The organism is Neisseria gonorrhoeae, assembly GCF_013030075.1.
Lineage (GTDB): Bacteria > Pseudomonadota > Gammaproteobacteria > Burkholderiales > Neisseriaceae > Neisseria > Neisseria gonorrhoeae.
Genome location: NZ_AP023069.1, coordinates 1,198,207 through 1,255,877 on the forward strand (window position 1 = coordinate 1,198,207; position 57,671 = coordinate 1,255,877).

The 57,671-nt window shown below is 53.8% G+C and carries 42 protein-coding genes, 4 tRNA genes, 3 rRNA genes and 10 pseudogenes (2 of these 59 only partly in view); 25 read left to right on the forward strand and 34 right to left on the reverse strand.

The window, feature by feature from the left end:
* The 3 genes and pseudogenes from HT085_RS06300 to HT085_RS06310 all read left to right on the forward strand — a co-directional run.
* Positions 1-355, forward strand: the 3' portion of a protein-coding gene (locus HT085_RS06300; protein WP_225577457.1) for an LPD3 domain-containing protein. Its footprint begins 131 nt before the window's first position; only the last 355 of its 486 coding nucleotides appear in the window; the start codon falls outside the window, past its left edge; its stop codon occupies positions 353-355.
* A 139-nt stretch (positions 356-494) separates the two neighbouring features.
* Positions 495-1,148, forward strand: a complete 654-nt coding sequence (locus HT085_RS06305) for an IS1595 family transposase (RefSeq protein WP_172765676.1) — start codon at positions 495-497, stop codon at positions 1,146-1,148.
* Positions 1,149-1,421: 273 nt separating this feature from the next.
* Positions 1,422-1,748, forward strand: a pseudogene (locus tag HT085_RS06310) (hypothetical protein); the annotation flags it as partial.
* A 350-nt stretch (positions 1,749-2,098) separates the two neighbouring features.
* On the opposite strand, the gene HT085_RS06320 reads toward HT085_RS06310, so the two are convergent.
* The 8 genes and pseudogenes from HT085_RS06320 to HT085_RS12060 all read right to left on the reverse strand — a co-directional run bounded on the left by HT085_RS06320 (position 2,099) and on the right by HT085_RS12060 (position 8,439).
* Positions 2,099-2,494 carry a helix-hairpin-helix domain-containing protein gene (locus HT085_RS06320; protein ID WP_003703428.1) on the reverse strand — a complete coding sequence of 132 codons (396 nt, stop codon included), beginning with the start codon at positions 2,492-2,494 and terminating at the stop codon, positions 2,099-2,101.
* Between the two features lie 104 nt (positions 2,495-2,598).
* Positions 2,599-2,715, reverse strand: a pseudogene (locus HT085_RS11815) (competence protein ComE); the annotation flags it as partial.
* 35 nt (positions 2,716-2,750) lie between these two features.
* Positions 2,751-2,864: ribosomal RNA gene (rrf, locus tag HT085_RS06325) — 5S ribosomal RNA — on the reverse strand.
* A gap of 96 nt (positions 2,865-2,960) precedes the next feature.
* Positions 2,961-5,852, reverse strand: a 23S ribosomal RNA gene (locus tag HT085_RS06330).
* A 347-nt stretch (positions 5,853-6,199) separates the two neighbouring features.
* A tRNA-Ala gene (locus tag HT085_RS06335) sits at positions 6,200-6,275 on the reverse strand.
* Between the two features lie 5 nt (positions 6,276-6,280).
* Positions 6,281-6,357: transfer RNA gene (locus HT085_RS06340), tRNA-Ile, on the reverse strand.
* 100 nt (positions 6,358-6,457) lie between these two features.
* Positions 6,458-7,998: ribosomal RNA gene (locus HT085_RS06345) — 16S ribosomal RNA — on the reverse strand.
* The 16S, 23S and 5S rRNA genes sit together here with 2 tRNA genes alongside, the layout of an rRNA operon.
* A 312-nt stretch (positions 7,999-8,310) precedes the next feature.
* Positions 8,311-8,439, reverse strand: coding sequence for a hypothetical protein (locus HT085_RS12060; RefSeq protein WP_256204576.1), 129 nt, complete (start codon positions 8,437-8,439; stop codon positions 8,311-8,313).
* An 83-nt stretch (positions 8,440-8,522) separates the two neighbouring features.
* Between HT085_RS12060 and coaBC the strand changes: the two genes are divergently transcribed.
* Entirely contained in the window at positions 8,523-9,707 is a 1,185-nt protein-coding gene (coaBC, locus tag HT085_RS06350; protein ID WP_003691630.1) for a bifunctional phosphopantothenoylcysteine decarboxylase/phosphopantothenate--cysteine ligase CoaBC, read from the forward strand.
* A gap of 66 nt (positions 9,708-9,773) precedes the next feature.
* On the opposite strand, the gene HT085_RS06355 is transcribed toward coaBC, so the two are convergent.
* The 3 genes from HT085_RS06355 to gmk all read right to left on the reverse strand — a co-directional run bounded on the left by HT085_RS06355 (position 9,774) and on the right by gmk (position 12,904).
* Positions 9,774-11,930 carry a RelA/SpoT family protein gene (locus HT085_RS06355; RefSeq protein ID WP_003691632.1) on the reverse strand — a complete coding sequence of 719 codons (2,157 nt, stop codon included), beginning with the start codon at positions 11,928-11,930 and terminating at the stop codon, positions 9,774-9,776.
* Positions 11,931-12,022: 92 nt separating this feature from the next.
* Positions 12,023-12,229, reverse strand: coding sequence for a DNA-directed RNA polymerase subunit omega (gene rpoZ, locus HT085_RS06360; RefSeq protein ID WP_002212665.1), 207 nt, complete (start codon positions 12,227-12,229; stop codon positions 12,023-12,025).
* A gap of 57 nt (positions 12,230-12,286) precedes the next feature.
* The gene (gene gmk, locus HT085_RS06365) at positions 12,287-12,904 is read right to left on the reverse strand and encodes a guanylate kinase (protein WP_003691634.1); all 618 of its coding nucleotides are present in this window, start codon (positions 12,902-12,904) and stop codon (positions 12,287-12,289) included.
* A gap of 127 nt (positions 12,905-13,031) precedes the next feature.
* On the opposite strand from gmk, the gene HT085_RS06370 reads away from it, so the two are divergent.
* Positions 13,032-13,631, forward strand: a complete 600-nt coding sequence (locus tag HT085_RS06370) for an adenine phosphoribosyltransferase (RefSeq protein ID WP_002212663.1) — start codon at positions 13,032-13,034, stop codon at positions 13,629-13,631.
* A 45-nt stretch (positions 13,632-13,676) separates the two neighbouring features.
* On the opposite strand, the gene HT085_RS06375 is transcribed toward HT085_RS06370, so the two are convergent.
* The gene (locus HT085_RS06375) at positions 13,677-14,465 is read right to left on the reverse strand and encodes a Cof-type HAD-IIB family hydrolase (RefSeq protein ID WP_010360614.1); all 789 of its coding nucleotides are present in this window, start codon (positions 14,463-14,465) and stop codon (positions 13,677-13,679) included.
* Positions 14,466-14,790: 325 nt separating this feature from the next.
* Between HT085_RS06375 and trhP the strand changes: the two genes are divergently transcribed.
* Both trhP and HT085_RS06385 read left to right on the forward strand, forming a co-directional pair.
* The gene (gene trhP, locus HT085_RS06380; RefSeq protein WP_003691638.1) at positions 14,791-16,146 is read left to right on the forward strand and encodes a prephenate-dependent tRNA uridine(34) hydroxylase TrhP; all 1,356 of its coding nucleotides are present in this window, start codon (positions 14,791-14,793) and stop codon (positions 16,144-16,146) included.
* 130 nt (positions 16,147-16,276) lie between these two features.
* Positions 16,277-16,750 (forward strand): hypothetical protein, encoded by a 474-nt coding sequence (locus HT085_RS06385; protein WP_003700207.1) that lies wholly within the window; start codon positions 16,277-16,279, stop codon positions 16,748-16,750.
* Positions 16,751-16,958: 208 nt separating this feature from the next.
* Here HT085_RS06385 and HT085_RS06390 read toward each other — a convergent pair.
* Positions 16,959-19,332 (reverse strand): annotated as a pseudogene (locus tag HT085_RS06390) (TonB-dependent hemoglobin/transferrin/lactoferrin family receptor).
* Positions 19,333-19,544: 212 nt separating this feature from the next.
* Here HT085_RS06390 and HT085_RS06395 point away from each other — a divergent pair.
* Positions 19,545-20,198: an IS1595 family transposase gene (locus tag HT085_RS06395; protein WP_172763938.1), complete on the forward strand. Its 654-nt coding sequence runs from the start codon at positions 19,545-19,547 to the stop codon at positions 20,196-20,198.
* A 24-nt stretch (positions 20,199-20,222) separates the two neighbouring features.
* Here HT085_RS06395 and HT085_RS06400 read toward each other — a convergent pair whose 3' ends face one another.
* On the reverse strand, positions 20,223-20,852 hold the full coding sequence (locus HT085_RS06400; RefSeq protein ID WP_010360624.1) for a biliverdin-producing heme oxygenase: 630 nt from the start codon (positions 20,850-20,852) through the stop codon (positions 20,223-20,225).
* A gap of 310 nt (positions 20,853-21,162) precedes the next feature.
* On the opposite strand from HT085_RS06400, the gene HT085_RS06405 reads away from it, so the two are divergent.
* Genes HT085_RS06405 through HT085_RS06425 form a run of 5 tightly spaced genes read left to right on the forward strand, consistent with a single transcriptional unit; the run spans position 21,163 to position 25,855 of the window.
* Entirely contained in the window at positions 21,163-22,497 is a 1,335-nt protein-coding gene (locus tag HT085_RS06405) for a paraquat-inducible protein A (RefSeq protein WP_012503779.1), read from the forward strand.
* On the forward strand, positions 22,490-24,151 hold the full coding sequence (pqiB, locus tag HT085_RS06410; RefSeq protein ID WP_003691646.1) for an intermembrane transport protein PqiB: 1,662 nt from the start codon (positions 22,490-22,492) through the stop codon (positions 24,149-24,151). Before HT085_RS06405 ends, pqiB begins: the two co-directional genes overlap by 8 nt.
* The gene (locus HT085_RS06415; RefSeq protein WP_003691649.1) at positions 24,151-24,669 is read left to right on the forward strand and encodes a PqiC family protein; all 519 of its coding nucleotides are present in this window, start codon (positions 24,151-24,153) and stop codon (positions 24,667-24,669) included. Before pqiB ends, HT085_RS06415 begins: the two co-directional genes overlap by 1 nt.
* A gap of 3 nt (positions 24,670-24,672) precedes the next feature.
* Positions 24,673-25,224 (forward strand): DNA-3-methyladenine glycosylase I, encoded by a 552-nt coding sequence (locus HT085_RS06420; protein ID WP_003691651.1) that lies wholly within the window; start codon positions 24,673-24,675, stop codon positions 25,222-25,224.
* Positions 25,214-25,855, forward strand: coding sequence for an arylesterase (locus HT085_RS06425; protein ID WP_003691652.1), 642 nt, complete (start codon positions 25,214-25,216; stop codon positions 25,853-25,855). The genes HT085_RS06420 and HT085_RS06425 overlap by 11 nt, the downstream gene beginning before the upstream one ends.
* Here the strand turns inward: HT085_RS06425 and HT085_RS06430 are convergent.
* Complete coding sequence (locus tag HT085_RS06430; protein ID WP_225577366.1) at positions 25,848-26,027, reverse strand: citrate (Si)-synthase; 180 nt, start codon at positions 26,025-26,027, stop codon at positions 25,848-25,850. The genes HT085_RS06425 and HT085_RS06430 overlap by 8 nt on opposite strands.
* Between HT085_RS06430 and HT085_RS06435 the strand changes: the two genes are divergently transcribed.
* Both HT085_RS06435 and gcvP read left to right on the forward strand, forming a co-directional pair.
* Positions 26,026-26,385 (forward strand): hypothetical protein, encoded by a 360-nt coding sequence (locus tag HT085_RS06435; protein ID WP_003703774.1) that lies wholly within the window; start codon positions 26,026-26,028, stop codon positions 26,383-26,385. The genes HT085_RS06430 and HT085_RS06435 overlap by 2 nt on opposite strands.
* A 30-nt stretch (positions 26,386-26,415) precedes the next feature.
* Positions 26,416-29,268 (forward strand): aminomethyl-transferring glycine dehydrogenase, encoded by a 2,853-nt coding sequence (gene gcvP, locus HT085_RS06440; protein ID WP_003691655.1) that lies wholly within the window; start codon positions 26,416-26,418, stop codon positions 29,266-29,268.
* Between the two features lie 107 nt (positions 29,269-29,375).
* On the opposite strand, the pseudogene HT085_RS11575 reads toward gcvP, so the two are convergent.
* Positions 29,376-30,184 (reverse strand): annotated as a pseudogene (locus HT085_RS11575) (transposase); the annotation flags it as partial.
* A 445-nt stretch (positions 30,185-30,629) separates the two neighbouring features.
* Positions 30,630-31,469 carry a c-type cytochrome gene (locus tag HT085_RS06455; protein ID WP_002216672.1) on the reverse strand — a complete coding sequence of 280 codons (840 nt, stop codon included), beginning with the start codon at positions 31,467-31,469 and terminating at the stop codon, positions 30,630-30,632.
* 284 nt (positions 31,470-31,753) lie between these two features.
* Here HT085_RS06455 and HT085_RS06460 point away from each other — a divergent pair.
* A tRNA-Arg gene (locus tag HT085_RS06460) sits at positions 31,754-31,829 on the forward strand.
* A gap of 64 nt (positions 31,830-31,893) precedes the next feature.
* On the opposite strand, the gene HT085_RS06465 is transcribed toward HT085_RS06460, so the two are convergent.
* Positions 31,894-33,087 (reverse strand): amino acid aminotransferase, encoded by a 1,194-nt coding sequence (locus tag HT085_RS06465; RefSeq protein WP_003691659.1) that lies wholly within the window; start codon positions 33,085-33,087, stop codon positions 31,894-31,896.
* A 19-nt stretch (positions 33,088-33,106) separates the two neighbouring features.
* Positions 33,107-34,195, reverse strand: a complete 1,089-nt coding sequence (trmA, locus tag HT085_RS06470; RefSeq protein ID WP_003691661.1) for a tRNA (uridine(54)-C5)-methyltransferase TrmA — start codon at positions 34,193-34,195, stop codon at positions 33,107-33,109.
* Positions 34,196-34,341: 146 nt separating this feature from the next.
* Here trmA and aroC point away from each other — a divergent pair, with 146 nt between their 5' ends.
* Positions 34,342-35,442, forward strand: coding sequence for a chorismate synthase (gene aroC / locus HT085_RS06475; protein ID WP_003691663.1), 1,101 nt, complete (start codon positions 34,342-34,344; stop codon positions 35,440-35,442).
* A gap of 90 nt (positions 35,443-35,532) precedes the next feature.
* Positions 35,533-35,958 (forward strand): ProQ/FINO family protein, encoded by a 426-nt coding sequence (locus HT085_RS06480; protein ID WP_002238237.1) that lies wholly within the window; start codon positions 35,533-35,535, stop codon positions 35,956-35,958.
* Between the two features lie 73 nt (positions 35,959-36,031).
* Here the strand turns inward: HT085_RS06480 and parE are convergent, their stop codons facing one another.
* Positions 36,032-38,017 (reverse strand): DNA topoisomerase IV subunit B, encoded by a 1,986-nt coding sequence (parE, locus tag HT085_RS06485; RefSeq protein WP_003691666.1) that lies wholly within the window; start codon positions 38,015-38,017, stop codon positions 36,032-36,034.
* A 66-nt stretch (positions 38,018-38,083) separates the two neighbouring features.
* Complete coding sequence (locus tag HT085_RS06490; protein ID WP_002234182.1) at positions 38,084-38,608, reverse strand: RNA pyrophosphohydrolase; 525 nt, start codon at positions 38,606-38,608, stop codon at positions 38,084-38,086.
* A gap of 165 nt (positions 38,609-38,773) precedes the next feature.
* On the opposite strand from HT085_RS06490, the gene serS reads away from it, so the two are divergent.
* Positions 38,774-40,069, forward strand: a complete 1,296-nt coding sequence (gene serS / locus HT085_RS06495) for a serine--tRNA ligase (protein WP_003691671.1) — start codon at positions 38,774-38,776, stop codon at positions 40,067-40,069.
* Between the two features lie 72 nt (positions 40,070-40,141).
* Here the strand turns inward: serS and HT085_RS06500 are convergent, their stop codons facing one another.
* From HT085_RS06500 to HT085_RS06535, 8 genes are all read right to left on the reverse strand, one after another.
* A complete protein-coding gene (locus HT085_RS06500) occupies positions 40,142-41,140 on the reverse strand; it encodes a 2-hydroxyacid dehydrogenase (protein ID WP_003691673.1) in 999 nt (332 codons plus the stop codon).
* A 124-nt stretch (positions 41,141-41,264) separates the two neighbouring features.
* On the reverse strand, positions 41,265-42,341 hold the full coding sequence (gene prfA / locus HT085_RS06505; protein ID WP_003691675.1) for a peptide chain release factor 1: 1,077 nt from the start codon (positions 42,339-42,341) through the stop codon (positions 41,265-41,267).
* 89 nt (positions 42,342-42,430) lie between these two features.
* Positions 42,431-43,201, reverse strand: coding sequence for a TatD family hydrolase (locus tag HT085_RS06510; protein WP_010358842.1), 771 nt, complete (start codon positions 43,199-43,201; stop codon positions 42,431-42,433).
* Between the two features lie 2 nt (positions 43,202-43,203).
* Complete coding sequence (locus tag HT085_RS06515; protein ID WP_003691678.1) at positions 43,204-44,196, reverse strand: asparaginase; 993 nt, start codon at positions 44,194-44,196, stop codon at positions 43,204-43,206.
* Between the two features lie 66 nt (positions 44,197-44,262).
* Positions 44,263-44,946, reverse strand: coding sequence for a DedA family protein (locus HT085_RS06520; protein WP_002216652.1), 684 nt, complete (start codon positions 44,944-44,946; stop codon positions 44,263-44,265).
* Positions 44,947-45,135: 189 nt separating this feature from the next.
* Positions 45,136-46,470 carry a phosphoglucosamine mutase gene (gene glmM / locus HT085_RS06525; protein ID WP_003691680.1) on the reverse strand — a complete coding sequence of 445 codons (1,335 nt, stop codon included), beginning with the start codon at positions 46,468-46,470 and terminating at the stop codon, positions 45,136-45,138.
* A gap of 129 nt (positions 46,471-46,599) precedes the next feature.
* A complete protein-coding gene (gene folP, locus HT085_RS06530) occupies positions 46,600-47,451 on the reverse strand; it encodes a dihydropteroate synthase (protein WP_003691682.1) in 852 nt (283 codons plus the stop codon).
* 139 nt (positions 47,452-47,590) lie between these two features.
* A complete protein-coding gene (locus tag HT085_RS06535) occupies positions 47,591-48,484 on the reverse strand; it encodes a chorismate mutase (RefSeq protein ID WP_003691684.1) in 894 nt (297 codons plus the stop codon).
* A gap of 90 nt (positions 48,485-48,574) precedes the next feature.
* Here HT085_RS06535 and HT085_RS06540 point away from each other — a divergent pair, with 90 nt between their 5' ends.
* Positions 48,575-50,677, forward strand: a complete 2,103-nt coding sequence (locus HT085_RS06540; RefSeq protein ID WP_003693786.1) for an AsmA family protein — start codon at positions 48,575-48,577, stop codon at positions 50,675-50,677.
* A 63-nt stretch (positions 50,678-50,740) separates the two neighbouring features.
* On the opposite strand, the gene ubiD is transcribed toward HT085_RS06540, so the two are convergent.
* From ubiD to HT085_RS06565, 5 genes and pseudogenes are all read right to left on the reverse strand, one after another.
* A complete protein-coding gene (gene ubiD / locus HT085_RS06545) occupies positions 50,741-52,219 on the reverse strand; it encodes a 4-hydroxy-3-polyprenylbenzoate decarboxylase (RefSeq protein WP_003695709.1) in 1,479 nt (492 codons plus the stop codon).
* Positions 52,220-52,238: 19 nt separating this feature from the next.
* A complete protein-coding gene (locus tag HT085_RS06550) occupies positions 52,239-52,754 on the reverse strand; it encodes a DUF2199 domain-containing protein (protein ID WP_014580282.1) in 516 nt (171 codons plus the stop codon).
* Positions 52,755-52,760: 6 nt separating this feature from the next.
* Positions 52,761-53,297: pseudogene (locus HT085_RS12275) on the reverse strand (COG4648 family protein).
* Positions 53,298-53,372: 75 nt separating this feature from the next.
* Positions 53,373-53,456 (reverse strand): annotated as a pseudogene (locus HT085_RS11820) (acyl carrier protein); the annotation flags it as partial.
* A gap of 2 nt (positions 53,457-53,458) precedes the next feature.
* A pseudogene (locus HT085_RS06565) lies at positions 53,459-54,201 on the reverse strand (beta-ketoacyl synthase chain length factor); the annotation flags it as partial.
* Between the two features lie 199 nt (positions 54,202-54,400).
* Between HT085_RS06565 and HT085_RS06570 the strand changes: the two are divergent.
* The 5 genes and pseudogenes from HT085_RS06570 to HT085_RS06595 form a co-directional block, all read left to right on the forward strand.
* A pseudogene (locus HT085_RS06570) lies at positions 54,401-54,830 on the forward strand (hotdog family protein).
* Between the two features lie 22 nt (positions 54,831-54,852).
* A pseudogene (gene fabG, locus HT085_RS06575) lies at positions 54,853-55,582 on the forward strand (3-oxoacyl-ACP reductase FabG).
* Positions 55,576-56,932: pseudogene (locus HT085_RS12280) on the forward strand (beta-ketoacyl-[acyl-carrier-protein] synthase). The pseudogenes fabG and HT085_RS12280 overlap by 7 nt, the downstream one beginning before the upstream one ends.
* A 53-nt stretch (positions 56,933-56,985) precedes the next feature.
* A tRNA-Ile gene (locus HT085_RS06590) sits at positions 56,986-57,061 on the forward strand.
* 68 nt (positions 57,062-57,129) lie between these two features.
* A protein-coding gene (locus HT085_RS06595) for a glycosyltransferase family 2 protein (protein ID WP_003691703.1) crosses the window boundary here: on the forward strand, positions 57,130-57,671 show its 5' portion. The gene runs 223 nt beyond the window's last position; only the first 542 of its 765 coding nucleotides appear in the window; the start codon lies at positions 57,130-57,132; its stop codon lies beyond the right edge, outside the window.

Consider the following 57,671-nt stretch of genomic DNA (forward strand, 5'->3'; position numbering starts at 1 on the left):
AAAGGAGCTTCGTAAAGCGGCTATGCAGTATGCGCGTGATAACTTTGTCGGCAAAAGCTATGTCAATGAAAGCAGCGGGCATGAACTGAAGGTAACTTGGCAAGGTGTGAAACACGCTGCGTCAAAATCGAACAGCATCGAACTTTCCCTTATGGTCGCGCTTGATAAAGTTTTGATGAATGCAAAATATGAAGGAAGTTTTCCTAACAAATTAGGGAGGGATCATATTATTGCGGTACACAAATACTCAACCGGTGTCAGATTTGGCAATAAAGTCTTAAAAATCAGGATAATAGCCCGTGAGAAATTTGATGGGATAAAACATTACGATCATTTTATTTTGAAAGACAAATGAAAAAACCCTGTCCAGTATATCTGGGATAGCTTATGGAAGCATTTAACCCAGCCTCGGATAAGGCTTTAAATCCATCATGCCATTTATACGGTAAAAACAAGGGTCTGTACTAGATTAGCAGATATGTTACCCTCGAAATATGAAGATAACACACTGCAAATTAAAGAAAGAAGTACAAAAAGAACCGCTCCGTTCTTTTGTACCGGAAGTTACCGCCCGTTCTGCCGCCGATATTTTGGGTATCCATCCCGATTCGGCGGCACTGTTTTACCGTAAAATCCGCACGGTTGCCAACCATCGTTTGGCCTTGGCTGCCGATGAGGTTTTCGAGGGCCCCGCCGGGCCGGGCGGAAGCTGTTTCGGCGTACGGCGTAAAGGCAGACGCGGTCGCGGCGCGGCAGGAAAAGCGGTTGTCTTCGGCATTCCGAAACGCAACGGGCGGGCCTATACCGTTGCCGCGGACGATGCCGAGCCTGAAACGTTGCCCCCTGCCGTCAAAAAGAAAATCATGCCGGACGGTATTGTTTATGCCGATAGCCCGGGCAGCCGCGACAAGTCGGACGCGGGCGGTTTTACCCGTTGCCGCACCAACCGTTCCAAGGAATTTGCAGACCGTCGGAACCACATTAACGGCATTGGGAGCTTTTGGAATCAGGCAAAACGCGCCTTGCGAAAATACAACGGAATCGATCGTAAACCTTTCCCGCCGTTGTTGAAGGAATGCGAATTTCGACTTAACTTCGGCACACCGTCCCGGCAGCTAAAAATCCTGCGGGATCGGTGTGGAATTTAGGGATAATCTAGTACAGCCACAAAAATAAAATAGGGAGGGATGTCGTGATATTTGAAAAATCAATAAACGGCTGGAAATACCGCGCCGTAATGGAAATCAGAACCACGCAAAAGGAGCTTGCCTTGAACAGCCTTTATACAACAGACAGGATTGAATAGTCATGACAAAACCTGCGACGAGTAACTGTCAATCTTTCGATTCCGTCCTCATACATCCTAAGCGTCTTTGCAAATTCTGTTCAGTTATACCATTTATACAGACAGGAGCAAACCAATGACGAAGTTATACGCAGAAATCGCCGAAATGGAGGCGCAGGACGACGGCACGGTCAAAGTTTGGGGTTATGCCTCAAGCGAGGCGGTCGATTCGGACGGCGAAGTCATCGCGGCGGCGGCTATGAAGGCGGCGATTCCCGATTATATGAAGTTCGGCGAGGTGCGCGAGATGCACGGCAGCAACGCGGCGGGAACGGCGATTGAAATCAACGTGGAAGACGACGGCAGAACCTTTTTCGGGGCGCATATCGTCGATCCCGTTGCAGTGGAGAAAGTCAAAACGGGCGTTTACAAGGGCTTTTCCATCGGCGGCAGCGTTACCGCTGTCTGCTTAGGTTGAATCGGCATTCGTACGATTACGGCACACCGCCTAATCTGTACCTGCGTCTGTTGCGCCCAATACCAAAGGCTACCTGAAAATCTCCCAAACTTTTCAGGTAGCCTTATCACGTTTTCAACTGCCGCCACACGCCCAAAGACCGCCTGAAACCCTTTTTCAGACGTTCCGCTCTGATACACCCAACAAAACGCTGCCCGAACGCATGTTCAGACGGCATTTCCTTTGCATCGATTCATTCCCCGATATAGCGCAGGTCTTTCTCCAGCCATTTCCCTTCCAAACAAAGAACAAAAAAGCGCCGGCGGCAGCCGATGCCCCTTCCTTTACAGGTTCCCCTATTTTTTAACCGCAGGCAGCACCGGTTTGGCGGGGCCTTTTGGTGCGGGCGCGCCGACGGAAGCCTGGTCTTTCAGCTTCGCCAGCACCGCCGGACCGATGCCCTTCACCTTGATCAAATCGTCCACAGACTTGAACGCGCCGTTTTGCGCGCGGTATTCCGCAATGGCCTTCGCCTTCGCCGGGCCTATGCCCGGCAGCGCCTCCAGCTCCTGCTGCGAAGCCGCATTGATGTTTACCGCCGCAAGGGAGAAGGCGCAGGAGAACAGCATACAGAACAATACAAACATTTTTTTCATGGTTTTTCCTTTAAGGGTTGCAAACAACAAACCGCATCTTGCGACGATATGGCGGATTAACAAAAACCGGTACGGCGTTGCCCCGCCCCGGCTCAAAGGGAACGGTTCCCTAAGGTGATGAAGCACCGGGCGAACCGGTTCCGTACTATCCGTACTGCCTGCGGCCCGCCGCCTTGTCCTGATTTTTGTTAATCCGCTATAAAACGGGTCATTCTAAAATGAATATCCCAAAGTTTCAAGCCGTTCCTCCGCAAACCCGACCGGACACCGTACAGATGCCGTCCCGCCATCCCCGACATTTTTTCCGGGCAAAGCAAAAACCCCCGGATATCCGGGGGTTTTCTGAAAGGGTGTTTGGCAGTGACCTACTTTCGCATGGAAGAACCACACTATCATCGGCGCTGAGTCGTTTCACGGTCCTGTTCGGGATGGGAAGGCGTGGGACCAACTCGCTATGGCCGCCAAACTTAAACTGTTGCAAATCGGTAAAGCCTTAATCAATATATTCGGTAATGACTGAATCAGTCAGTAAGCTTTTATCTCTTGAAGTCCTTCAAATGATAGAGTCAAGCCTCACGGGCAATTAGTATGGGTTAGCTTCACGCGTTACCGCGCTTCCACACCCCACCTATCAACGTCCTGGTCTCGAACGACCCTTTAGTGCGGTTAAACCGCAAGGGAAGTCTCATCTTCAGGCGAGTTTCGCGCTTAGATGCTTTCAGCGCTTATCTCTTCCGAACTTAGCTACCCGGCTATGCAACTGGCGTTACAACCGGTACACCAGAGGTTCGTCCACTCCGGTCCTCTCGTACTAGGAGCAGCCCCCGTCAAACTTCCAACGCCCACTGCAGATAGGGACCAAACTGTCTCACGACGTTTTAAACCCAGCTCACGTACCACTTTAAATGGCGAACAGCCATACCCTTGGGACCGACTACAGCCCCAGGATGTGATGAGCCGACATCGAGGTGCCAAACTCCGCCGTCGATATGAACTCTTGGGCGGAATCAGCCTGTTATCCCCGGAGTACCTTTTATCCGTTGAGCGATGGCCCTTCCATACAGAACCACCGGATCACTATGTCCTGCTTTCGCACCTGCCCGACTTGTCGGTCTCGCAGTTAAGCTACCTTTTGCCATTGCACTATCAGTCCGATTTCCGACCGGACCTAGGTAACCTTCGAACTCCTCCGTTACGCTTTGGGAGGAGACCGCCCCAGTCAAACTGCCTACCATGCACGGTCCCCGACCCGGATGACGGGTCTGGGTTAGAACCTCAAAGACACCAGGGTGGTATTTCAAGGACGACTCCACAGAGACTGGCGTCTCTGCTTCCAAGCCTCCCACCTATCCTACACAAGTGACTTCAAAGTCCAATGCAAAGCTACAGTAAAGGTTCACGGGGTCTTTCCGTCTAGCAGCGGGTAGATTGCATCTTCACAACCACTTCAACTTCGCTGAGTCTCGGGAGGAGACAGTGTGGCCATCGTTACGCCATTCGTGCGGGTCGGAACTTACCCGACAAGGAATTTCGCTACCTTAGGACCGTTATAGTTACGGCCGCCGTTTACCGGGGCTTCGATCCGATGCTTGCACATCTTCAATTAACCTTCCGGCACCGGGCAGGCGTCACACCCTATACGTCCACTTTCGTGTTGGCAGAGTGCTGTGTTTTTAATAAACAGTCGCAGCCACCTATTCTCTGCGACCCTCCGGGGCTTACGGAGCAAGTCCTTAACCTTAGAGGGCATACCTTCTCCCGAAGTTACGGTATCAATTTGCCGAGTTCCTTCTCCCGAGTTCTCTCAAGCGCCTTAGAATTCTCATCCTGCCCACCTGTGTCGGTTTGCGGTACGGTTCGATTCAAACTGAAGCTTAGTGGCTTTTCCTGGAAGCGTGGTATCGGTTGCTTCGTGTCCGTAGACACTCGTCATCACTTCTCGGTGTTAAGAAAACCCGGATTTGCCTAAGTCTTCCACCTACCGGCTTAAACAAGCTATTCCAACAGCTTGCCAACCTAACCTTCTCCGTCCCCACATCGCATTTGAATCAAGTACAGGAATATTAACCTGTTTCCCATCGACTACGCATTTCTGCCTCGCCTTAGGGGCCGACTTACCCTACGCCGATGAACGTTGCGTAGGAAACCTTGGGCTTTCGGCGAGCGGGCTTTTCACCCGCTTTATCGCTACTCATGTCAACATTCGCACTTCTGATACCTCCAGCACACTTTACAATGCACCTTCATCAGCCTACAGAACGCTCCCCTACCATGCCGGTAAACCGGCATCCGCAGCTTCGGTTATAGATTTGAGCCCCGTTACATCTTCCGCGCAGGACGACTCGACCAGTGAGCTATTACGCTTTCTTTAAATGATGGCTGCTTCTAAGCCAACATCCTGGCTGTCTGTGCCTTCCCACTTCGTTTACCACTTAATCTATCATTTGGGACCTTAGCCGGCGGTCTGGGTTGTTTCCCTCTTGACAACGGACGTTAGCACCCGCTGTCTGTCTCCCGAGGAACCACTTGATGGTATTCTGAGTTTGCCATGGGTTGGTAAGTTGCAATAACCCCCTAGCCATAACAGTGCTTTACCCCCATCAGTGTCTTGCTCGAGGCACTACCTAAATAGTTTTCGGGGAGAACCAGCTATCTCCGAGTTTGTTTAGCCTTTCACCCCTACCCACAGCTCATCCCCGCATTTTGCAACATGCGTGGGTTCGGTCCTCCAGTACCTGTTACGGCACCTTCAACCTGGCCATGGATAGATCACTCGGTTTCGGGTCTACACCCAGCAACTCATCGCCCTATTAAGACTCGGTTTCCCTACGCCTCCCCTATCCGGTTAAGCTCGCTACTGAATGTAAGTCGTTGACCCATTATACAAAAGGTACGCAGTCACACCACTAGGGCGCTCCCACTGTTTGTATGCATCAGGTTTCAGGTTCTGTTTCACTCCCCTCCCGGGGTTCTTTTCGCCTTTCCCTCACGGTACTGGTTCACTATCGGTCGATGATGAGTATTTAGCCTTGGAGGATGGTCCCCCCATATTCAGACAGGATTTCACGTGTCCCGCCCTACTTTTCGTACGCTTAGTACCGCTGTTGAGATTTCGAATACGGGACTGTCACCCGCTATGGTCAAGCTTCCCAGCTTGTTCTTCTATCTCGACAGTTATTACGTACAGGCTCCTCCGCGTTCGCTCGCCACTACTTGCGGAATCTCGGTTGATTTCTTTTCCTCCGGGTACTTAGATGGTTCAGTTCTCCGGGTTCGCTTCTCTAAGCCTATGTATTCAACTTAGGATACTGCACAGAATGCAGTGGGTTTCCCCATTCGGACATCGCGGAATCATAGCTTTATTGCCAGCTCCCCCGCGCTTTTCGCAGGCTTACACGTCCTTCGTCGCCTATCATCGCCAAGGCATCCGCCTGATGCACTTATTCACTTGACTCTATCATTTCAAGAACTTCTTTGACTTCGTTTACCTACCCGTTGACTAAGTAAGCAAACTTGAAATCCCTACTTTGATAAAGCTTACTGCTTTGTTGTGTCTTAATCCTGCCTTTTGTGTTTCAGGATTAAGTCGATACAATCATCACCCAAATACTATGTTTGTTTTCTTTTCTCTTGCGAGAGATTTTTTATCCTTTGCAAAGAATAAAAAATCAAAACAAACTCATTGTCTTTGTTTGTTGATTTCGGCTTTCCAATTTGTTAAAGATCGATGCGTCGTTATTCTACTTCGCAAATCAAAATAAGCTGCTAAAAACAGCAAACTTGCTTTCATTTGTAAAGTTTTGGTGGAGGCAAACGGGATCGAACCGATGACCCCCTGCTTGCAAAGCAGGTGCTCTACCAACTGAGCTATGCCCCCGTTCTTGGTGGGTCTGGGAGGACTTGAACCTCCGACCCCACGCTTATCAAGCGTGTGCTCTAACCAGCTGAGCTACAAACCCGGTTTCCCTTCTTAAGCGAACCTTGCCTTCACTCAAGCTTCTTCCGCATCTTTTCAGTTTACCGATAAGTGTGAATGCCTAAAGCCCCTTCTTTCTCTAGAAAGGAGGTGATCCAGCCGCAGGTTCCCCTACGGCTACCTTGTTACGACTTCACCCCAGTCATGAAGCATACCGTGGTAAGCGGGCTCCTTGCGGTTACCCTACCTACTTCTGGTATCCCCCACTCCCATGGTGTGACGGGCGGTGTGTACAAGACCCGGGAACGTATTCACCGCAGTATGCTGACCTGCGATTACTAGCGATTCCGACTTCATGCACTCGAGTTGCAGAGTGCAATCCGGACTACGATCGGTTTTGTGAGATTGGCTCCGCCTCGCGGCTTGGCTACCCTCTGTACCGACCATTGTATGACGTGTGAAGCCCTGGTCATAAGGGCCATGAGGACTTGACGTCATCCCCACCTTCCTCCGGCTTGTCACCGGCAGTCTCATTAGAGTGCCCAACCGAATGATGGCAACTAATGACAAGGGTTGCGCTCGTTGCGGGACTTAACCCAACATCTCACGACACGAGCTGACGACAGCCATGCAGCACCTGTGTTACGGCTCCCGAAGGCACTCCTCCGTCTCCGGAGGATTCCGCACATGTCAAAACCAGGTAAGGTTCTTCGCGTTGCATCGAATTAATCCACATCATCCACCGCTTGTGCAGGTCCCCGTCAATTCCTTTGAGTTTTAATCTTGCGACCGTACTCCCCAGGCGGTCAATTTCACGCGTTAGCTACGCTACCAAGCAATCAAGTTGCCCAACAGCTAATTGACATCGTTTAGGGCGTGGACTACCAGGGTATCTAATCCTGTTTGCTACCCACGCTTTCGGACATGAACGTCAGTGTTATCCCAGGAGGCTGCCTTCGCCATCGGTATTCCTCCACATCTCTACGCATTTCACTGCTACACGTGGAATTCCACCTCCCTCTGACACACTCGAGTCACCCAGTTCAGAACGCAGTTCCCGGGTTGAGCCCGGGGATTTCACATCCTGCTTAAGTAACCGTCTGCGCCCGCTTTACGCCCAGTAATTCCGATTAACGCTCGCACCCTACGTATTACCGCGGCTGCTGGCACGTAGTTAGCCGGTGCTTATTCTTCAGGTACCGTCATCGGCCGCCGATATTGGCAACGGCCTTTTCTTCCCTGACAAAAGTCCTTTACAACCCGAAGGCCTTCTTCAGACACGCGGCATGGCTGGATCAGGCTTGCGCCCATTGTCCAAAATTCCCCACTGCTGCCTCCCGTAGGAGTCTGGGCCGTGTCTCAGTCCCAGTGTGGCGGATCATCCTCTCAGACCCGCTACTGATCGTCGCCTTGGTGGGCCTTTACCCCGCCAACCAGCTAATCAGATATCGGCCGCTCGGATAGCGCAAGGCCCGAAGGTCCCCTGCTTTCCCTCTCAAGACGTATGCGGTATTAGCTGATCTTTCGATCAGTTATCCCCCGCTACCCGGTACGTTCCGATATGTTACTCACCCGTTCGCCACTCGCCACCCGAGAAGCAAGCTTCCCTGTGCTGCCGTCCGACTTGCATGTGTAAAGCATGCCGCCAGCGTTCAATCTGAGCCAGGATCAAACTCTTATGTTCAATCTCTAACTTTTTAACTTCTGGTCTGCTTCAAAGAAACCGACAGGACAATGTTCAAAACATCATCTCGTCTGTCTTTCAAACAGTGCGAGGCCCAAGGCACTCACACTTATCGGTAATCTGTTTTGTTAAAGAGCGTTGCGAAATTATAAAGTATCCCTTCCGCCTGTCTAAGATATCTCTCGATATTTCCGACATTCCGTGCTATACTTTTCAGTTCGTCCGCCGCTTCGGCAGCGGCGAAGAACCGAACTATACGCCCGCAGGGGAAAACAGTCAATACTTTCAGCGGGATTTTTTTGGGGAAATTCGTCATGTCGCTGTCGGATAAGGTTTTTTATCTCCGCCAAACGCTGCGCCGCCTCCAACAACCCCCTCTTCTCCTCCGGCTGATGCGCCTTTGTGAATATGCCGCCTGAAACTCGGGGCTTCAGACGGCATTTCGTATCCAAACGGTAACTAATGTATCCGTACTTTGTTATAGAATGGCTGCTGTTTTTTCTTCGTAATTAGAAATTGTCAAAATGGGCAAACATATTCTTTTAGGTGTAACGGGCAGTATTGCGGCGTATAAGTCTTGCGAGTTGGTGCGACTGCTGAAAAAACAGGGGCATTCGGTTACGGTGGTTATGAGCCGCTCGGCAACTGAATTTGTTTCTCCGCTGACTTTTCAGGCTTTGAGCGGCAATCCCGTTCTGACCGACACGCACGGCGGCAACGGTTCAAACGGTATGGAACATATCAACCTGACCCGGAATGCGGATGTTTTTCTGATTGCGCCGGCAAGTATGAATACCGTGGCAAAAATCTGTAACGGCGTGGCAGATAACCTACTGACCAATCTGGCAGCCGCACGGAAATGCCCTCTTGCCATCGCTCCCGCGATGAATGTGGAAATGTGGCTGAATCCTGCCAACCAACGGAATATCGCACAACTGGTTTCAGACGGCATTACTGTCTATATGCCGGGCTTGGGCGAACAGGCTTGCAGAGAAAATGGTATGGGAAGGATGCCGGAACCTGCCGAATTGCTGGATTTGCTTCCAGACTTGTGGACACCGAAAATTTTAAGGGACAAGAAAATCTTGATTACCGCAGGTGCGACATTTGAAGCCATTGACCCTGTCAGGGGCATCACAAATACCTCCAGCGGAAAAATGGGCGTAGCTTTGGCGCGGGCGTGCCGTGCCGCCGGTGCGGAAATCAGCCTGATTCACGGACAGCTTCAAACCACGCTGCCTTTCGGCATATCCGATACGGTTCAAGCCGTCAGTGCCGAAGATATGCATCGCGCAGTACATCGTTTGATTGAAAAACAAGATGCTTTTATTTCTGTTGCCGCCGTCTCAGACTATAAGGTTAAAAACAGGAGTACGCAAAAATTCAAAAAAGATAAAAATGCCAAACCGTTATCCATCGAATTGGATGAGAACCCCGATACTTTGGCTTCTATTGCCTCATTGCCGAACCCGCCGTTCTGCATCGGTTTTGCCGCTGAAACGGAGAATGTAATGGCATATGCGCGGGAAAAACGTATTAAGAAAAAAATACCGGTGATAGTTGCCAATGATGTTTCAATCGCGATGGGCAAGACAACCAACCAAATTGTTATCATAGATGATGATGCGGAGTTGTCTTTCCCCGAAACAAGTAAAGATGAAGCGGCAATGCGGATTGTTGAAAGGCTTGCCGTATATTTGAACAAATAAGCAATTGAACGGATAAACCATAAAACGGGTTGCCTTTTGATTAACAGGCAACCCGTTTTACCTGCTTCAACTTCTGATGACTTTGCGGATATATGGGATGCTGTGCAGATTTTGAATAATCTGATTCAACTGATCCAAATTCTTGACTTTCAATAAGAATTTGAATTCGACAAAACCTTCCGTTCCCGACTGGGATTTAGACGGTGTTTCGACCGACTCGATGTCCGCACCGGAATCGGAAATCGCTTGCGCCATTAATGCCAACAGGCCGTGGCTGTCTTCCGATTGGACTTGAAGCCCGACACGGTAGTTCTGCCCGTTCATATTTTCCCAGTCTGCATCCAGCTGCTGTTCGGGATCGGACTTCAACAACGTCGGGCAGGTATCCCTATGGATAATCATGCCTTTTCCCTTAACCAACAGCAAACGGATGGAATCGCCGGGAACAGGGTGGCAGCACTCTGCAAAATGAATATGCCCGCTTTCCTGACCATCAACTTTAATGGAACTGAGCCTGACCTCGCTGCCGAAATGCTCCCCTGCCAATTCGGCGATATGCATGGCGACATAAACAGGCAGGGTATGCCCCATACCGACGTTGTACAGCACTTCCTCAAATGAAGTCTGTTTGTCGTTGAGATCGGCAAGGTATTTTTCTTTGATGCCGTCTGAAAGCAGGACATCTTTGGGCAGCAAACTGGACAAGGCTTTTTGTAAGAGGCTCTCTCCCAAAACGACCGCATCGTGCCGGTTAAGATTTTTAATATATTGGCGTATGGCACTGCGCGCCCTGCCGGACACGGCGAAATTCAACCACGCGGGATTGGGTTTGGCGTGTTCGGATGTGATAATTTCAACAGAATCACCGGTTTTGAGCTTCGTACGCAGCGGCATCATCACATTATTGACACGCGCGGCAACTGTTTTATGCCCAATGTCGGTATGCACCGCATAAGCAAAATCGACAGGCGTTGCCCCTTTGGGCAAAGTTAGGATTTTTCCTTTCGGAGTAAGGATGTAGATTTCGTTCGGAAACAAATCGACTTTGACGTGTTCGAGAAACTCAATGGCATTGGCGCTGCTTGCCTGCAAGTCTAAAATGTTTTTCAACCATTGATTGGTGTGCAGCACTGCCTGATCGACCGTTTTGGAATCTGATTTATAGCTCCAATGGCCGACAATACCGCCTTCCGCCACGGCATCCATTTCCCGCGTGCGTATCTGAACTTCAATCGGCAAGCCGTAGGGGCCGACCAAAATCGTATGCAGACTTTGATAACCGTTGCTTTTCGGAATGGCGATATAGTCTTTGAACCGTCCGGGCTTGGGCTGATAGAGGGTGTGCAATGTGCCGAGTGCGGCATAACAGGCGGGAATGCTGTTGACAATGACGCGGAAACCGTAAATATCCATAACCTCGGCAAAGCGCAGCTTTTTCGCCATCATTTTCTGATGGATGCCGTACAGGTTTTTTTCCCTGCCTTTGATTTTGGCCTCTATATTCGCGCCTACCAGCCGCTGGCCGAACGCGCGCAAAACTTTGCCGACAACGTCCTGCCTGTTCTTCCGGCTCTTGTCCATCGCTTTTTTTAAAGTCTCGTAGCGGTTGGGATGCAGGTTTTGGAACGATAAATCCTGAAGCTCCCGATACGCATTATTCAGACCTATGCGGTTGGCAATCTGTGCGTAGATTTCAAGGGTTTCCCTTGCAATCCGGCGGCGTTTGTCCGGGCGCATCGAACCGAGCGTCCGCATATTGTGCAGGCGGTCGGCAAGTTTGACAACGATGACGCGCACATCTTTGGTCATCGCCAAAATCAGTTTGCGGAAACTCTCCGCCTGATGTTCCGCATGATCTTCAAATTTGAGTTTTTCGAGTTTGGACAGCCCGTCCACCATCTCGGCAACAGTATTGCCGAACACCGCCGCCATTTCCCCTTTTGTCACGCCCGTATCTTCCAATACGTCGTGCATCACGCCTGCACAAAGACCCTGTATGTCCATATGCCAAAGGGCGAGCTGCGTCGCAACGGCAATCGGATGCGTGATGTAGGGATCCCCGCTTTTGCGGGTTTGCCCGTCGTGGGCGCGAAACGCATAGGCGACAGCTTTTTCAAGCTCCGCCTGTTCCTCGGGCTTGAGGTAGGAGGCGGTATGGAAAAGCAGGGTACGCGCTTCGGCGGTCAGGGGGTCGTAAGGGGCGGAAGGTTGGGGGGCGGGCATTTCAGACGGCTTTCGGGATGTATGTGTTTTTTCATTTCAAACCGTCGGACTGCACGGCGGCAGAGTGTGCCGGCGTGCGTTTCCGGCAGAATTTATTTATTGCGCGTCAACAGTTCCGTACCGATATGCCCGGCTGCGATTTCCCTTAAGGCGGTAACGGTCGGTTTGTTATTGCGGACATCGTCCACAAGCGGCGTATTGCCATTTTCAAGCTGGCGGGCCCGACGGGCCGCTACCAATGTCAGGTCAAAATGGTTGGAAATTTTTCCGGTACAGTCTTCGGTGGTAATACGTGCCATATTATTTGCTTTCTTTCAAAAATATTTAAATTGGGAAACCGGATATTTTCGCGGTTTTTAGGAATTTTCCAACAAATCTGCAATAAATCCCAGTTGCCGCGACCTTTTCAGACGGCAGGCATTCACAATATGAAGCAAATCCCCCTCCGCCTTCTCCAGGTCGTCATTGACCACGACAAAGTCGAACAATACGGACTGTTCGATTTCATGCCTTGCCTTCGACAGCCTCCTTTGGATAACTTCCCGACTGTCCGTCCCGCGCCCTTTGAGGCGCGCGGCAAGCACGTCGAAAGAAGGCGGCAGGATAAAGATACCGACAGCTTCCGGCAGCGCGTTGCGAACCTGCGCCGCGCCCTGAACGTCGATTTCCAAAATCACGTCATAGCCTGCCGCCGCCAACGCATTCACGCCCTCCGTGCTTGTGCCGTAATAGTTGCCGAATACGTCTGCGTATTCCAAAAAAGCCTCCTGCGCGATAAGCGATTCAAACTCTTCTTTGGAAACAAAGTGATAATGTACGCCGTTTGCTTCGCCTTCACGCGGCGGGCGCGTCGTATGCGACACGGAAACGCGCAAACCGTTATGGTTTGCCAACAGCCGCGACACCAGCGTGGTTTTGCCCGTGCCGGAAGCGGCCGAAATGATAAAGATGTTGCCTTTTCGATAAGCGGACATATTTTTTACCTGTATATTTTCCAACCGATTGTATCACAACGGACACCCTATTTCATATTTGCCGATGCCCATATTTTGCCGCTATTGTTTTGATTGATTTGGCAAGCGGCAGGCTGACGGCTACAATATGGCGTTAAAAACATCAAACTTGGAACACGCAATGCTGGTTCATCCCGAAGCTATGAGTGTCGGCGCGCTTGCCGACAAAATCCGCAAAATCGAAAACTGGCCGCAAAAAGGCATCTTATTCCACGACATCACGCCCGTCCTGCAAAGTGCGGAATACTTCCGCCTTTTGGTCGATTTGCTGGTTTACCGCTATATGGATCAGAAAATCGACATCGTTGCCGGCTTGGACGCGCGCGGCTTCATTATCGGCGCGGCACTCGCCTACCAGCTCAACGTCGGCTTCGTCCCCATCCGCAAAAAAGGCAAGCTGCCTTTTGAAACCGTATCGCAAAGCTACGCGCTCGAATACGGGGAAGCTGCGGTGGAAATCCACACCGATGCCGTCAAACCCGGTTCGCGCGTCCTGCTGGTCGATGATTTGGTTGCCACGGGCGGCACAATGCTTGCCGGGCTGGAACTGATCCGCAAACTCGGCGGGGAAATTGTCGAAGCCGCCGCCATTTTGGAATTTACCGACCTTCAAGGCGGCAAGAATATCCGCGCAAGTGGCGCGCCCTTATTTACCCTGCTTCAAAACGAAGGCTGCATGAAAGGCTGAAAACCGACCCTGCCGTCTGAAACCGGCAGGGTTGTTATTATACGTTCAAATCACACCCAAATCTTGCAAGCCCCTCAACACGCCGTCTTCATCAACGCCGGGGCAAACATATTTCGCCGCTTCTTTCGCTGCCTGTTCCCCGTTACCCATTGCCACGCCGAACCCGACTTCAGACAGCATTTCCACATCGTTCAAACCGTCGCCGAACGCCATCACGTCTGCCATTTCCAAACCCAATGCTTCAACCACGCTTCTGATGCCGTCTGTTTTCGACATTCCCGCAGGCAGCAGATCGACCGCTTCCTCGTGCCAGCGCACCGTTTTCAAGCCTTCCCGTTCCACAATATCCGACCAAAGCGGCATTTCGTTTTCCTCCGCAAACACCAGCATCTGATACACCGGTTTGCTTGAAAAATAATCCTTATCGGCAAAAAAATCGCTGGCGATATGCTGCAAGGCGCGGCACACGCATTCCGACAGCGCGGACACGGCGATCCCCTCTCCGCCGACAAACGCATAATCCATGCCCAAGCCATCCAAATGCGCACAAACCCTGCCCATCAAACCGGTATCCATCGGTACTTCGCGCACAGTTTTACCGTGCAGCAGCGCAAACTGTCCGTTTATCGTTACCACGGCATCCATACCCGTTTCCGCCATCATGTCCCTGACCTTTTCGGGAATCGTCGCCAAAGACCGCCCCGTTGCCAACGCCGTCAATATACCTTTGCCGCGCAAAGCCGCCACCGCCGTTTTCACGGAAGGGCGCAAGGTATCCGTATATTTGCGGTACAGCGTATCGTCAATGTCGAAAAACACGATTTTGGGATTCATCATATTCTCTCTCGCACTCAAACTGCCGCATTGTATCCCAAGAAGGCAAATACTTGATAAATCCTTATAAATTTCCCGGCAAAATTGACCGCGAACACGAAAAGGCGGATAATCCGCCCATCTTCAAACACCCTTCAGACGGCATTTGCAGCAATGCCGTCTGAAACATTTTTACAAAGCATACAAATCATGCTTCAACACACAGGACGACACATAAAGCACCGCCCTATTATGTCGTCCTGATTCGGAAGGGGTTACGCCCCTCCCAAACAAAGTCTGATCCTGCCGCCCTAAAGGGCGGGGTTTCAACCGAAAAGGAAACACGATGAAAGCACCCGAACTCTTATTGCCCGCCGGCGGATTGGAAAGAATGCGCGCCGCCTACGATTACGGCGCAGATGCCGTTTACGCCGGCAGCCCGCGTTACTCCCTGCGCGCCCGCAACAACGAATTTGCCAAACTCGACGTCCTCGAGCAAGGCATTAAAGAAGCGCACGAACGCAACAAAAAATTCTTTTTGACCGTCAACACCCTGCCGCACAATTCCAAACTCAAAACCTTCGTTGCCGACATGGAGCCGCTGATTGCCATGAAACCCGACGCGCTGATTATGGCGGATCCGGGTTTAATTATGACCGTGCGCGAAAAATGGCCGGAAATGCCGATCCATCTGTCCGTACAGGCGAACACCACCAACTACTGGGGCGTGAAATTTTGGCAGAACATTGGTGTCGAACGCATCATCCTGTCACGCGAATTGGGCATGGAAGAAATTGCCGAAATCCGCCAAGAATGCCCCGACATCGAACTCGAAGTCTTCATCCACGGCGCATTGTGCATCGCCTACTCAGGCCGCTGCCTGTTGTCGGGCTATTTCAACCACCGCGATCCCAACCAAGGCACCTGCACCAACTCCTGCCGTTGGGACTACAAAGTCCACAACGCCACGGAAAGCGAGGCAGGCGATGCCCAGCTTCTGCAAGGTTTCAACTTTGAAAAAGCCCAAGAAGAAGCCAACCAAAACTTTGAAGGCATCAACGGTCAAAAACGCCATCCCTACGCCGACAAAGTTTTCCTGATTGAAGAATCCAACCGCCCGGGCGAGATGATGCCGATTATGGAAGACGAACACGGCACCTACATCATGAACTCCAAAGATCTTCGCGGTATCGAAGTCGTCGAAAAACTCGCCAAAATCGGTGTGGACAGCCTCAAAGTCGAAGGCCGTACCAAGTCTCTCTACTACGTCGCCCGCGTCGCCCAGTCCTACCGCAAAGCGATTCACGATGCCGTCGCAGGCCGTCCGTTTGATTACAGCCTGTTGAGCGAACTCGAAGGCCTTGCCAACCGAGGCTACACCAGCGGCTTCCTCGAACGCCACCAAACTCAGGATTATCAAAACTACCTCAGCGGCCATTCCACCGCCAAACAAAGCCAATACGTCGGACACGTTACCGAAATCGACGAAAATGGCTGGGCGACCATCGAAGTTAAAAACCGCTTCGCCGTCGGCGATTCGCTCGAAATCATCCACCCGAGCGGCAACCAAACCATCAAATTGGAACAAATGACCCGCAAAGGCCAACCTGTCGATGTTGCCCCGGGCAACGGCATTCAGGTCAAAATCCCCAATATGCAGGGCAAAGAAAAAGCCCTCATCGCACGCGTGTTGAACCCCTGAGCCACAATGCCGTCCGAACCCCGTTTTCAGACGGCATTTTGTTGAATCTTACTGTACAATGGCAATGATTTCCCACAGCAAACAAGGACATCCGACATAAAAAATCCTCATACTCTCCGCCGCCGCCCTGATGCTGGCAGCCTGCCAATCCGGCCGCGCGCTTAAAAACGCGCACACGGCATCCGCCGGGACACCGGCCGGAGAATCATGCAAAGTTATCCGCGGAGACACCGCAGGAGGCGGCAAAAACATCATTTACCGTTGTAGCAACGGTCAGGCGGCAATAAATGCAGCCACCGCCGCCGGCGTATTGGAATCAGGGATTCCCGTCAGCTTCGGCGGCGGCGTACCGGTTGCAAACGGCAGGAATCTAGTTACACGGCAAGCGGCAAACGGCGTTGGCAAATCCGACTCCGAGGCCTGCGAACACGCCCTAATCAATGCCGCCCGCAAATTCCAGCAGACCGCCGGCAAACTCGGCGGGCGCAGTGTTACCGGCTTCCACAGCTACTTTGGCAAGCAATCGCTGCAAGGCGGACAATACGACTGTCAGGCAGGTTCGTTCCACGTCCGCGCGGTCATGCGCGCCAATGTCGTCCGTTAACATATCGGCAATCAAAAAATGCCGTCTGAAACATTTTTCAGACGGCATTTTTAATCCTGCAACATTACTCCCTGCCCTGAGTTCGGATACTGTATCAATATAAAACCCCATCACACAGATTTACGGTAAAAAGCCGTCCGAATGAGTTCCTGAAAACAATTCGGACAGCTTTAATCCCCAACGAGGCAATTAATCCAATAATACTAGATTAAAACTTCCATTCCAGCGATACGGCGTAATTACGGCCTGAGGCGCGGTAGCGGTCTAAGCCTTTGCCATCTCGGTCGACCGCGTTGGTGGTGCTGTAGCTATACAAACCGCGCAGGGAATCCCAAGTGGTGTATTTGCGGTTGAACACATTATATACGCCTGCACGCAAAGTCAGGTTTTTAGCCGGTTTGTAGAAGCCGTACATATCAAACACATAAGCCGACTTGTTCAGCCACGGGTAATCTTTTACCTTTTTCTGCAAAGGCGTACCCCGGCCCTTGTTTTCATAAACGGTGTATTGCGCGTCTTTGGCCTTTTTCGCACCCAGATAAGTCAGGCGGGAGAACACACCCCATTTTTCGCTCGGGCTTCGTAGTCGACACCGGCAATCACTTTCGGCGGCTGTGTGGACAGCAGGCTGTTGTCGCCCGACAGTTTGCTTTTCGCATAACCCAGCGAGCCGAACAATTTCCAGCCCTCAGGAACAAAAGACGCTATTTTGTCCACATTCAGACGGCCTGTCAGCTCAAGACCACGGATTCGGGCCTTATCGATATTTTGCATCTGCCATTCCGGTTTTTCGGAATAAGGATTGCTACACATACCGTAGTAGTAATTCATCTGAGTACAGCCGACATCGCCGCTGGTGGTCAGCTTCTGCTCTTCAGACAAGAAGTTGCGGTAATTGTTTTGATACAGGTTGGCATCCAAAGTACCTTTTTCGCTGCGGCCTTGCAGAGACAGGGTGTGGGTGGTGCTGCGCTCGGCTTTCAGGTTGGGATTGGGCAGCCAATTACCCGAACCGTGGTTGTAAGTGAAATACACTTCGGACGCATTGGGGACACGGTAGCCGGAAGTAATGTCGTAACCGACATGCCAAGCCTGATTCAGTTGCGCCGCCAAACCGACAAATCCGCTCCAGCCTTTATAAGTATTGGCTGCAGGCGGTGTTTTGTCACAAGCATGACACTCGGCATTCAATTCCTGAGGCGTCATTTTGGTATGATCGTAACGGATATCTGCACGGCTGCTGAACACGTCGTTCCATTGGATTTGATCAGACAGTGAGAAACCATAATTAGTGGTTTTCACAGGGTGTTGAATCGAGCTGGTAGTACGGGATATCTGTCCGCTGAAGTAATAATCGTCGCGGTTTAAGTTTTCAAACTCACGCCGACTGGCGAAAGTTTTAAACGACAAGCGATGTTGGCCGCCCAGTTGCAACGGTTGGCTGTCCATACGCAAAGTAAAACGTTTGAATCGGGTGTCCATGCTGCGGTTGTATATTTCGTCCAAATCCTTCTGATTTATAGTTGCGCGTCCAGGTGGAATAATCCATCGGGAACGAGCCTTTGTTGTTAACCGCCGCCACTTTGGTTTTCTGATAATCGAAGTCCGCCTTCAAAGACGACAACCAATTTGAATCAGGCGTCCATTCGTAAAAGAGGTTGGCATTGCGCCGTCTGTTTACGTCATCGGCTTCGCGCCAGGAAGAAGCGGTCAGGTTATAAGACTCTTCAAATCGTGTAATTATGCCCCTGCTGGCCGTTAAACGATGCGCCGATGCGGTGCTTGTCGTTGATTTGATAAGCAATCTTACCCAAGAAGTTGTGGTATTTGTGTTTGGACGGATCAGGGATACCGCGTGCCGAACCACGGATATTCGCTCCGCTGCCAGCACCCTCTACCGGATAGCCACGCTCGCCCGCGCTTTCGGTCTCATGACCGCGACGTTGCGAATACAGCAAAGCGGCATCCACGCGGTCGTTGCTCACACCGAAACCGAGTGTATTTGTCCATTCGCGGTTGCGGCTGCTGTAACCGTTTTTCATCATCACGCCGAATTGCCTGTCGTCCAACAGCAAATCATGGCCTTGCAGGGTTTGGTAATTCACGCCGCCACCCAATGCGCCGCTACCGGTATTGAAAGAGTCAGCGCCCTTCGCGATTTCGATGTTGCGCACGAGTTCGGGGTCGATAGACAGGCGCGAGCTGTTGAAGTTGCCATAACGTGCATACAGTGAGTTTTCTTCCGAATCAGGCAGGCTCACGCCGTCAATGCTGACACCGACACGGTTGCCTTCCACGCCGCGCACAGCAAAGCCTTTTTGATGGCGGCCGCTATCGCTCAAGCCGACGTCGGTGGAGTAACGCACCAAGTCTTTGTTGTCGCGTATCATTTCCTGTTGAATGCGGCCGAGGTTGACACGTTCCACGGTTGCAGGCGCATTAAGCTGGTCTTTAACGCGCACTTCTTTTATCTCTGCTTTAACGGGTGTGGTTTCGGTTGCAGCTTCATCCGCTGCCAAGACCGGATTGCCGAAAATACTGCCGACCAGCGCGGCAATAGGAAGCATGTGTAATGGTTTCATATTATCAACTCAAGATGTAATGGATTGTTCATCCATCAGTTAATTCATAATAAATTTTCTGATAATCATTAATATTTAATAAGACAGCAACCCGTACAAATAAATCTGTGTCGTGTAATTAAAGGTCTCTGCAAACATCTATGCCGAGGCCTTGTTTGTTTCATTATTTTTAAGGGTCTGTACTAGATTGGCAGATATGTTACCCTCGAAATATGAAGATAACACACTGCAAATTAAAGAAAGAAGTACAGAAAGAACCGCTCCGTTCTTTTGTACCGGAAGTTACCGCCCGTTCTGCCGCCGATATTTTGGGTATCCATCCCGATTCGGCGGCACTGTTTTACCGTAAAATCCGCACGGTTGCCAACCATCGTTTGGCCTTGGCTGCCGATGAGGTTTTCGAGGGCCCCGCCGGGCCGGGCGGAAGCTGTTTCGGCGTACGGCGTAAAGGCAGACGCGGTCGCGGCGCGGCAGGAAAAGCGGTTGTCTTCGGCATTCCGAAACGCAACGGGCGGGCCTATACCGTTGCCGCGGACGATGCCGAGCCTGAAACGTTGCCCCCTGCCGTCAAAAAGAAAATCATGCCGGACGGTATTGTTTATGCCGATAGCCCGGGCAGCCGCGGCAAGTCGGACGCGGGCGGTTTTACCCGTTGCCGCATCAACCGTTCCAAGGAATTTGCAGACCGTCGGAACCACATTAACGGCATTGGGAACTTTTGGAATCAGGCAAAACGCGCCTTGCGGAAATACAACGGAATCGATCGTAAACCTTTCCCGCCGTTGTTGAGGGAATGCGAATTTCGATTTAACTCCGGCACACCGTCCCGGCAGCTAAAAATCCTGCGGGATCGGTGTGGAATTTAGGGATAATCTAGTACAGCCCCATTTTTAATGTCTGTGCGGCATCATGCCTTCGGGGGCTTCTGTTCCTTCCGGCAAACCGAAGGTTTCACGCAGAATCACTTTATAGAAAGCAAACGCTTCCTGCGCGCCTTGAATGGCTTCTGCTTCTGCTTCCGGAGTTAAGTTCAGGGCATTCAGGTGCTCGACGAAGGCGCGCCAGTGTTTGCCGCGCCCGTCCGGATGCGGAGCGAGGTGGCGCGCGCCGTGTTCGCCGGTGTAATCCAGCTTTTGCGCGTGTTTGAACAAAAATGCCGCGCCCAAATTGGATCCTTCGGCGCAATAAAGCCAGCCGACGGCTTTGTTGCCGGTTTCGTGTGGCAATTCTTTGTCGAATTTGTAAGGCTCTTCGCCCAAGTCTTTCAAGTCTTGCGTTACGGCATCGTATCGCGCCATGTATTCCAGCTCGGAAATGGCTTTGTTCAACTCGGGGTCTTTATAGATATGATCAACCGCTTTGTGGAACACGGATTGCAGTTTCAAAAATTTGATGTAGTTTTCTTTGCTGACAAACGGTTGGACAGACATAACGAGGTTATCCACGCTGTCGTGAACCGCCGTGGTATCCGCCTTCAGGCGTTTGGCAAACGTCAGGGCTTGGTTTTCGGTTTCGCTCATAAGTTCTCCTTTGTCGGTAAGGGATAAGGATGCGGTGCGGGCAAAATCCGGACTTGCCCGCATACAAAAATAATAAAGAATCATAAACGAAATTTATTATCACATATTTTACGAAAAAATATCATTTGCGTTATATTTTTAAGCGGGTATTTTATGATTATTTACAAAATCGGGGTTTTATCAAATAGGCTTGTCGGCCGGAGGGGCAGCCGCTCAAAAAATATTTTTGCCGGACACCAAGGGTTTGTTCATACTGCCGAACCTGCCGGTTTTGCATCCTGATTGGGTGTATCGCTTTTTTTCCTTTATAATGCCGCCATTTATATTTGCCACTTTCCCGATGAAGCCGTTTGCCGAAAATATCCCCCACAGCCTTCGCGGCAACTGCCGCGACGAAGCCCTGCCGCCGCATACGGTAGATTGCCCGGAATGCGGCTGCCGTACAGACGTGCCCCAGTTGGACAAGGGAGAGGCGGCGTTCTGTCCCCGTTGCGGACACAAACTCTTCAGGGTGGGCAGCCACCCTTTTTCCGGTCCGCCCGCCTATGCGGCGGCTTCGCTGATTTTGATGGCGTTTGCTTACAGTATGACGTATATCGAGGTCGGGATACCGGGTGCGGCATCCGTCCTTTCGCTGCCCGAGATGATGCGCCTGATGGTGTTTCAGGATTATGGTTTTTTGGCCGAAGTGATGTTTGTGCTGACTTTCGGCGCGCCGGTTCTGTTTCTGCTGCTGTGCCTGTATGTCTATGCCGCGCTGATACGGAAACAGGCGTATCCTGCGCTGCGTTTGGCAACGCGTGTGATGGTGCGCTTGAGGCAGGCGATGATGGTGGATGTGTTTTTTGTTTCCACTCTGGTGGCGTATATCAAGCTCTCGTCTGTGGCAAAGGTTCGCTTCGGGCCGGCGTTTTATCTGATGTTCGCGCTGTCGGTTATGCTGATTCGGACTTCGGTATCGGTTCCCCAGCATTGGGTGTATTTCCAAATCGGGCGGCTGACGGGGAATAATGCGGTTCAGACGGCATCGGAAGGCAAAACCTGTTGCAGCCGCTGCCTGTATTTCCGCGACAGTGCCGAATCCCCCTGCGGGGTGTGCGGCGCGGAACTGTACCGCCGACGGCCGAAAAGTCTGAGTATTTCGTCGGCGTTTCTGACGGCGGCGGTTGTTTTGTATTTCCCTGCCAATATCCTGCCGATTATGATTTCGTCCAATCCTGCCGCCACGGAGGCCAACACCATCTTTAGCGGCATCGCTTATATGTGGGACGAGGGCGACAGGCTGATTGCGGCGGTTATTTTCAGCGCGAGTATTTTGGTGCCGGTGCTGAAGATTGCGGCAATGTCGGTTTTGATTGCGGCGGCACGGTTCGCTTTGCCGGCGGGCGCAAAGAAATTGTCGCACCTCTACCGCATCACCGAAGCGGTCGGCCGCTGGTCGATGATTGATATTTTTGTGATTATTATTTTGATGTGTTCGTTCCACACTTATGCCGCGCGCGTCATTCCGGGCAGTGCGGCAGTCTATTTCTGCCTGGTCGTGATTCTGACGATGCTGTCCGCCTATTATTTCGACCCGCGCCTGCTTTGGGACAAACGCGCTTCAGACGGCATTGCTTTCAACGAAACGGAAAAATATGACTGACAACAGCCCTCCTCCAAACGGACACGCTCAAGCACGCGTCCGCAAAAACAACACCTTCCTCTCCGCCGTCTGGCTGGTCCCGCTGATCGCGCTGATTGCCGGCGGCTGGCTTTGGGTTAAGGAAATCCGCAACAGGGGGCCTGTGGTTACGCTCTTGATGGACAGCGCGGAAGGCATCGAAGTCAACAATACGGTCATTAAGGTATTGAGCATCGATGTCGGACGCGTTACCCGAATCAAACTGCGCGACGACCAAAAAGGCGTGGAAGTTACTGCCCAACTCAATGCGGACGTATCCGGCCTCATCCGCAGCGATACCCAGTTCTGGGTGGTCAAGCCGCGTATCGACCAAAGCGGCGTAACCGGTTTGGGTACGCTGCTTTCGGGTTCGTACATCGCTTTTACACCCGGCAAAAGCGGCGAGGCAAAAGACGTGTTCCAAGTGCAGGACATTCCGCCCGTTACCGCCATCGGGCAAAGCGGGCTGCGCTTGAATTTGATTGGTAAAAACGACCGCATCCTCAACGTCAACAGCCCTGTTTTGTATGAAAACTTTATGGTCGGGCAAATCGAAAGCGCGCATTTCGACCCGTCCGACCAAAGCGTGCATTACACCATCTTCATCCAAAGCCCCAACGACAAACTGATTCATTCCGCCAGCCGTTTTTGGCTGGAAAGCGGCATCAATATCGAAACCACAGGCAGCGGCATCAAACTCAATTCCGCCCCTCTGCCTGCCCTGCTGTCAGGCGCGATTTCATTTGATTCGCCGAAAACCAAAAACAGTAAAAACGTCAAAAGCGAGGACAGCTTCACGCTTTACGACAGCCGCAGCGAAATCGCCAACCTGCCTGACGACCGCTCGCTGTACTACACCGCGTTTTTCAAACAATCCGTGCGCGGACTGACCGTCGGTTCGCCTGTCGAATACAAAGGGCTGAATGTCGGCATGGTTTCCGATGTCCCTTATTTTGACCGCAATGACAGCCTGCACCTGTTTGAAAACGGCTGGATTCCCGTACGCATCCGCATCGAGCCTTCCCGTTTGGAAATCAATGCCGACGAGCAAAGCAAAGAGCATTGGAAACAACAATTCCAGACGGCCTTAAACAAAGGCCTGACCGCCACCATCTCCAGCAACAACCTGCTGACCGGCGGCAAAATGATTGAGTTGAACGATCAGCCTTCCGCCTCGCCCAAGCTGCGACCGCATACCGTTTATGCAGGCGATACCGTCATCGCCACACGGGGCGGCGGTTTGGACGACTTGCAGGCCAAATTGGCGGATTTGCTGGACAAATTCAACAATCTGCCATTGGATAAAACCGTTGCCGAATTGAACGGCTCGCTCGCCGAACTCAAGTCCGCACTCAAATCCGCCAATGCCGCCCTAAGCTCCATTGACAAACTGGTCGGCAATCCGCAGACGCAAAACATCCCGAACGAACTGAACCAAACTCTGAAAGAGTTGCGCATAACCCTGCAAGGCGTATCGCCTCAATCGCCTATCTACGGAGACGTACAAAATACGCTGCAAAGTTTGGACAAAACCTTAAAAGACGTTCAACCCGTCATTAACACTTTGAAAGAAAAACCCAACGCACTGATTTTCAACAACAGCAGCAAAGACCCTATCCCGAAAGGAAGCCGATAATGCGCCTTTTCCCCATCGCCGCCGCCCTGACGCTTGCCGCCTGCGGTACTGTGCAAAGCACACAATATTTCGTGTTGCCCGACAGCCGCTACATCCGTCCTGCAACGCAAGGCGGCGAAACCGCCGTCGAAGTCCGTCTTGCCGAACCGCTCAAACGCGGCGGACTGGTCTATCAAACCGACCCCTACCGCATCAACACCGCACAAAACCATGTTTGGGCAGACACCTTGGACGATATGCTCGAAGCGGCGTTGAGCAATGCATTCAACCGTTTGGACAGCACACGCACCTTTGTTCCTGCCTCACGCAGCGGCAGTACCGACAAATGGACGGTCTATATCGACGCATTCCAAGGCAGCTACACGGGCAAAACCCTCATCAGCGGCTACGCCGTCCTACCCGACGGTACGAACAGACCCTTCCATATCGAAACCGAACAGCAGGGTGACGGCTACGCCGCCATGACCGCCGCACTCGAACAGGGACTGAAACAGGCGGCGCAACAGATGGTCGAGTAAACCGTGAACTATTGCGAATTTGCCGCCTCACTTCCCGAAAACACCGACAACCCGAACAAACATTACCACGATACGCAATACGGTTTTCCGATTAAGGACGACAACGGACTGTTTGAACGGCTGGTGTTGGAAATCAATCAGGCAGGATTAAGTTGGACGCTGATGCTGAAGAAGCGGCAGGCGTTTCAGACGGCATTTGAAGGTTTCGACATCGATACGGTCGCCGCATTTGGCGGAGCCGATATTGAACGGCTGCTTACCGATGCGGGTATTGTCCGCAACCGTCTGAAAATCGATGCCGCCATTTTCAATGCACGGCAAATCCAAGCGTTGCAACAAGAACACGGTTCGTTCAAGAACTGGCTCGACGCGCACCATCCGCGAAGCAAAGACGAATGGGTCAAACTCTTTAAAAAACATTTCAAATTCGTCGGCGGCGAAATCGTCGGCGAATTTCTGATGAGTACCGGCTACCTCAAAGGCGCGCACGCCGAAAGCTGTCCGGTTTACCGTAAAACCCTGAAATACCACCCGAAATGGCTCGATGCCGTCTGAAAAACCAATGAACAGAAGAACCTTCCTCCTCGGCGCAGGCGCGTTGCTTCTTACCGCCTGCGGCAGAAAATCCGCCCGAACCCACGCCAAAATTCCCGAAGGAAGCACCGTGCTTGCCTTGGGCGATTCGCTCACCTTCGGCTACGGAGCAAACCCCGGCGAATCCTACCCCGCGCAACTGCAAAAACTGACGGGTTGGAATATTGTCAACGGCGGCGTATCGGGCGATACGTCCGCGCAAGCCCTATCGCGCCTGCCCGCGCTGTTGGCACGCAAACCCAAGCTTGTGATTGTCGGCATAGGCGGCAACGACTTTCTGCGCAAAGTTCCCGAGGAGCAGACCCGCGCCAATATCGCGAAAATCATCGAAACCGTGCAAAAGGAAAACATTCCCGCCGTCCTCGTCGGCGTGCCGCACATCACACTGGGCGCGTTGTTCGGGCATTTGAGCGACCATCCGCTGTATGAGGATTTGTCCGAGGAATACGGCATTCCGTTGTTCGGCGGCGCGTGGGCGGAAATTTTGGGCAATAATAATCTGAAATCCGACCAAATCCACGCCAACGGCAAAGGCTATCGGAAATTCGCCGAAAATTTGAATCAATTTTTGAGAAAACATGGGTTTAGATAAACAAAGGTTTATCCGCACCCAAGTTGTTTATATAATCATGAACCGACTGGGACACCAAACTGCTTCGGGACGCATATGCCGTCTGAAGTGCAAAACCTACGCCATACAGCCGCATGAAGTTGCAGCGGTATGGCGTTTTTTGAGAAAGACGGCCTGCCGGTTCAGACGGCATGACCGACCGTCCGAACCTGCTGCGGATAAAGCCCGGACAGGCTGAAATCATGGAATATTGCGAACCTGAAGAAGCATCCGACCCGTACGCAACATACAGGCGTGCCAACCTGATGGCGGGGCTGCCGCTGTTTGTCGTGATTTTGGTTCTGCTCAATGTTGTTTTTCCGCTTCCGGCTCATCCCTTGGCTTGGCTGGTGCCTGCAGGTTTCATGGTTTTGGGCGGCGGCTTTCCCTTATCGCTGCCGCTTGTGGCGCTGCTTGTCCCGACCTGCTGCATTCTGGCGCGTTGTCCGCCATTATCCCGCCTTTTGTGCCACCCTTGCCCGAATCATCCGATGTCTAAAAATTCTGCCTGATGGCAGCCCTACAAACCCGAAGGAGTAGAAATGAAACTGTCCGAACTGTTCAACCCCAACGAATTTGCCGCGCGCCATTTGAGTTTCGGCGACGAAGCGGCGTTGCTTGCCGCTGTCGGCGAGAAGAGCATGGACGACTTTGTCGGCAACACCTTGCCGCAAAGCATCCGTATGCCGTCCGAACTCGATTTGCCCGAAGCCCTGACCGAGGCGGACGCATTGGCGAAATTGAAAGGCATCGCGTCGAAAAACGTGATCAACAAGTCCTATATCGGCTTGGGTTATTACCCGACCCGCGTGCCGAACGTGATTTTGCGCAACGTATTGGAAAACCCGGGCTGGTACACCGCCTACACGCCGTATCAGGCGGAGATTGCCCAAGGTCGTTTGGAAGCGTTGTTGAACTTCCAGCAGGTGTGCATCGATTTGACCGGTTTCCCTGTGGCGGGCGCGTCTTTGTTGGACGAAGCGACCGCCGCCGCCGAAGCGATGGCGATGGCGCACCGCGTGGGCAAAGTGAAATCCGAGCGTTTCTTTGTGGATGCGCGCGTGTATCCGCAAACTTTGGACGTGATGAAAACCCGCGCCAAATATTTCGGCTTCGAGCTGGTGGTCAGCGATTTTGCCCAAGCGGATGAAGGCGAATACTTCGGCGCGCTGTTCCAATACGTCGGTAAAGACGGCGACGTGCAAGACTTGCAGGACGTTATCGGCCGTCTGAAAGCCAAAGGCACAATCGTTGCTGTTGCCGCCGACATCATGAGCTTGGTTTTGCTGAAGTCTCCGGCTGAATTGGGTGCAGATATTGCTTTGGGCAACACCCAACGTTTCGGCGTACCGATGGGCTTTGGTGGTCCGCACGCCGCTTATTTCGCGTTTAAAGACGAGTTCAAACGCTCCGCCCCGGGCCGCATCATCGGCGTATCCAAAGACGCATCGGGCAAACCTGCCTTGCGCATGGCTTTGTCCACCCGCGAACAACACATCCGCCGCGAAAAAGCGACATCCAATATTTGTACCGCACAGGCATTGCTGGCGAACTTGGCGGGCATGTACGCCGTTTATCACGGCCCCAAAGGCGTGAAACGCATCGCCAACCGCATTCACACACTGGCTTCCGTCTTTGCCGACGCGCTGGTTTCAGACGGCCTCAAAGTGGTTCACGAAGTCTTCTTCGATACCGTTACCGTCGATTTCGGCAGCAAAGAGAAAGCAGACCAAGTGTTTGCCGCTGCTTTGGAGTCGGGTTACAACCTGCGCCGCGTCAACAATACTCAAGTTGCGGCTGCATTCCATGAAACGTCGGTATACGAAGATTTGGCCGATTTGTACCGCGCGTTTACCGGCAAGGATACGTTCACATTTGCCGATGATGTCAAAGGCCGTCTGAACGCCGAATTACTGCGTCAAGACGACATTCTGCAACATCCTGTGTACAACAGTTACCACACCGAACACGAAATGTTGCGCTACCTGAAAAAACTCGAAGACCGCGACTTGGCTATGAACCGCAGCATGATTTCGCTCGGGAGCTGCACCATGAAGCTCAATGCGACTGCGGAAATGTTGCCGATTACTTGGACTGAGTTCTCCGACATCCACCCTTACGCTCCCGAAGCGCAAACCGCCGGCTACCGCGAATTGCTTGCTGATATGGAAAACAGCCTGAAAGCCATCACCGGCTTTGACGCGATTTCCTTCCAGCCCAACTCCGGCGCACAAGGCGAATACAGCGGTATGCTCGCCATCCGCCGTTATCAGGAAGCCCAAGGCGAAGCACACCGCAACATCTGCCTGATTCCCAAATCCGCCCACGGCACCAACCCCGCCACCGCCGCCATGCTCGGTTTGAAAGTCGTCGTCGTCGATACCGACGAACACGGCAACGTCAATATTGACGATTTGAAAGCCAAAGCCGAACAACACCGCGATGCCTTGTCCGCCATCATGATTACCTATCCGTCCACACACGGCGTGTACGAAGAAGGCATCCGCGACATCTGCCGGATCATTCACGAAAACGGCGGACAGGTTTACATGGACGGCGCAAACCTCAATGCCCAAATCGGCATCATGCAGCCCGCCGAAGTCGGCGCGGACGTGTTGCACATGAACCTGCACAAAACCTTCTGTATCCCTCACGGCGGCGGCGGCCCGGGCATGGGTCCGATTGGCTTGAAAGCCCACCTCGCCCCGTTCGCACCGGGGCATACCCTGACCGACACCCACAGCGCAAGTGCCGGGCAAACCTCCGTTGCCGCCGCAGCCTTCGGTTCTGCATCCATCCTGCCGATTACTTGGATGTACCTGACCATGATGGGCAAACAAGGCATGGAACAGGCAACACGCTGGGCATTGCTCAACGCCAACTATGTCGCTAAACGCTTGAGCGAAGACTATCCGATTCTGTATACAGGCAAAAACGGCCGCATCGCGCACGAATGCATCGTCGATTTGCGTCCGCTCAAAGCCGAAAGCGGCATCACCGAAACCGACATCGCCAAACGCCTGATGGACTACGGCTTCCACGCGCCGACGGTTTCCTTCCCTGTTGCCGGCACGCTGATGATCGAACCGACCGAGAGCGAAAGCAAAGCCGAACTCGACCGCTTCATCGCCGCCCTGAAATCCATTCGCCGCGAAGTGCAGAAAGTCATCGACGGCGAATGGCCGAAAGACGACAACCCACTGGTCAACGCGCCGCACACCGCCGCAGATATAACCGGCGAATGGGCGCATCCGTACTCTCGCGAAGAAGCCGTCTTCCCGCTGCCCTTCGTGCGCGAACACAAGTTCTGGCCCTTCGTCAACCGCGTGGACGACGTGTACGGCGACCGCAACCTCGTGTGCAGCTGCCCGCCGATGGAAAATTATGAAGACTGACTGTTGAAACCCCGAAGACAAATGCCGTCTGAAACACTTTCAGACGGCATTTTCGTCAACGGCAGACCGGTTGCACCGATACACGTATCTCGACTATAACTTTATAGTCAATTAAAATCAAAATAGGACAGTAGTGCATCGTCAAATCGGGCGTAATCAGACAAAACGGTTCGCAGATACCGCTTAATATTCGCCCACACTTTCTCAATCGGGTTGGGCTCAGGCGAACAAGGTGCGGGAGGCAATACCTTATGTCCCAATTTTTCCGCCGTTCCCCGTAAGGCACCCATACGGCGAAATCGCGCATTATCTGAAATAATCACCGATTTTTGAGCCAATGCGGGCAGTAGGCATTGCTGAAACCGCGCTTCAAAAAAGACCCCGGCCACCGTATTTTGACAAACCATCGGAGCAATCGGCCGGTTGCCGACTTGTGCGGACACCAAAGATAAGCGCCGGTATCTTTTCCCACTTATCCGCGCTTTCGCCATTTGCCCTTTCAGGCTGCGGGCATAGGGGCGGAACAGGCGGCGGTCGAATCCTGTTTCATCCGGACAAACGCGTTGGCAGTCGGAAAATCCGGCCGGCCGTGTCAAATAATGCGTTACTTTGGCCGGGTCTTGTTCTTTGTAAGCGGCGGTCTTTTTTTGCGCGCCATCCGCATCTGTTTGGGCGCATGGCAAACGGCGGCTGCCGTACAATCAAAATGTTTGGCGATTTCATGCAGACAGGCATCCGGATGCCGCCCGACATATCGAGCCGGTTTTTGCCTATCCGATTTGGCGGCATTTAGGCCGGTAACTTGATGTTTTAGGCTGCCTGTTTGTTTTTTAAGGCGAATCCGCAGGTAAAGCGTGTTTCTTGACAAGTTAAACGTTGCTGCGGTTTGGCCGGTGTTTTTGCATTGTCCGTAATATAGCGGATTAACAAAAACCGGTACGGCGTTGCCCCGCCCCGGCCCAAAGGGAACGGTTCCCTAAGGTGATGGAGCGCCGGGCGGATCGGTTCCGTACCATTCGTACTGCCTGCGGCCCGCCGCCTTGTCCTGATTTTTGTTAATCCGCTATGGTTTAAAGCTTTGTTTCTTAAGTCCGCAGAGTATGCCATGGTTAAACCTTCAACGTCGAGTGTTGTACTATTTTGTTTTTAATTGAATATAAAACAAATGGGTTAAACCAGTATCCATACATCAGCTTTTTTATCATCCTACTTTTTATTCATCCGATCGGGCAGACAGATTTCAAAGATGAAAAGCCTATTCTATTCACACCCATTTGATGTCATTTCCACACGGACGAACAAATAAATTCCCATAAAAAAACGGAGCAGATACCTGCCCCGTTTTTTAATTTAATCCGAATTTAGAATTTTGCACCGGATTGGTTTGCCATATAGTCAACAGCCGCTTTGACTTCGTCATCGCTCAAACCTGCATTGCCGCCTTTGGCCGGCATCGCGTTAAAGCCTTCAAGGGCATGTTTGTGCAAGGTTTCTTTGCCTTTTTTGATACGCGGTGCCCAATCGTCTTTTTTGCCTATGCCGGGAATACCGGGAATCGAACCGCCGTGGCACACCTGACAGGTTGCTTCGAAGACTTTTTTACCGTCAACGCCGACCGCAGGGGCTGCCGCACCCTTGTCTTCTGCCTTCGCTTCTGCCGGAGCTGCACTATCGGCAGGAGCAGAAGCTGTTCCTGAAGCGGCATTGTCGGCAGGCGCAGCCTCATCAGGATTCGGGAAAGAACCGCCGCTTTTATTCGCCATGTAGGTAATCGCCCGTTTGAGTTCCTGATCGGTCAGGTCTGCCGCACCGCCTTTGGCAGGCATGGCGTTAAAGCCGTTCAGCGCGTGTTGGAACAAGGTATCGAAGCCTTGCGCGATACGCGGCGCCCAGTCGCCGTTGTGTTCCAGTTTCGGAGCGTTCGGCACATTGCTGTCCGCCGCGTGGCATTGGATACAGATTTTGCCGAAAATCTGTTCGCCTTGGCGTTCGCCGACGGGGATGCCGTCACCCATCGTCAATTGTCCGACAGGCTGGATGCGGGTCTGCGTTGCCGCTTCCGTAGTGGCATCGACATCGCCGAACGATCCACTGCCCGCCAGCTTAATCAGGAAATAAAGGACTGCAATAACAATAACGATACCGCTCACAAGGGTAAACAGTGCAGAGCCTTGGGCTTTGTTGTCGCGGAGTTGTTTCATTTGGTAGGCCTCGCCGTCAGGTTAGGTTGTGCTGTAGATTATAGTTTGGCGTGTTAAACACAGTTAACAATATTTTGCTGGATTATACTGAATTCACATGGTCTTTCCAATCGCTATCATTGAAAATATGAAAAAATTTGCCAATGGTATCTGTACAAAACAAATAATCCGTTGAAAATACCGGATTATCTCCAAGAAAACTCCCCTTGTGCCGCCATACGCCGCCTGCCGGCGCAAGATAACCTTTGCCAATTTGCAGAATTTACGTTAACCTTACGTTTTCCGCACCCATAGCTCAGTTGGAAGAGTGTCAGTTTCCGAAGCTGGAGGTCACAGGTTCGATCCCTGTTGGGTGCGCCAATTATAAAGAGGCCGTCTGAAAGATAAATATTTTTCAGACGGCCTTTTGACTTACTTCAAATTCTTATTTCAACACTTCGGCAAGCGCATCGGCGACATAAGTGATATTTGATGTATTCAGCCCGGCGACGCACATCCTGCCGGAATCCAGCAGGTAAACGGCAAATTCGTCGCGCAACCTGCGGACTTGCCCCACGCTCAACCCCGTGTAGCCGAACATTCCGCGCTGTTTGATGAAATAAGTGAAATCGCGGTCGGGGATTCGGGCGGTCAATACGCCGTAAAGTTTCTGCCGCATCGCACGGATGCGGTCGCGCATCATATAAACTTCGTTTTGCCACAAGGCGTAAAGTTCGGAGCTGTTCATCACGTCGGCGGCGATATACGCGCCGTGCGCGGGCGGGCTGGAGTAGATGCGGCGGACGGTGAATTTGAGTTGTCCGAACACCAAATCCGCTTCTTCTTTATTGGGGCAAACCACGCTTAAGCCGCCGACGCGTTCGCCGTAGAGCGACAGGTTTTTTGAAAACGAATTGCTGACAAACAGCGGCAAATCCATTTCCACCGCTTTGCGGACGGCGTAGGCATCGCTGTCCAAATCGCCGCCGAAGCCTTGGTAGGCGATGTCCATAAACGGAATCAGTTTGCGCGTTTTGATGATCTGCAACACTTCGTCCCATTGCCGTTCCGACATATCCACGCCGGTCGGGTTGTGGCAGCAGGGATGGAGGATGAGGACGCTGTTTTCGGGCAGGGTGTTGAAAAACGCGGTCATTTCGTCGAATTTCACGCCGACAGTGGCAGGGTCGTAATATGGGTAAGTGCCGACCTCGAAACCTGCGCCTTCAAAAATGCCGCGATGGTTGTCCCAAGTCGGATCGCTGACGTAGGCGCGCGCTTCGGGAAACCAGCGGTGCAGGAAATCCGCCCCGACTTTGAGCGCGCCCGAGCCGCCCAGAGTCTGTACGGTAACGATGCGTCCCTGCGCGAGCGCGGGGTTGCCTTTGCCGAACAACAAATGCTGCACCGCGCTGCGGTAAACGTCCAAACCTTCCATCGGCAGGTAGGGCGACGGCGCAGGCACAGCGGTGCGGGCGGTTTCGGCACGGCTTACGGATTCCAATACGGGCATTCTGCCTTCGTCGTCGAAATAAATGCCTATGCTCAAATTGACTTTTTCGGGGCGCGGGTCGTTTTTGAAGGTTTCGACCAAACTCAAAATCGGGTCGCCGGGATAGTATTCGATGTGTCGGTACATAGTCCTTACCTTTTGCTTTTCAAAGGATTTTCTTTTTCAACAGTACGCCGCTTTCGATATGGTGCGTAAACGGGAATTGGTCGAACAGGGCGGCACGTCCGACCGTATGGGTTTCCGTCAAGGTGTCCAAATTGGCGCGCAGCGTTTCGGGATTGCAGGAAATGTAGATGATGTTGTCGAACTGCGACACCAGCTTCAAAGTTTCCTCATCGATGCCGGCACGCGGCGGATCGACGAAAATAGTGGAAAATGCGTAATCCGTCAAAACAATACCGCTCTCCTTAAGGCGTGTAAACTCACGTTTTCCGGTATAGGCTTCGGTAAACTCCTCAGCAGACAGGCGGGCGATTTTGATGTTGCCTATCCAGTTTGCCTCAATATTCCATTGCGCCGCACTGACGGAGGTTTTGGAGATTTCGGTTGCCAAAACCTGTCGGAAATATCGGGACAGCGGCAGGGTGAAATTGCCGTTGCCGCAATACAGTTCGAGCAGGTCGCCGCCCAAGCCTTCCGCCGCGCGGCACGCCCATTCGAGCATTTTCCGGCATACAGCGGCATTCGGCTGGGTAAAACTGCCTTCGATTTGGCGGTAGTGGAAATCGCGGTCGCCGACGCGCAGGGTTTCCGTCACATAGTCCTGTTTTAAGACTATTTTCTGCCCCCTGCTCCGCCCGATAACGGAAATATCCAACTGTTGCTGTAACGCTTGCGCCGCCTTCATCCACTCATCATCAAGCCTTTTGTGGTAAATCATGGTAACCAGCATTTCCCCGCTGAGCGTGGACAGAAATTCGACGGCATACCAATGGTTTCTCAGTTCGGCAGATTGGGCGGCAACGGCAATCAATTCGGGCATCAGGCAGTTGACTGCCTCTGAAGCAGCATCGAAACGGTCGCAACGGATCAGGCTTGCCCCGCTAGCCTTCTGCCCTTTTTCAAACATGGCGTAAAACATTTCACCGCCTTCGTGCCAAATGCGGAATTCGGCGCGCATGCGGTAGTGTTTGTCCGGAGATTCGTACACTTCCCACTCAGGAACATCCAAACCTGCAAAAAGGGTTTTAAGGTAGTCTTTTTTACCTTGAAGCTGCTGCGTGTAGTCATTCATATCGCTATCCTGAAAAATCAGGCCGGATTATAAGCCGATTTTCCTCGCCGCACGCAAACTCTTTGACTGCCGCCCCTTCAATGACGGACGGGCTTTTGTGCTAAAATCCGCCATCTTTCCACACTATACCGATAAAGGGAAAAATCATGGCAGGCAACACTTTCGGACAAATCTTCACCGTGACCACCTTCGGCGAAAGCCACGGCGCGGGTTTGGGCTGCATCATCGACGGCTGCCCGCCCGGCTTGGAATTAAGCGAAGCGGATATCCAATTTGACCTCGACCGGCGCAAACCCGGCACCAGCCGCCACGTTACCCAACGCCGCGAAGCCGACCAAGTCGAAATCCTCTCCGGCGTATTCGAAGGCAAAACCACCGGCACACCCATCGCCCTCCTAATCCGCAACACCGACCAGCGCAGCAAAGACTACGGCAACATCGCCACCGCCTTCCGCCCCGGACACGCCGACTATACCTATTGGCACAAATACGGTACGCGCGACTACCGGGGCGGCGGCAGGAGTTCCGCCCGCGAAACCGCAGCCCGCGTTGCCGCCGGAGCCGTTGCCAAAAAATGGCTGAAAGAAAAATTCGGCACGGAAATCACCGCCTACGTTACCCAAGTCGGCGAAAAAAAAATCCGGTTTGAAGGCAGCGAACACATTTCCCAAAATCCTTTTTTTGCCGCCAACCAAAGCCAAATCGCCGAACTGGAACACTATATGGACGGTGTGCGCAAATCCTTGGATTCCGTCGGCGCGAAACTGCATATCGAAGCCGCCAACGTCCCCGTCGGTTTGGGCGAACCCGTTTTCGACCGCCTCGATGCCGAAATCGCCTACGCGATGATGGGCATCAACGCCGTCAAAGGCGTGGAAATCGGCGCAGGTTTTGACAGCGTAACGCAACGCGGCAGCGAACACGGCGACGAACTGACCCCGCAAGGCTTCCTGTCCAACCATTCGGGCGGCATCCTCGGCGGCATCAGCACCGGGCAAGACATCTGCGTCAATATCGCCATCAAACCCACCAGCTCCATCGCCACACCGCGCCGAAGCATCGACATTCACGGCAACCCCGTCGAACTCGCCACCCGCGGCAGGCACGATCCCTGCGTCGGCTTGCGCGCCGCGCCGATTGCCGAAGCTATGCTCGCCTTGGTTTTAATCGACCACGCCCTGCGCCATCGTGCGCAAAATGCGGATGTTGCCGCGGATACGCCCGATATTTCCCGCTCGGACAAGTAAAAAGATTTAGCCAAAACACGGGCTTTATACTAAAATACCGACCATTGCCGTGCCGTCTGAACGCACGATTCTTAGAGGAATACAACCGAAATGACACAAGAAACCGCTTTGGGCGCGGCACTGAAATCCGCCGTCCAAACTATGAGCAAAAAGAAACAGACCGAAATGATCGCCGACCACATCTACGGCAAATACGATGTATTCAAACGCTTCAAACCGTTGGCGCTCGGCATCGATCAGGATTTGATTGCCGCTTTGCCGCAATACGATTCCGCACTGATTGCACGCGTCCTCGCCAACCACTGCCGCCGTCCGCGCTATCTGAAAGCCTTGGCGCGCGGCGGCAAACGTTTCGATTTGAACAACCGTTTCAAAGGCGAAGTTACCCCCGAAGAACAGGCGATTGCGCAAAACCATCCTTTCGTGCAGCAGGCTTTGCAACAGCAGTCCGCCCAAGCTGCCGCCGAAACGCCGTCTGTTGAAGCCGAAGCAGCCGAATCTTCCGCAGCAGAATAAATCCCCAAACGAAATGCCGTCTGAAAACCGATTTGGTTTCAGACGGCATTTTTTCGTATGCGGCAATCACGGCTCAAATATCGAGTTGCGCCGTATCGCCTTCGCGTTCCATCCAAGCGCGGCGGGCGGCGGCTTCGCCTTTGCCCATCAGTTTGACGAAGATGTCGCGCGTCTCGTCATCCGCGCCTTCGGGGATTTGCACCTGCAACAGGCGGCGGGTGTCGGGGTGCATGGTGGTGTCTTTGAGCTGGTCGGGGTTCATCTCGCCCAAGCCTTTGAAACGGCTGATGGAATAGGCGGTTTCTTTAACGCCTTCTTTTTGCAGCCGCTCTAAAATGCCGTCAAGTTCGTTTTGGTCGAGGGCGTAGAATTTGCGGGCGGGTTTGCTTTTGCCTTGTGCGTTGACATCGACGCGGAACAGCGGCGGCTGGGCGACGTAGATGTGTCCGTCGGCGACCAGTTTGGGGAAGTGGCGGTAGAACAGGGTCAACAGCAAAACCTGAATATGCGAACCGTCCACGTCGGCATCGGACAAGATGGCTATTTTGCCGTAGCGCAGGCCGCTTAAGTCGGGATGGTCGTTGATGGCGTGCGGATCGACACCGATGGCGACGGAAATGTCGTGGATTTCGGCGTTGCCGAAAAGCTGGTCGGGGTGGACTTCAAAGCTATTGAGCACTTTGCCGCGCAGGGGCAGGATGGCTTGTGTGGCTTTGTCGCGGGCGAGTTTGGCGGAGCCGCCGGCGGAATCGCCTTCGACGAGGAAGAGTTCGTTTTCGCGGATGTCTTCGCTTTCACAGTCGGTCAGCTTACCGGGCAGGATGGCGACGCCGCTGCCTTTTTTCTTTTCGATTTTTTTAACCGAACGTATCCGTGCCTGTGCCTGACGGATGGCGAGTTCGGCGATTTTTTTGCCGAAGTCCACGTTTTGGTTCAGCCACAATTCCAAAGGATCGCCCGATACGGCGGCGACAAGTTTCAGCGCGTCGCGGTTGGTCAGCTTGTCTTTGGTCTGACCTTGGAATTGCGGGTCGAGGACGCGGGCGGAGAGGACGAAGGCGGTTTTTCCGAACACGTCGTCGCTTTGCACTTTAACGCCGCGCGGTAAGAGGTTGTGCAGGTTGATGAAATTGTTGACGGCGTTGAACACGGCTTGTTTCAAGCCTGCTTCGTGCGTTCCGCCCAGCGAGGTCGGGATAAGGTTGACGTAGCTTTCGTTGGCGCACGAGCCTTCTTCCAGCCAAGTCAAAGCAAACGCGGCACCTTCGCCAATGCTGAAATCGCCGTTGTGGCCGTCTGAAATGTAGTTTTCGCAGGAGAACAGCGGCACGGCTTCCTGTGCGTCGGCAATCAGGTCGGTCAGATAGCTTTTCAGACCGTCGGGGTAATGCCAGGTTTGGGTGTGCGCTTCGTCTTCGCCTTTGACCGGACGGGTCAGGGAAACGCGCACGCCCGGCAGCAGCACGGCTTTGGCGCGCAATAGACGCTCGAGTTCGGGAATGCTGTAATTCGGGCTTTCAAAATATTTGCCGTCCGGCCACACGCGCACTTCGGTGCCGCTGTCTTTGACGGCGCATTTGCCCACTTGTGCCAACGGTTCGACCACATCGCCGCCGGCAAACACGATGCGGTGGACTTTGCCGTCTCGTTTGACACTGACTTCAAGTCGGGTGGAAAGCGCGTTGGTAACGGATACGCCCACACCGTGCAGGCCGCCTGAAAAGGCATACGCACTGCCGCCGTCTTTTTTGTTGAACTTGCCGCCCGCGTGCAGGCGGGTAAACACGAGTTCGACTACGGGTACGCCTTCTTCAGGGTGCAGGCCGACGGGAATGCCGCGCCCGTTGTCGCGCACGGAAAGCGAACCGTCTTCATGAATTTGCACGTCGATTTCAGTGGCGAAACCGCCCAACGCCTCGTCCGCCGCGTTGTCGATGACTTCTTGGCAGATATGTGTCGGGCTGTCGGTGCGGGTGTACATGCCGGGACGTTCTTTGACCGGCTCCAAGCCTTTGAGGACGGTGATGCTGGATTCGCTGTATTGGTTGTTTTTAGCCATAGGAATAATCTGAAAGTAAGAAAAACAACGCTTTCAGACGGCCTGAAAGCGTTGCGTTCCGTTGTTTTACCGGTTGCCGGAAGGTTGGCGGGCGGCAAAGTCTTCATAACTTTCCATACCGCGCAGGAAGCGGGAAGAGAGTTCTTTCAACGCCCCCAAATAAACGTCGCGTTTGAAATCAATCACTTCGTCAACGGGCGCCCAATATTGATGCCAACGCCAGCCGTCAAATTCGGGGTGGCGGGTGGCGCGCAGGTTGACATCGCAATCCCGGCCGGTCAGGCGCAGGAGATACCAAATCTGCTTCTGCCCGCGATAAGAGCCGCGCCATTCGCGGCGCACCCAGTTGTTCGGCACGTCGTAACGCAGCCAGTCGCGCGTCCGCCCGACGATTTTGACGTGTTGCGGCAGAAGTCCGACTTCTTCGTAAAGTTCGCGGTACATCGCGGTTTCGGGGCTTTCGCCGGGCTTGATGCCGCCTTGAGGAAACTGCCATGAATGTTCGCGCACGCGCTTACCCCAAAAGACTTCGTTACGTTCGTTAATTAGGATAATACCGACATTGGGGCGATAGCCTTCCCTGTCCAACACGGTGTCGCCCTCCGTTAAATTCAATCTTGGGATTTTCCCACAAATCGGACGGTTTTGACAAATCGGACGGTATGGTTCAAGCATGTCGAAACACGGACGGATTCGGGAAAATATCTTAAATTTGGTTTACAATAATACGTTTCAAATTAATTCCGGAATCAGACTATGTTAGATATCCAATTGCTCCGCAGCAACACCGCCGCCGTTGCCGAACGGCTTGCACGGCGCGGTTATGACTTTGATACCGCGCGTTTTGACGCACTGGAAGAACGACGCAAGTCCGTTCAGGTGAAAACCGAAGAACTACAAGCCTCGCGCAACAGCATTTCCAAACAAATCGGCGCACTGAAAGGTCAGGGCAAACATGAAGAGGCGCAGGCGGCCATGGATCAAGTCGCCCAAATCAAAACCGATTTGGAACAGGCTGCCGCCGATTTGGATGCCGTTCAAAAAGAATTGGACGCATGGTTGTTGAGCATACCTAACCTGCCGCACGAAAGCGTACCTCCCGGTAAAGACGAAACCGAAAACGTCGAAGTCCGCAAAGTCGGTACGCCGCGCGAATTTGATTTTGAAATCAAAGATCATGTCGATTTGGGCGAGCCTTTGGGCTTGGATTTCGAAGGCGGCGCGAAACTCTCCGGCGCACGATTTACCGTGATGCGCGGACAAATCGCCCGTCTGCACCGCGCCTTGGCGCAATTCATGCTCGATACGCACACGCTGCAACACGGCTACACCGAGCATTACACGCCTTATATCGTTGACGATACGACGCTGCAAGGCACAGGTCAGCTGCCCAAATTTGCAGAAGATTTGTTCCACGTTACCCGCGGCGGCGATGAAACCAAAACCACGCAATATCTGATTCCGACAGCCGAAGTTACCCTGACCAATACCGTTGCCGGCAGCATTATCCCGTCCGAACAACTGCCGCTGAAGCTGACCGCGCATTCGCCCTGTTTCCGCAGTGAAGCGGGATCATACGGCAAAGACACGCGCGGCCTAATCCGCCAGCACCAGTTCGACAAAGTAGAAATGGTACAAATCGTTCATCCCGAAAAATCATACGGCGCGCTGGAAGAAATGGTCGGCCATGCCGAAAACATCCTGAAGGCTTTGGAACTGCCCTACCGCGTGATTACCCTGTGTACCGGCGACATGGGTTTCAGCGCGGCCAAAACGTATGACTTGGAAGTTTGGGTTCCCGCACAAAATACCTACCGCGAAATCTCAAGCTGCTCCAACTGCGAAGATTTCCAAGCACGCCGCATGAAGGCGCGTTTCAAAGACGAAAACGGCAAAAACCGCTTGGTACATACCTTAAACGGCTCCGGTTTGGCAGTCGGTCGCACTTTGGTCGCGGTTTTGGAAAACCATCAAAACGCCGACGGCAGCATCAATATCCCCGCCGCACTGCAACCGTATATGGGCGGTGTTACCAAGTTGGAAGTGAAATAAGCCTTAACCCTGAACATAAATGCCGTCTGAAACCTGTTTCAGACGGCATTTCCTTTAAACTCTTAAAACACATCAACCGTCGGCACGAACCGCATTGCCGCAATCGCCGGTCTGTCCGACCTCGCGGATATTGGACAGCGTAACTTCCGAAATATTACCCAACGCCTCTTCCGTCAAAAATGCCTGATGTCCGGTAAACAGTACGTTATGACAAGACGACAGGCGGCGGAACACGTCGTCGGTAATCACATCGTTGGATTTGTCTTCAAAAAACAGCTCGCGCTCGTTCTCGTACACATCCATGCCCAATGCACCGATTTTCCGGCATTTCAACGCCTCGATGGCGGCGGCGCTGTCAATCAGCCCGCCCCGGCTGGTGTTGATAATCATCACGCCGTCTTTCATTTTGTCGAACGCCGCTTCGTTCAGCATATAGTGGTTTTCCGGCGTGGCGGGACAATGCAGCGTGATGATGTCCGATCGGGCATACAGCTCGTCCAAATCCACATACCTGCCGCCGAGTTTTTCCACTTCGGGGTTGCAAAACGGATCGTAAGCCAGCAGGTTCATACCGAAACCCTTTAAAATCCGCATCGTTGCGATACCGATTTTCCCCGTGCCGATAACGCCCGCCGTTTTGCCGTACATATTGAAGCCGGTCAGACCTTCCAGCGAAAAATTCGCATCGCGGGTACGCTGGTAGGCTTTGTGGATACGGCGGTTCAAAGTCAGCATCAGACCGACCGTATGTTCCGCAACCGATTCGGGCGAATAGGCAGGCACGCGCACGACTTTCAAGCCCAACTCTTCAGCCGCCTTCAAATCCACATTATTGAAGCCGGCACAACGCAACGCCACAGTTTTCACGCCAATTTGCGCCAATTTTTCCAACACGGGCCGGCTGGCGTCGTCGTTTACAAAAATACAGGCCGCTTCCGCGCCTTCCGCCATTTTCGCCGTTTTCGCATCCAGCATGAAATCAAAAAACTCCAGCTCGAAGCCGAAATGCCGGTTGGCGCGGGTAAAATGTTCGCGGTCATAGCTTTTCGTACCGTAAATCGCAATCTTCATCAATATGTCCAGTTGTCGTCTATGGTTGAGAAACGGCATAATACACCGAATTCAAACAAATCAGTAGAATATGGCGGATTAAAATTGATTTCATGCACGGCATTTCCATTTCAAAACACAAAACTCAATCGCCCATCGCCGCCAGAAGCTCCGCCTGATGTTCGGCAATCAGGGCATCGGTGATTTCTGCCAAATCGCCGTCCATCACAAAATCCAGCTTGTGCAGGGTGAGGTTGATGCGGTGGTCTGTTACCCTGCCTTGGGGATAGTTGTAGGTGCGGATGCGTTCGCTGCGGTCGCCGCTGCCGATGAGGGATTTGCGTTCGGCGGCTTCTTTGGCTTGGACTTCGCGTTTTTGCGCGTCGTTCAGGCGGGCGGCGAGGACTTTCATCGCCTGCGCTTTGTTGGCGTGTTGGCTGCGGCCGTCTTGGCATTCGACCACCATGCCTGTCGGCAAGTGGGTAATGCGGACGGCGGAGTCGGTTTTGTTAATGTGCTGACCGCCCGCGCCGGATGCGCGGAAGGTATCGGTGCGCAGGTCGGCGGGGTTCAGTTCGATGTCTTCGAGCTCGTCCGCTTCGGGCATGACGGCAACGGTACAGGCGGAGGTGTGGATGCGGCCTTGGCTTTCGGTGGCGGGGACGCGCTGCACGCGGTGTCCGCCCGATTCAAATTTCAGACGGCTGTACGCGCCGAGTCCGACAATACGGGCGATGACTTCTTTATAGCCGCCCAATTCGCTTTCGTTGGCGGACACGATTTCAACCTGCCAGCGGTTGCGTTCGGCGTAGCGGCTGTACATACGCAGCAAATCGCCGGCAAACAGCGCGGCTTCGCCGCCGCCCGTGCCGGCGCGTATTTCGATAAAGATGTTTTTGTCGTCGTCGGCATCTTTGGGCAGCAGCAGTTTTTGCAATTCGGTATCGAGTTCGTCGATTTTGGCTTTCGCCGCTTCGATTTCTTCGGCGGCAAAGTCTTTCATTTCGGGGTCGGACAACATTTCTTCGGCATCCGCCAAGTCGCTTTGGGCAAGCCGATAGTTTTGGAATACTTCGACGACGGGGGTCAGTTCGGCGTGTTCGCGCGTGAGCTTGCGGTAGTTGTCCATATCGGATGTGGCTTCGGGTTGCCCTAAAAGGTGGGTAACTTCTTCCAACCGGTCGCCGAGTTGTTGCAGTTTTTCTAAGATAGACGGCTTCATAATTCTTCCATAACAAACGCCGCCTGAATTTCAGACGGCATCAAAACGCGGTCATTATAATATATTTTCTGAATATTCAAAAAGATAATCTAGGGACGGAGCAGACTGTCGGCATTGCGTTCCGTTATCGCGGCGATTTCCGCCGCGCCGGTACCGCGTATTTCCGCAGCAATTTCGGCAATCCGAAGAATGTTGGCAGGCGTATTGACGGTGTTTTCCAACATGAACGGGCTATCCGTTTCCAATACGAAATCCCCGTCGTTCAAGGCTTTAAGCGTATCGCGCACTTTACGCGCGTTCGGATTGAGCAGCAGCGAACCGATGCCGATTTTGAACCCCAGTTTTGTCAACACGCGCGCTTCTTCCGCGCTGCCTGAGAAAGCGTGAACGATGCCGCCTTGAGTAAAGCCTGTCTGTTTGACGGCGGCGGCGATGTCGGCGGTGGCTTTGAGATTATGGATAATCACGCGGCGGCGCAGGGTTTGCGCGATGGCAAGCTGGCGGCTAAAAACTTGAATTTGCCGTTCACGCTGCGGCGGCGTTTGGGTTTTGTCGTAAAAATCCAAGCCGATTTCGCCGACCCACGCTCGGGGGTAACGCACCAATACGGCTTCCAAACCGGAAAAATCCTGTTCCGCAATGCCGTCTGAAAACCAAGGATGGATGCCCAGCGCAATACGGATTTGACCGTGTTCGGACGGCATTTCCGACAGTTCCGCCACGTCCTGCCAATCCTGCGGACAGGTGGCGGGAACGATAAACCGCCACACGCCCGCCTGTCGCGCTTCGGCAAGCACCTGCGCCAGATTGCCGCGCAAAACGGAATCGGCAAGATGGCAATGTGTGTCGGTCAGCCTCATCTTCACACCAGCCCCAACCGCTGCAACTCGTGTTTCACCCCGTCCGCGCCCCATCCTTCGGAAACGGCAAGCGTCATCAATGCGGTTGCGGTTTCCAAATTGCATTTGCCGCCGTTGACCACGCCCGCCCGACGCAGCGCGTCGCCCTGTGCGTAAACGGCGGCAGCGCAACCCTGCGGCACTTGGCTGATGTTAAGCAACAATTTGCCTTGCTGCGTAAAGTCTTGCACGGCGCGGATGAAGCCTTCGCCGGCGGGGGTATTGCCGTGTCCGTAGCTTTGCAGGATAAGGGCTTGGGCGGGAAGCTGTCCGAGCCCGTCGGCAAGTTCTTGGACGGCAAAGCCGGGGATAAGCGTGCGGACGGCGATTTTTGCCTGCGGGTCGGGATAACGGATTTCGAGGCCGTCTGAAACATCTGCCGCGTCCTGATTCGGGATGCGGACATTGTGCCAGCCCCGGGTTTCGTCCCACTCGGCAAGTGCGCCGAAATGGGCATTGCCGAAACCGGCGGCGGTTTCCGTGCTGATTTTGCTGCTGCCGACGGCGGGATACAGTTTGCCGTCAAAGGCAATAAGCGTCTGCTTCAATCCGAGTGGGAATGCGGCAACGGCAGTCACCAGATTGCGCGGCGCGTCGCTGCCCTCTGCGTTGTACGGCCATTGCGAACCGGTCAGGACGATCGGTTTGTCCAAACCTTGCAGGGCGAGGGCGAACATATTGGCGGTATAGGCGAGTGTGTCCGTGCCGTGCAGCACCAAAACACCGTCGTACTGCGGCAGCGCGGCGGCAATGATGTCCAGCCAAGCGCACCAGTTTTGCAGTTGGACGGCGGAAGAATCAATCAGCGGCTCACAAACGTGCCAATCGAAATCCATGCCGTCTGAAAACGGCGCGAGTGCCTGCCCGACCAGCGCGGTATCGGGGCGCAAGCCCGCACTGCTTTGCGTCATGCCGATGGTGCCGCCGGTATAAAGGACAAAAATTTTCTGTTTCATGGCTCATTCTGAAAATGCAAAGACCGCCTGAAACGCGAAATGCGTCCGGACGGTCGAAAATCCGATTTACTGCTGCTTCTGTGCCGCTTTTTTCGCTGCCTTTTCCGCCTTGCGTTTGGCGCGTTTTTCGCTCAATTGTGCGCGGTAAAGCTGATAATGTCGGCGTTTGCGCCACCAGAACCACGCCAGCGCCGCCGCCAGCACGCCCAATGCGATGAAGATGCCCGATTGCAGGCTGTGCATTTTCGCCATCAGCCAATCGATGTTGTGCGCGCCGTACTCGCCCAAGTAAATCCAAACGGGCACGGAAATCAGCGCGGCCAGCCCGTCCATAATCAGAAAGCGCAGATACGATACTTTGCGGCTGATGCCGGCGGTAACGAAAACGGCAGTCCGCAAACCCGGCAGGAAACGGGCGACAAACAGAACCCAGTTGCCGTATTTGTCGAATTTTTCCTGAACCTGCGCGTAACGTTTCGGCGTCATGATGCGCGCAATCGGTTTGAACTTGAGGATTTTCTGCCCCCAGATGCGTCCGGCGGCAAACATCACGCCGTCGCCCGCCAACACGCCGAGCATACCGACCGCAAACATAATATGCGGATTGGTATAACCCATACCCGAAATCACGCCGCCCGTTACCAAGGTCAAATCTTCGGGAATCGGCACGCCGAAACCGCAGATGACCAAAACGAAAAACACGGCCGCATAGCCGTATTCGACAAAAAAGGCTTCCAAAAGGGCAAACATAGCGGATATTCCATTGTCGGAGATAAAAAGTCAGAACAAGCCGAAACATTTTCTGCGCGAAACGGCATTCTATCAAAGATTATGCCGTCTGAAAGCGGCAGGGGGGGCAGATTCGCGCCCCCGCCGGACGTTCAGACGGCATTTAAACAGGAAAACCGCCGCTGTTGAAACGGTTTTGCCTGATTTTGCCTAAATGCCGCCGATGGCGGCGGCGATACGCTCCGCCCCGTCGCGCGCCCAATCGGCCTGACGCGCCTCGACCATCACGCGCACGACGGGTTCGGTTCCCGAAGCGCGCAACACGACACGCCCTTTGCCTTCGAGTTCTTTTTCCACTTCGGCCAACACGTCTTTCGAAGCCTCCTGCCATTTCTGACCCTTTTGGATGCGCACGTTAATCATCGTTTGCGGATACGGCTGCCAATCGGCGCAAACGGCGGCGAGGTCTTGGTTCAGGATTTGCAGCGCCGCCAAGACTTGCAGCGCGGAAATAATGCCGTCGCCGGTGTTATGTTTGTCCATGCACAAAATATGGCCGCTGGCTTCGCCGCCGATGAGCCAGCCGCGTTGGTTCAGCTGTTCCAACACATAGCGGTCGCCGACTTTGGCGCGGCAGAAATCGACGCCCTGCTCTTTCAGGGCGATTTCCATCGCCATATTGGTCATGACCGTTCCGACCACGCCGCCGATGTTGATACCTTCTCGGGTGCGGGCTTTGGCGATGACGTAAATCAGGCTGTCGCCGTCGTAAACCTGCCTGTTTTTATCGACCATCATCAGGCGGTCGCCATCGCCGTCCAAGGCAATACCGTAATCGGCTTCGTTTTGCAACACGGCGGCTTGGAGGGTTTTGGTATGGGTCGCGCCGCATTTTTCGTTGATGTTGTAGCCGTTGGGTTCGTTGCCGATGCTGACGACCTGTGCGCCGAGTTCGTGGAACACTTTGGGTGCAACGCCGTATCCTGCACCGTTGGCGGTATCGATAACCAACTTCAAACCCCGAAGGTCGGAATGGCCGGGGAAGGTGGATTTGCAAAACTCGATATAGCGGTCGTCCGCACCGCTGATGCGGCGGGCGCGTCCGAGACGTGCGGACGGTTGGGTTTTCATTTCTTCATCGATTTTGGCTTCGATTTCCAACTCGACTTCATCGGAAAGTTTCACGCCGCCTTCGGCAAAGAATTTGATGCCGTTGTCGGAATAGGTGTTGTGCGACGCGGAAATCATCACGCCGGCGGACAGGCGCAATGCGCGGGTCAGATAAGCCACACCGGGCGTGGGCAACGGCCCGGTCTGTACCACATTCACACCCGCCGCCGTAAAGCCCGCTACCAGCGCGGCTTCCAGCATATAGCCTGAAATGCGCGTGTCTTTGCCGATGAGGACGGTCGGTTTCTGATCGGTATCGTGCTGCACCAGCACCTGCCCCGCCGCATAGCCGAGTTTCAATACAAAATCGGGCGTAATCGGAAACTGACCGACTTCGCCGCGCACGCCGTCCGTGCCGAAATATTTTTTTGCCATCATTTGCTCCGTGAATGTGAACCGTTGTCCGAGATTATACAGTCAGTTTGCGCCCTGCTGCCTGCACCGTTGATGCCGTCTGAAGCCGTCCCGCCCTTTTCAGACGGCATTCGGCGCAAAAACCGCCGTTTACCGGTTCACGCCCAACGCTTCCCACACCTTCAACGCGTCCGCCGTCGCCTTCACATCGTGCACGCGCACGATTTGCGCTCCGCGTGCCACGGAAGCCAAAGCCGCTGCCACGCTGCCGTGTACGCGCGCCGCCGCGTCCGCCTCACCGGTCAGCTCACCTATCATGCTTTTGCGCGACACACCGATCAGCAGCGGCAAACCGGTTTCCGCCATCAATTCGGGCAAATGCCGCATCAGTGCGATATTGTGTTGCAGGTTCTTGCCGAAGCCGAAACCCGGGTCGAGCGTAATCCGTTGCGGCGCGATGCCTGCCGCGACACAGGTTTCTGACCGTGTTTTCAGATAACGTGCCACTTCGCCGACCACATCCTGATATTTCGGATTGTCCTGCATGGTTTCGGGCAAGCCCCGCATATGCATCAGGCAAATGCCCGTGTCCGCCTGGCGCGCCAGCAATTCGACCGCACCTTCGTCGGTCAACGCCGCCACATCATTGATAATATCGATGCCGCCGAGTGCCAACGCCTTTTCCATAACCACCGTGCGGCGCGTGTCCAAACTGACGGGAACGCCCCACCCCGCCGCTTCCGCCAATACAGGCTCAACCCGCGCCCATTCTTCTTCGGGCGGAACGAAATCCGCACCCGACCGCGTCGATTCGCCGCCGATGTCGAGAATGTCCGCACCCTCTTTCAAAAGCCGTTCGGCATGCGCCAAAGCTGTTTGGGCGTTTTGCGAATACGCGCCGCCGTCGGAAAAAGAATCGGGCGTGAGATTCACGATGCCCATGATTTTCGGTTTGTCCAAACCGATTTCAAACCGTCCTGCCCGCCAAACGTGTCGTGCCATCTGAACTCCTCCCGAAATAAAAAACAGATTATATGCCGTCTGAAACCGTCTTGTGCGCTTCGGACGGCACCGCTATTCGGGCGGCAGACGGCATGTTGTCCCAATGTCTGCGCCGCCTTTGAATCTGCCGGCATGCCTGCTATCCGCCCGCCTTTTCAAAACAGGTTCCGACGATTCCGCACGCGCCTGCCGCCTTTGCCAAGCCGTACAGGATTTCCTGCGGCATATCGCGGCTCCATAATCCCGTAATATTCGCAATCACGGGCAGATGGCTGATTTGGCGGACTTTCACGATGGATTCGACATCCAAACGGTAGGGATGGCCTTTGGTATGGCCCAACACGCCCGACTCGCCCAGAATCAGGTGGCGGTTGCCGCGCGAGACGACATATTCTGCGGCATTCAACCAATCTTCGGCAGAATGGTGCTTGTCTTTACACAGAACCAAGGGAATGTTCAGGCTTCCGGCTTCATTCAATACGGCAAGATCGGACATCAGCCCGCCGCCCAAATACAGGATGTCCGCTCCCGCATTCAAAGCCGCTTCGACATGGCGGACGTTGCGAACGCGCACCAATACGGGTTTCCCTGCGCCATGCGCCGATGCGGCCTGTTCCGCCAACCGTCTGCACCGTCCCCGCCCTTCATCCGCACTTAAAGTGTCGTATAAGTTTGCCGAAGTGAAAAACGGATCCAGAAACACTGCATCCGCATTGCTCCATACTGACGGTTCTGCAGCGATACGGACGGTTTCCCCGCCGCCGAAAGCCACGCCTTTGGCGGCAACGCGGCTGTCTTCCGCCCGATTTTCCCGACTGACGGTTTTCCATGTGTCCAAAATGCGGACGGCTTTCTCGACCTCCGGCAGCGTCTGTACCTCCCTGACGCTCAAAACCCTATCGTCGCCGATTGCGCCGATGACGGTACGCTCGTCGCCGTGAGAAATGTGTTCTCGCAGACCTCTGCTGCGGATGAAGGCGACAACGCCGGCAATGTCCGCTTCGGCGGCACGCCTGCTCATGACAATAATCATATTTCCTCCTGACACAAGAGACGGCCCGCCCAAAATAGGATTTTTGCAAGCCGTGTTATACTGTGGCGTGTTTTACAGATTGTTCGGGCTATGGATTTATTATCGGTTTTCCACAAATACCGTCTGAAATATGCGGTGGCGGTGCTGACGATGCTGCTTTTGGCGGCAGTCGGGCTGCACGCTTCCGTATATCGCACCTTCACGCCCGAAAACATCCGCAGCCGCCTCCAACAAAGCATTGCCCATACCCACCGGAAAATCTCGTTTGATGCGGATATACGGCGCAGGCTTCTGCCCCGCCCGACCGTCATCCTGAAAAACCTGACCATTACCGAACCCGACGGCGGCCGGGTCGCCGTTTCCGTCAAAGAAACCAAAATCGGATTGAGCTGGAAAAACCTGTGGTCGGATCGGATACAGGTTGAAAAATGGGTGGTTTCGGGTGCGGATCTTGCCCTGACGCGCGACAGAAACGGCGCTTGGAACATCCAAGACCTGTTCGACGGCGCGAAACACTCCGCCTCAGTCAACCGCATTATCGTCGAAAACAGCACCGTCCGCCTCAATTTCCTGCAGCAACAGCTTATCCTGAAGGAAATCAGCCTCAACCTGCAATCCCCCGATTCGTCGGGGCAGCAGTTTGAAAGTTCGGGCATACTGGTTTGGAGAAAGCTGTCCGTCCCGTGGAAAAGCAGGGGGCTGTTCCTTTCAGACGGCATCGGCACGCCCGAAATCTCACCGTTCCATTTTGAAGCTTCCACTTCGCTGGACGGACACGGCATCACCATTTCCACCACCGGCAGCCCTTCTGTCCGCTTCAACGCCGGCGGAGCGGATGCCGCCGGCCTCGGCCTGCGTGCAGACACTTCCTTCCGCAACCTCCACCTGACCGCGCAAATCCCCGCACTGGCACTCAAAAACAACAGCATCAAAACCGGCACGGTCAACGGCACGTTTACCGCCGGCGGCGAATATGCCCGATGGGACGGTTCGTTCAAACTCGACAAAGCCAACCTGCACTCCGGCATCGCCAACATCGGCAACGCCGAAATCTCCGGCAGCTTCAAAACACCGCGCCTTCAAACCAATTTCTCCCTCGGCTCGCCGTTGGTTTGGAGTCGGGACAACGGGCTGGACGCCCCGCGCCTGCACATATCGACCCTTCAGGATACCGTCGACCGCCTGCCGCAACCCCGTTTCATCAGCCGGCTCGACGGTTCGCTGTCCATACCGAATCTGCAAAATTGGAATGCCGAATTAAACGGCACATTCGACCGCCAACCCGTTGCCGCAAAATTCAAATATACGCGGGAAGGCGCACCGCACCTGGAAGCCGCCGCCGCGCTGCAAAAATTAAACCTCGCCCCCTATCTTGACGAATTTCGGCAACAAAACGGCAAAATATTCCCCGACATCCTCGGCAGGCTGTCCGGCAACGTCGAGGCACACCTCAAAATCGGCAGCATCCAACTCCCCGGCTTGCAACTGGACGATATGGAAACCTACCTCCACGCCGACAAAGACCATATCGCGCTCAGCCGTTTCAAGTCAGGGCTTTACGGCGGCCATACCGAAGGCGGCATCAGCATCGCCAACACCCGTCCCGCCACTTACCGCCTGCAACAGAATGCAAGCAACATCCAAATCCAACCGCTGCTGCAAGACCTGTTCGGCTTCCACAGCTTCAGCGGCAACGGCGATGCGGTCATCGACCTGACCGCAAGCGGCGAAAACCGCAAACAGCTTATCCGCTCGCTGCAAGGCAGCCTGTCGCTGAATATTTCCAACGGCGCGTGGCACGGCATCGATATGGACAGCATTTTAAAAAACGGCCTTTCCGGAAAAATCTCGGGCAGCACACCCTTCTACCGATTCACGCTCAACAGCGAAATTTCAGACGGCATCAGCCGCCACATCGATACCGAACTCTTCTCCGACAGCCTCTATGTTACCAGCAACGGCTATACCAATCTGGATACGCAGGAATTGTCTGAAGATGTCCTTATCCGCAACGCCGTCCATCCGAAAAACAAACCGATTCCCCTGAAAATCACCGGTACGGTGGACAAGCCGTCCATTACCGTCGATTACGGCAGGCTGACCGGCGGCATCAATTCGCGCAAAGAGAAACAGAAAATCCTCGAAGACACCCTGCTGGAACAATGGCAGTGGCTCAAACCTAAAGAACCGTAAATACCCTGCGTACAAAAATGCCGTCTGAAACACATTAATCTTCAGACGGCATGACCGTAAAACCTACAACCCCAATTTCCCCCAAATCCCATCAATTTTAACCGTAACCGCAGGGTCTTTTTTGATTACCCGTCCCCATTCGCGGTCGGTTTCTCCCGGCCATTTGCTGGTCGCATCCAAACCCATTTTGCCGCCGAGTCCGCTGACGGGGCTGGCGAAGTCGAGGTAGTCGATGGGCGTGTTTTCCACCAAAACGGTGTCGCGGACGGGGTCCATGCGCGTGGTTACCGCCCAGATGACTTCTTTCCAGTCGCGCACGTTTACATCGTCATCCACCACGATGATGAATTTGGTGTACATAAACTGGCGCAGGAACGACCAGCAGCCCGTCATCACGCGCTTGGCGTGTCCGGCGTACTGTTTTTTCATGCTGACCACCGCCATGCGGTAGGAACAGCCTTCGGGCGGCAGGTAGAAATCGGTGATTTCGGAGAACTGCTTTTGCAAAAGCGGTACGAACACTTCGTTCAACGCCACGCCCAAAACGGCAGGTTCGTCGGGCGGTTTGCCTGTGTAGGTAGAGTGGTAAATCGGGTTTTCGCGCATGGTGATGCGTTCGACCGTAAACACAGGGAAATGGCCCTGCTCGTTGTAATAGCCCGTGTGGTCGCCGTATGGGCCTTCCAACGCGGTTTCGTTTGGATGAATCACGCCTTCCAATACAATTTCAGCACGGGCAGGCACTTGCAAATCGCTGCCGATACATTTCACCAGCTCCGTCCGCGAACCGCGCAGCAGTCCGGCAAACTGGTATTCGCTCAAAGTATCGGGAACGGGCGTTACCGCGCCCAAAATGGTGGAGGGGTCGCAACCGAGTACGACGGCGACGGGATACGGCGTATCGGGATTGAGTTTGCGGAATTCCTGATAATCCAACGCGCCGCCGCGATGCGACAGCCAGCGCATAACCAGCTTGTTTTTGCCGATGAGTTGTTGGCGGTAAATGCCGAGATTTTGGCGTTTTTTGTGCGGCCCGCGCGTGACGGTCAAGCCCCACGTTACCAGCGGCGCAACGTCTTCCGGCCAGCAATGTTGAATCGGAAGCTGATACAAATCAACGTCTTCTCCTTCCCACACGATTTCCTGACACGGCGCGTTTTTCACCACGTTCGGCGCCATGCTCCAAATATCTTTCAACAGCGGCAGTTTGGAAAACGCGTCTTTGATGCCTTTGGGCGGTTCGGGTTCTTTCAAATACGCCAGCGTCTGCCCGATTTCGCGCAGCTTGGACACGCTGTCCGCGCCCATGCCCATCGCCACACGTTCGGGGGTGCCGAACAGGTTCGCCAACACGGGATAATCATAGCGCGTACCGTCGGGCTTAATCGGGTTTTCAAACAACAACGCCGGCCCTTCGGCGCGCAACACGCGGTCGGCAATTTCGGTCATTTCCAAATGCGGGGAAACGGGGTGGGCGACGCGCTTGAGCTTGCCCTGCTGCTCGAGCATAGCGATGAAGTCGCGCAGGTCTTTGTATTTCATGTTTATCCTTTTTGTCCTTTTATCCTGAACAATCCGATTCGGATACCGCCCCTATCCTTGCCTGCGCTTCGGCATATCCCATGCCGTGATAAAAGTCGCGTACCGGCGGATGTCCGCCGCTTTGATGAAGTTGCAGCAAAGGGCGTTGGTTGTCAGACTGGGTAACGACATTGCAGTGCAGACCGAAGGTGTCGGTTTCATAAGGGGGCAGCCGATTGCAAATCATACCGAAATAAACGGCGTTTTCAGGGTTGTCGTAAAAGCGGCTTTGATAGTCGTTAAAACTCTTTTCGCTGACGGACACCCACACGCCGTATTCCAGCGTTTCCTGATGCCCGATAATCGGAATAGGCAGCACCGCGCGGATAAAGCGGTCGGTTTGGCCGGAATAGCGGATGATGCAGAAATCAGAATCGCATTCCGCTTGATAAGCAATGCGTTCTTCTTCACTGAGTTGATTATAGGGATAGGGGGCGGTAAAGCCGGTTGCGGGCATATCTTCATGTTTTTCGCCGCAGGAAGTGCAAGTGTGCATAAGGTTTCAGACTTTCAACACAAGTTTGCGGTAAAGCCATTCGCCGGCAAACAGCATCCCCATCAATACATAGGCAATCACGCCTGTATAAACCGCCCACCAATCATATCGCCCCAACCGGGCCAACAAAGCGGCAAGCGTCCCGTTGGCAATAAAGAATACGCACCAAACCTGCGTTACCCGGCGGGTATAGCGCACGGCTTTTTCAGGCAGGTCGGGCTGTTGCAGCCGCGCAAGTTTTTCAATCACCGTCTGCCCGGCAAACAGGCTGCTGCCGAACACCGCCAACATCATCAAATTAACGAGGACAGGATACCAATACATTGAATCACGCCGCCCGAACACCAATACTGCGGCAAAAAACAGTGTAATATAGTGGATTAACAAAAATCAGGACAAGGCGGCGAAGCCGCAGACAGTACAAATAGTACGGCAAGGCGAGGCAACGCCGTACCGGTTTAAATTTAATCCACTATACCACAAAGCGGGATAGGCAATGCTTAATACGGTCAAAAAAATATGTCCGAAAAAACCGGGTTTCATTTTGAATCCGCACAAACGTTTTCAGACGGCATCCGATAAAAACATGCCGTCTGAAAAATAATTAGAAATACCCGATTAGCCGGCCTGAATCTTCAATACCGCCTGTACCACGTCGTTGACGGTGCGGACATTGCGGAAATCTTCAGCCTGCAGCTTGCGGGCTGCCACAACCATTCACGATTGCGATATACCCGGCGGCATTCCCGACTGCCGTTCAGCAGAAAACGCACCCATTCCAAACCGCTCCAATATGCCTCGGGCAGCATACCGGCTTCAGACGGCATATCGTCCGAAGCAGACAAAGTCAGGTGTAACGCGTCCCTTTGGTCAGAACCATCGCCAAAGCATAAGCAAACGGCGCGCGCGTTGCCGATACGGCATATCCTTCCGGCAGCGGATCGTCCGCCGCCAAAACCAAAACCGACCCGCATCCCTCTTCCAACAGGGACGCCGCTTCCGCCAATGCCGTTTCCACACCGTCGGCACACACGGCCAATGCCGTCTGCTCGCTCATATCCCGCCTCAATATCGACCATTGCCCCGCCGTCGCATTGTGCACCGACAAACCGAACGAAGTCGGCGACACGGTATGCGATTTCAACAGTTCCAACCACAAATCGAAACTACGCGCCATTTCCCCGTCGTGCGAGGCATAAACTACCGGACTGCCGGGATGGGCGGAGGCAATGTCCCAAGCCGCGTCGCATACCAAACGCGCCGCCTTACTCAAACGGCGGCGCCGCATAGCGGGCAGGAACGGCAATTCCCGCCTGACATCGGGCAAACCGTCGGCAAAATCCGGACATTCCGCCCACTGCCTCCACTGGGCCATATCGCGCATTTTGCCGCCCGAAACCCGCCAGTCGGCGATGTCGAAGTGGAACCGGCAAATAATCGGCGGCATAGTTTCTTTCAAAAATTTACACTGTGCCGCATTCTAACCAAAGCCCATCCCCCTGACAATGCCGAAATTCAAACGCATCCACGCCATTTTTTCCGACAACGCCGCCCCTCGGCAAACCGCCCGAATTAGCCTGAATTTACATTTATCATTATAATGCCCGATTACCGACACCGCCTCCCTGCTGCCGCACAGCGGGCGTATGGTTCTGATAGACCGCATTACCCGATACGGCGATGATTTTGTCGAAGCAGGGGCGCAGGTAAAACCCGACCACATCCTGCTGGCCGGCGGCATACTGTCCTACACGGCATTTATCGAACTGATGGCGCAGGCTGTCGGCGCATATGCCGGCCTCCAAGCCCGAAAAAAGGCGCAACCGGTCCGGCTCGGTTTTCCTGCCCGGCACGCGCAAACTTGAAATCTTCGCCCAATCCGTCCCTGTCGGCACGCATCTGCTGGCAACGGCGCATATGTCTATTCAGGATGCCGGGGGAATGGGCGTGTTCGACTGCGAACTGCGTTGGACGGATGCGCCGGAAACTTCGTCCGGAACACTCCCTTCAGACGGCATTTTGGCGCGCGCCTCACTCAACGTGTACAGCCCCGAACACCCTGTCGAAACAACTTAATGCCGTCTGAACAGACACGCACATACGTGAAACCGTCCTGATTACCGGCTCAAACAGAGGCATAGGCAAAGCCGCCGCACTCGGTTTTGGCGGACGACGGCTTTGATATCGCCGTCCACTGCCGCAGCCGCCGCGACGAAGCCGAAGCCGTGGCGGAAGAAATCCGCGCTTTGGGCAGAAATGCGCGCGTGTTGCAGTTTGACGTGTCCGACCGCGAAGCCTGCCGCGAGATTCTGACCGCCGACATCGAAGCAAACGGCGCGTATTACGGCGTGGTGTTGAACGCCGGCCTGACGCGCGACAATGCCTTCCCCGCGTTTTCAGACGACGATTGAGATGTGGTGCCGCGGACTAATTTGGACGGTTTTTACAATGTACTGCATCCGCTGGTTATGCCGATGATACGCCGCCGCAAAGCCGGACGGATTGTGTGTATGGCATCGGTGTCCGGCCTGACGGGCAACCGGGGGCAGGTCAATTACAGCGCGTCAAAAGCGGGCATTATCGGCGCGGCAAAAGCCTTGGCGGTCGAACCGGCGAAACGCAAAATCACCGTCAACTGCGTGGCGCCGGGTTTGATCGATACGGAGATTGTCGATGAAAACGTACCCGTCGGAGAAATTTTGAAAGCCGTCCCCGCCGCGCGTATGGGACTGCCGGAAGAAGTGGCGCACGCAGTGCACTTCCTGATGGATGAAAAAGCGGCGTATATCACGCGCCAGGTGATTGCGGTGAACGGAGGTTTGTGTTGAATACCAGAAGGGTCGCAGTAACGGGCATAGGCGGCATTACCGCCTTCGGCCGGGATTGGCAAAGCATACAGGCAGCATTCAAAGCCGAAAAAAACGCCGTCAAATATATGGATTGGCGCGAACGTTTCCCCGAATTGGAAGCGCAACTGGGTGCGCCGATTGAGGATTACGCGCCGCCGAAACATTGGACGCGCAAGCGGCTCAGAAGTATGGGGCGCGTGTCGTACCTGTGCGTCGATGCGGCGGAGCAGGCGCTGGCGGATGCCGGTTTGCTCGGGGACGAAAGCATTACCGACGGACGGATGGGCGTTGCCTGCGGCTCTTCCGGCGGCGGCACCAAAGACATCGGAGATGTGGGAGAATTGTTGCTGACCGGCACGTCGCGCAACTTCGGCGCCAATACCTATGTGCGTATGATGCCGCACACCGCCGACGCCAATATCGGCATCTTTTTCGGATTAATTTCGGATTAATAAGGACGCATCATCCCGACATCGAGCGCGTGTTCTTCGGGCAGCCAAGGCATAGGTTATGCTTACGAGGCCATCAAATACGGTCTGACCGATATGATGCTGGCGGGCGGCGGCGAAGAATTTTGCCCGTCCGAAGTGTATGTTTTCGACTCGCTCTATGCCGCCAGCCGCCGCAACGGCGAACCGGAAGAAACCCCGCGTCCATACGACGCGAACCGCGACGGGCTGGTCATCGGAGAAAAGGCGCGGGGATTTTCGTATTGGAAGAATTGGAACACGCCAAACGGCGCGGTGCGAAAATTTACGCCGAACTCGTCGGCTACGGCGCCAACAGCGACGGCATCAATATCGGCGAAGGCGCAGCCGTATTCATCATGACGCGCGATGCGGATTTTTCCGGCGGTATGCAGCTTCTGGGTTACGGCGCAAGCAGCGATGCCTACCATATTTCCACGCCCCGCCCCGACGCAAAGGCGCAATCCTCGCCTTTCAGACGGCATTGCAGCACGCCGGCCTTGCGCCCGAAGACATCGGCCGGATTAATCTGCACGGCACCGGGACGCACCACAACGGCAGTATGGAAAGCCGCGCCGTTGCAGCGGTTTTCGGCAACAATACGCCCTGCACGTCCGCCAAGCCGCAAACCGGACACACGCTGGGCGCGGCGGGCGCAATCGAAGCCGCGTTCGCGTGGGGCATTGCCGACCGGCAAAGCAATCCCGAAGGGAAACTTCCGCCCCGGCTTTGGGACGGGCAGAACGACCCCGACCTGCCCGCCATTAACCTGACCGGCGACGGCTGGGAAACCGAAAAACGCATTGCCGCCAGCTCGTCGTTTGCCTTCGGGGGAAGCAACTGCGTCTTAATCATCGGATGAAATAAGTTTGTCAATCCCACCGCTATGCTATACAATACGCGCCTACTCTTGACGGGTCTGTAGCTCAGGGGTTAGAGCAGGGGACTCATAATCCCTTGGTCGTGGGTTCGAACCCCACCGGACCCACCAATTCCCAAGCCCGGACGTATGTTTGGGCTTTTTTGCCGCCCTGTGAAACCAAAATGCTTTGAGAAACCTTGATAATGAAAAAAGTCAGCGTATTGATTGTTGCCAAAAACGAAGCAAACCACATTCGGGAATGTATTGAAAGTTGCCGTTTCGATAAAGAAGTTATCGTTATCGACGACCATAGCGCCGACAACACTGCCGAAATTGCCGAGGGTTTGGGTGCAAAAGTCTTCAGACGGCATTTGAACGGGGATTTCGGAGCGCAAAAAACATTTGCCATCGAACAGGCAGGCGGAGAATGGGTTTTCCTGATTGATGCAGACGAACGCTGCACGCCGGAACTATCTGATGAAATCTCAAAAATTGTCCGAACCGGCGATTATGCCGCCTATTTTGTCGAACGCCGCAACCTTTTCCCCAACCATCCCGCCACACACGGCGCGATGCGTCCCGACAGCGTATGCCGTCTGATGCCGAAAAAAGGCGGTTCGGTGCAAGGCAAAGTACACGAAACCGTACAGACCCCCTACCCCGAACGCCGTCTGAAACATTTTATGTACCATTACACGTACGACAACTGGGAACAATATTTCAACAAGTTCAACAAATA

Excerpts from the sequence above, each read along its gene's own strand:
- HT085_RS06305 (WP_172765676.1), top strand. The coding sequence starts at position 495 with ATGAAGATAACACACTGCAAATTAAAGAAAGAAGTACAAAAAGAACCG.
- HT085_RS12060 (WP_256204576.1), bottom strand. The coding sequence starts at position 8,439 with ATGCCGTCTGAAGCCCCGAGTTTCAGGCGGCATATTCACAAAGGCGCA.
- coaBC (WP_003691630.1), top strand. The coding sequence starts at position 8,523 with ATGGGCAAACATATTCTTTTAGGTGTAACGGGCAGTATTGCGGCGTAT.
- HT085_RS06355 (WP_003691632.1), bottom strand. The coding sequence starts at position 11,930 with ATGCCCGCCCCCCAACCTTCCGCCCCTTACGACCCCCTGACCGCCGAA.
- rpoZ (WP_002212665.1), bottom strand. The coding sequence starts at position 12,229 with ATGGCACGTATTACCACCGAAGACTGTACCGGAAAAATTTCCAACCAT.
- gmk (WP_003691634.1), bottom strand. The coding sequence starts at position 12,904 with ATGTCCGCTTATCGAAAAGGCAACATCTTTATCATTTCGGCCGCTTCC.
- HT085_RS06370 (WP_002212663.1), top strand. The coding sequence starts at position 13,032 with ATGGCGTTAAAAACATCAAACTTGGAACACGCAATGCTGGTTCATCCC.
- HT085_RS06375 (WP_010360614.1), bottom strand. The coding sequence starts at position 14,465 with ATGAATCCCAAAATCGTGTTTTTCGACATTGACGATACGCTGTACCGC.
- trhP (WP_003691638.1), top strand. The coding sequence starts at position 14,791 with ATGAAAGCACCCGAACTCTTATTGCCCGCCGGCGGATTGGAAAGAATG.
- HT085_RS06385 (WP_003700207.1), top strand. The coding sequence starts at position 16,277 with ATGCTGGCAGCCTGCCAATCCGGCCGCGCGCTTAAAAACGCGCACACG.
- HT085_RS06395 (WP_172763938.1), top strand. The coding sequence starts at position 19,545 with ATGAAGATAACACACTGCAAATTAAAGAAAGAAGTACAGAAAGAACCG.
- HT085_RS06400 (WP_010360624.1), bottom strand. The coding sequence starts at position 20,852 with ATGAGCGAAACCGAAAACCAAGCCCTGACGTTTGCCAAACGCCTGAAG.
- HT085_RS06405 (WP_012503779.1), top strand. The coding sequence starts at position 21,163 with ATGCCGCCATTTATATTTGCCACTTTCCCGATGAAGCCGTTTGCCGAA.
- pqiB (WP_003691646.1), top strand. The coding sequence starts at position 22,490 with ATGACTGACAACAGCCCTCCTCCAAACGGACACGCTCAAGCACGCGTC.
- HT085_RS06415 (WP_003691649.1), top strand. The coding sequence starts at position 24,151 with ATGCGCCTTTTCCCCATCGCCGCCGCCCTGACGCTTGCCGCCTGCGGT.
- HT085_RS06425 (WP_003691652.1), top strand. The coding sequence starts at position 25,214 with ATGCCGTCTGAAAAACCAATGAACAGAAGAACCTTCCTCCTCGGCGCA.
- HT085_RS06435 (WP_003703774.1), top strand. The coding sequence starts at position 26,026 with ATGACCGACCGTCCGAACCTGCTGCGGATAAAGCCCGGACAGGCTGAA.
- HT085_RS06430 (WP_225577366.1), bottom strand. The coding sequence starts at position 26,027 with ATGCCGTCTGAACCGGCAGGCCGTCTTTCTCAAAAAACGCCATACCGC.
- gcvP (WP_003691655.1), top strand. The coding sequence starts at position 26,416 with ATGAAACTGTCCGAACTGTTCAACCCCAACGAATTTGCCGCGCGCCAT.
- HT085_RS06455 (WP_002216672.1), bottom strand. The coding sequence starts at position 31,469 with ATGAAACAACTCCGCGACAACAAAGCCCAAGGCTCTGCACTGTTTACC.
- HT085_RS06465 (WP_003691659.1), bottom strand. The coding sequence starts at position 33,087 with ATGTACCGACACATCGAATACTATCCCGGCGACCCGATTTTGAGTTTG.
- trmA (WP_003691661.1), bottom strand. The coding sequence starts at position 34,195 with ATGAATGACTACACGCAGCAGCTTCAAGGTAAAAAAGACTACCTTAAA.
- aroC (WP_003691663.1), top strand. The coding sequence starts at position 34,342 with ATGGCAGGCAACACTTTCGGACAAATCTTCACCGTGACCACCTTCGGC.
- HT085_RS06480 (WP_002238237.1), top strand. The coding sequence starts at position 35,533 with ATGACACAAGAAACCGCTTTGGGCGCGGCACTGAAATCCGCCGTCCAA.
- parE (WP_003691666.1), bottom strand. The coding sequence starts at position 38,017 with ATGGCTAAAAACAACCAATACAGCGAATCCAGCATCACCGTCCTCAAA.
- serS (WP_003691671.1), top strand. The coding sequence starts at position 38,774 with ATGTTAGATATCCAATTGCTCCGCAGCAACACCGCCGCCGTTGCCGAA.
- HT085_RS06500 (WP_003691673.1), bottom strand. The coding sequence starts at position 41,140 with ATGAAGATTGCGATTTACGGTACGAAAAGCTATGACCGCGAACATTTT.
- prfA (WP_003691675.1), bottom strand. The coding sequence starts at position 42,341 with ATGAAGCCGTCTATCTTAGAAAAACTGCAACAACTCGGCGACCGGTTG.
- HT085_RS06510 (WP_010358842.1), bottom strand. The coding sequence starts at position 43,201 with ATGAGGCTGACCGACACACATTGCCATCTTGCCGATTCCGTTTTGCGC.
- HT085_RS06515 (WP_003691678.1), bottom strand. The coding sequence starts at position 44,196 with ATGAAACAGAAAATTTTTGTCCTTTATACCGGCGGCACCATCGGCATG.
- HT085_RS06520 (WP_002216652.1), bottom strand. The coding sequence starts at position 44,946 with ATGTTTGCCCTTTTGGAAGCCTTTTTTGTCGAATACGGCTATGCGGCC.
- glmM (WP_003691680.1), bottom strand. The coding sequence starts at position 46,470 with ATGGCAAAAAAATATTTCGGCACGGACGGCGTGCGCGGCGAAGTCGGT.
- folP (WP_003691682.1), bottom strand. The coding sequence starts at position 47,451 with ATGGCACGACACGTTTGGCGGGCAGGACGGTTTGAAATCGGTTTGGAC.
- HT085_RS06535 (WP_003691684.1), bottom strand. The coding sequence starts at position 48,484 with ATGATTATTGTCATGAGCAGGCGTGCCGCCGAAGCGGACATTGCCGGC.
- HT085_RS06540 (WP_003693786.1), top strand. The coding sequence starts at position 48,575 with ATGGATTTATTATCGGTTTTCCACAAATACCGTCTGAAATATGCGGTG.
- ubiD (WP_003695709.1), bottom strand. The coding sequence starts at position 52,219 with ATGAAATACAAAGACCTGCGCGACTTCATCGCTATGCTCGAGCAGCAG.
- HT085_RS06550 (WP_014580282.1), bottom strand. The coding sequence starts at position 52,754 with ATGCACACTTGCACTTCCTGCGGCGAAAAACATGAAGATATGCCCGCA.